This window comes from Paraburkholderia mimosarum LMG 23256 = NBRC 106338 (assembly GCF_000739815.1).
GTDB lineage: Bacteria > Pseudomonadota > Gammaproteobacteria > Burkholderiales > Burkholderiaceae > Paraburkholderia > Paraburkholderia mimosarum.
Map to the genome: position 1 here is coordinate 56,749 of NZ_BBJJ01000012.1, position 57,120 is coordinate 113,868.

The window sequence follows — 57,120 nt, forward strand, 5'->3', positions numbered from 1 at the left end:
CCATCTCTCCGGTTCGGGCGCGGTGCGTTCAAATGAGCGTCGCGCTACGATGTCTCTCGCGCCCTTGGCGCGTCGTTTTAAGCGTCCGGCTATTTTAGGCCCAGATTCGGGCTCGCGGACGCCCCTGCCGCGCCACTCGGCAGGAAACATTAAGGGTCTCGCGCAATTTCGCAATTGCCGCGCTTTGCTCGTCGCGGGCAGTATGGCATCACACAGAGGGTGCACGCTGCGCGCTGCGCTGCAACAACACTGGAGACATCATGTCGTATTTCGAACATATCCCCGCAATTCGATACGAAGGCCCGCAGTCGGACAACCCGCTTGCGTACCATCACTACGACCGTACGAGGAAGGTGCTCGGCAAGACGCTCGAGGAGCATCTTCGCATCGCCGTGTGCTACTGGCATTCGTTCGTCTGGCCCGGCAACGACATCTTCGGGCAGGGCGCGTTTCACCGGCCGTGGCAGCAGCCCGGCGACGCCATGGAGCGCGCGCGCCAGAAGGCCGATGCCGCGTTCGAATTCTTCTCGAAGCTCGGCACACCTTATTACACGTTTCACGACACCGATGTGGCTCCGGAAGGCAAGGACCTGAAGGACTACACGGAAAACTTCAAGCGCATGGTCGACTACCTCGGCGAGCGCCAGCAGGCGAGCGGCGTGAAACTGCTCTGGGGCACCGCCAACCTGTTTTCGAATCCGCGCTACGCGGGCGGTGCGGCCACGAGCCCCAACCCCGAAATCTTCGCCTATGCCGCCACGCAGGTTTGCCATGCGCTCGACGCGACGCGCACGCTCGGCGGCGAGAACTACGTGCTGTGGGGCGGCCGCGAGGGCTACGATACGCTGCTCAATACCGACCTCAAGCGCGAACGCGAGCAGTTTGCGCGCTTTCTCTCGATGGTGGTCGAGCACAAGCACCGCACCGGCTTCGCCGGCACGCTGCTGATCGAACCGAAGCCCCAGGAGCCGACCAAGCACCAGTACGACTACGACGTCGCCACGGTGCACGGCTTTCTCACGCAGTACGGCCTGCAGAGCGAGATTCGCGTGAACATCGAGGCAAATCACGCGACGCTCGCCGGCCACTCGTTCCATCACGAAATCGCAACGGCGTTCGCGCTGGGCGTGTTCGGCAGCGTGGACGCGAATCGCGGCGACCCGCAGAACGGCTGGGATACCGACCAGTTCCCCAATAGCGTCGAAGAACTCACGCTCGCGTTCTACGAGATCCTGCGCCACGGCGGTTTCACGACGGGCGGCATGAATTTCGACGCGAAGGTGCGGCGCCAGAGCATCGATCCCGAAGACATGTTCTATGGCCACGTGGGCGCCATCGACGTGCTCGCGCTCGCGCTGGAACGCGCGGCGGTGCTGGTGGAAAACGACCGCCTCGAGCAGTTCCGCACTCAGCGCTACGCGGGCTGGGACAGCGAGTTCGGCCGCAAGATTCTCGCGGGCGGCTATTCGCTCTCGTCGCTGGCTACCGACGCGCTCGCGCACGGCATGAATCCGCAGCACGCAAGCGGCCAGCAGGAGCGGCTCGAAAACGTCGTGAACCAGGCGATTTTTGGTCAGCGCTAGTCCTGTCGCGGCGCGCGAGGGAGGTCCGCGAAAAATCATCAAGGCGCGCCGTCAAATTCGCAATTGCGCCGGTTGGCGTTGAAGGCAAACTGGCGCAAAAAAGAAGGACGGAGACATGTTCATCGGTATCGACCTCGGCACGTCGGGCGTGAAGGCCGTGCTGCTCGATCGCGCGGGCGACGTGCTCGGCAGCGCGAGCGCGGCGCTCAGCGTGAGCCGGCCGCACCCTCGCTGGTCCGAGCAGGCGCCGCAGGACTGGTGGCTCGCCACGCAGAGCGCATTGCGCGCGCTCATCGAGGAAGCGCGCGGACGCGGCATCGACCCGGCTCGCATCGAAGCGCTTGGCCTGACCGGCCAGATGCACGGCGCGACGCTGCTCGATGCGCGAGGCGAGGTGCTGCGCCCAGCGATCCTGTGGAACGACGGTCGTTCGGACAACGAATGTATCGAGCTGGAGCGCGCCGTGCCGCAGCTGCACGCCATCGCGGGCAACCTCGCGATGCCGGGGTTCACGGCGCCGAAACTGCTATGGGTGCGCAAGCACGAGCCGGAAATTTTCTCCCGCATCTCACACGTCCTGCTGCCAAAGGATTATTTGCGCTGGCTGCTCACGGGCGTTTTCGCCACGGACGCCTCCGATGCGGCCGGCACCCTGTGGCTCGACATTGCAAAGCGCGACTATAGCGATACGCTGCTGGCGGCGTGCGGCCTCACGCGCGCGCAAATGCCCGAAGTATTCGAGGGCAACCAGGTGACCGGCACGCTGCGGCCAGAGCTTGCCCGGCAATTCGGCCTGCGCGAAATTCCCGTTGTGGCGGGCGGTGGCGACAACGCGGCTGGTGCCGTGGGCGTGGGCATCGTACGGCCCGGCGATGCGATGCTTTCGCTTGGCACCTCGGGGGTGTATTTCGCCGTCTCGGACGGCTTTCTCGCCAATCCAGATTCCGCGGTTCACAGCTTCTGCCATGCATTGCCGCAAACGTGGCATCTGATGTCCGTGATGCTCAACGCGGCCAGCTGCCTCGACTTCACGGCGCAGCTCACGGGCTACGAGAGCGTAGCGGCACTGCTCGCCGACGCCGAAGCGAACTCGAGCGCCGGGCGCGATGCGCGCCGGCCGTGGTTCCTGCCATACCTGAGCGGCGAGCGCACGCCGCACAACAACGTCAACGCGAAGGGCGTGTTTTACGGCATGACTCCGCAGACCTCGCGGGCCGATCTCGCGAACGCGACGCTCGAAGGTGTGGGCTTCGCCTTGCTCGACGGCGTTGACGCGCTACATGCGGCGGGCCTCATGCCCGACACGATCACGGTGATCGGGGGCGGCTCGCGCAGCGCCTGGTGGACCCAGATGCTCGCCGATATCAGTGGTCGCGCGCTCACGCTGCGCACGGGCGGCGAAGTCGGCCCGGCGCTGGGCGCCGCGCGCCTCGCGCATCTCGCGCTCGAACCTGGCGCGTCGCTCGACGAAGTCTGCCCGCAACCGCCCGTGCTCGCGGTGCGTGAACCCGATGCCGCGCGCCACGCATGGTATCGCGAAGCGCGGCGCCCGACCTTTGGTGCGCTGTATCGCGCACTCGAACCGGTTTTCGCAACCGGCGCCTGAAAGGAGGCGTCGGGGTGGAAAAGAACTGCACGCCCAGCGTAGCCGTGCAGTCGATTGGCAGTCCTACAGGTAGCCCGCACGCCAGGCCGTTTTTGTGTGTGTTGCGCCATTGAATCGGCATCTATCCGATAACCAGTCGCCGTGCCGGCGACGCGTACGCGCGTTGGCGTGCATTGGCATCAAGAGGAGTATGGAGACATGAATTTCGCCAAACGTCGTTCTGTTCTGAGTTCGCTCATCTGCGGCGCTGTGCTTGCGAGCCTGTCGCTCGCGGCACCGCTCGCGCATGCGAGCAAGGATCATCCCGAAATCGGCTTCTGCATCGACGACTTGCGCGTCGAGCGCTGGTCGCGCGATCGCGACTACTTCGTCGCCGCGGCCGAGAAGCTGGGCGCGAAAGTGTCGGTGCAATCGGCCGACGCGAGCGAAGCGCGCCAGATTTCGCAGATCGAAAACCTGATTTCGCGTGGCGTCGACGTCATCGTGATCGTGCCGTTCAATTCGAAGACGCTGGGCAATGTCGTGGCCGAGGCGAAGAAGGCGGGCATCAAGGTCGTCTCCTATGACCGGCTGATCCTCGACGCCGACATCGACGCCTATATCTCGTTCGACAACGAGAAGGTGGGCGAGCTCCAGGCGAAGGGTGTCTACGACGCGCAGCCCAAGGGCAATTACTTCCTGCTGGGCGGCGCGCCGACGGACAACAACGCGAAGATGCTGCGTGAAGGACAACTGAAGGTTCTCAAGCCCGCGATCGACCGCGGCGACATCAAGGTGGTCGGCCAGCAGTGGGTGCCGGAATGGAGCGCTTCGACTGCGCTGCGCATCACGGAAGACGCGCTCACCGCGAACAACAACAAGATCGACGCAATCGTCGCCTCGAACGACGGCACGGCGGGCGGCGCGATCCAGGCGCTCGCCGCGCAGCATCTCGCGGGCAAGGTGCCGGTGTCGGGCCAGGACGCGGACCTCGCGGCGGTCAAGCGCGTGGTGGCGGGCACGCAAACCATGACGGTCTACAAGCCGCTCAAGCTCATCGCGGGCGAGGCTGCGAAGCTCGCCGTCGATCTCGCGAAGGCTCAGAAGCCCGCGTACAACGCGCAGTATGACAACGGCAAGAAGAAGGTCGACACCGTGCTGCTGCAGCCCACGCTGCTGACGAAGAGCAACGTCGACGTCGTCGTGAAGGACGGCTTCTACACGCAGGCGCAACTGGCCAGCCAGTAACGCCGTGGGCCAGGCGGCCCGCGCACGCCACGGCGCGCGCGGGCCTTCGCAGCGAGTAACCAGCGTATGACCGAACCCTTGCTGACGATGCGCGGCATCGTCAAATCCTTTGCGGGTGTGAAAGCGCTCGACGGCATCGATCTCACGGTGCGGCCCGGCGAATGCGTGGGGCTGTGCGGCGAGAACGGCGCCGGCAAATCCACGCTCATGAAAGTGCTGTCGGGCGTGTACCCGCACGGCACCTGGAGCGGCGAGATCCAGTGGGAAGGCGCGCCGCTCGAAGCGCAGAGCGTGCGTGACACCGAGCGCGCCGGCATCGTCATCATCCATCAGGAACTGATGCTCGTGCCCGAGCTATCGGTTGCGGAGAACATTTTTCTCGGCAACGAGATCACGTTGCCGGGCGGCCGCATGAACTACGCGGCGATGTACCAGCGCGCCGACGAATTGCTGCGCGAGCTGAACATCGACGCGATCAACGTGGCGCAGCCGGTGATGAACTATGGCGGCGGCCACCAGCAGCTCATCGAGATCGCGAAAGCGCTCAACAAGCGCGCGAAGCTGCTGATTCTCGACGAGCCGTCGTCCTCGCTCACAGCGGCGGAAACGAAGATCCTGCTCGACATCGTGCGCGACCTCAAGCGGCGCGGCGTGGCGTGCGTCTACATCTCGCACAAGCTCGACGAAGTCGAAGCCGTGTGCGACACGGTCAGCGTGATTCGCGACGGACGCCACGTGGCCACCGAACCGATGGCGGCGCTCACGACCGACCGCATCATCGCGATGATGGTGGGGCGCGAGATCCGCAATCTCTTTCCGCGCGAGCCGCACGACATCGGCGAGGTCGTATTCGAGGCGCGCAACGTGACCTGCTACGACGTGACGAACCCGCGCCGCAAGCGCGTGGACGACGTCTCGTTCTCGCTGCGGCGTGGCGAGATCCTGGGCGTGGCCGGACTCGTGGGCGCGGGCCGGACCGAAACGATGCAGGCGATCTTCGGCGCCTATGCGGGGGTGTGCACGGCAACGGTGATGCTCGAAGGCAAGCCGCTGAAGATCCGTTCGCCGCTCGACGCCATCAACGCGGGCATCGCCATGGTGCCCGAGGACCGCAAGCGCCACGGCATCGTGCCGCAACTGGGCGTGGGGCACAACATCACGCTCTCGGTGCTGCAGCGTTTTTCGAAGCACGGACGCATCGATACCGCCGCGGAATTCGACACGATCCGCACGGAGATGCAGCGCCTTTCGGTGCGCGCGGCAAATCCCATGTTGTCGATCGCGAGCCTCTCGGGCGGCAATCAGCAGAAGGCGGTGCTCACCAAGATGCTGCTCACCGAGCCGAAAGTGCTGATTCTCGACGAGCCCACGCGAGGCGTGGACGTCGGCGCGAAGTACGAGATCTACAAGCTGATCTTCCAGCTGGCCAAACGCGGCGTGGCGATCGTGATGGTCTCGTCCGAGCTGCCCGAGGTGCTCGGCATCAGCGATCGCGTGCTGGTGATCGGCGAGGGCGAGTTGCGCGGCGACTTCGTCAACGAAGACCTCACGCAGGAAGACATTCTCGGCGCGGCGATCCAGAGCGTGCGCGCCCAACCCGATACAGCGAGTGCAGTATGACACCCGACGTCACGACCCAAGGCGCACGCCAAGGCCTGCCGCAAGCCAGCCAGGGCTATGCGCAGCGTTTCCAGCAACTCTTCTCACGCTACAAGATCCTCGCGCTGCTGCTCGCGGTGGCGGTGATCTGGCTGTTCTTTTCGCTGCTCACGCATGGCGCGTTCGTCACGCCACGCAACGTGTCGAACCTGCTGCGGCAGATGTCGATCACCGGCATGCTCGCGTGCGGGATGGTGTTCGTCATCATCGCGGGCGAGATCGATCTTTCGGTCGGCTCGCTGCTGGGCTTGCTCGGCGGCGTGGCTGCGATTCTCGACGTGAACCGCGGCTGGCCCATCGGCGTGACCGTGCCGGTGGTGCTCGCGCTCGGCGTGCTCGTGGGTCTCTTCAACGGCTGGTGGTCGACGTACCGGCGCGTGCCGTCGTTCATCGTGGGCCTCGGCGGCATGCTCGCGTTTCGCGGCGTGCTGCTCGGCATCACCGGCGGCTCGACCATCGCTCCGGTGTCCGATCACTTCGTGTTTCTCGGGCAGGGGTATTTGCCGCGTGTGGCCGGCGACGTGCTGGCGCTCGCGCTCTTCGTGCTGCTCGCGGTGCTCACGGTGCGCCAGCGCGCGAACCGCAGGCGCTATCAACTGAGCGTCGTGCCGCTCTGGCAGGACGCCGCGAAGATCGTCGGCGCGGGCGCGATCCTGCTTGCTTTCGTGCTGATGCTCGACAGCTATGGGGGCATTCCGGTGCCCGTGCTGCTGCTGCTTGCGCTGCTCGGCGTGTTCACATGGATCGCCACGCAAACCGTGTTCGGCCGGCGCATCTACGCGGTGGGCTCCAACCTCGAAGCCACGCGACTTTCGGGCGTCAACACGAACCGCGTGAAGCTTGCGATCTTCGCGCTCATGGGGCTCATGTGCGCGTTCGCGGGCATCGTCAATACGGCGCGTCTCGCGGCGGGTTCGCCCTCCGCGGGCACGATGGGCGAGCTCGACGCGATCGCGGCATGCTTTATCGGCGGCACCTCAATGCGCGGCGGCTCTGGCACCGTGTACGGCGCGCTGATCGGTGCGCTCGTGATGGCGAGCCTCGATAACGGCATGTCGATGCTCGACGTGGACGCATACTGGCAGATGATCGTGAAGGGCGGCATCCTGGTTCTCGCCGTGTGGATCGACGTGGTGTCGGGATCGAACCGCCGTTGAGTTGTATCTGGTTCGGAATGCAGATCAACTGACAGCGATACGCCACCACGCCGGGAGCAGCGCGCGCACGCCGGGTTGCGCGAAGCGGTCGTCGAGCAGATGCACGACGCCGCGATCCTGCTCGGTGCGGATCACGCGGCCGGCGGCCTGCACGACCTTGCGCAGGCCGGGAATCAGGTAGGTGTAGTCGAAGCCTTCGCCGTAGAGCGTGTCCATTCTCGCGCGCATCGCTTCGTTTACGGCGTTCACCTGGGGCATGCCGAGCGTGGCGATGAACGTGCCGATGAGGCGCGTGCCGGGCAGGTCGATGCCTTCGCCGAACGCGCCGCCCAGCACCGCGAAGCCAATGCCGCAGCCGCCTTCCACGAAGCGTGCGACGAAGGCCTGCTGGCTGGCTTCGTCCATCGTCCGCGACTGAAGCCATACGTCCACCTCGGGGTGGCGCGCGATGAACGAATCGGCGGCTCGCTGCAGATAGTCGTAGCTGCTGAAAAAACACAAATAGTTGCCCGGGCGCTCGGCATATTGTTCCGCCACGCGCGCGACGAGCGCTTCGAGCGAACGCTCGCGGTCCTTGTAGCGCGTCGAGATATGGCGGGCGATGCGCACGTCGAGCTGTTCAGCGCGGAACGGCGTGTCGATGTCGACGCTCACCGTGCTGGCGGGCAGTCCGAGCATGTCGGTGTAGTAGTGTGTGGGCGAGAGCGTCGCCGAAAACATCGTCGTGCTGTGCGCCGTGGCGATACGCGGGCGCAAGGCTTCCGCAGGCACGATGTTGCGGATCGCGAGCGTCGAGCGCGGGCGGCGCGCGCTCTGCTGCGGCAGCGGCGTTACGTCGAACAGCGAATGCTTGTCGAAGCGTTCCGCGATGCGCGTGAAATGCAGGACATCGAAATAGAAGCGCTCCAGCTCGGGGTCGCGCACTAGCGCCGGCTCGGCGAGCTGGTCGCCGATCGCACCGATCACGTCGCCAAGCGCGGCAACGAGGCCCTCGGGCAAGGTGTCGCTTGCACGCCAGGCACCCGGTTGCACGGTGTTCTGCGCGTTCCAGTGCTTCTGCAGGCGTGCGAGCGCACGCTTGAGCGGCGCGCTCGCGGCACGGCGCACGCCGTCGATACGCGTTTGCACGAGTTCCGCCGAATACATTGCGCGGGCGCGCTCGGGCAGGTTGTGCGCCTCGTCCACCAGCACACTCGCGCGCCACTGGTTGTGAACGGCGAGCATGAACAGCATGGCGCTCGTGTCGAACCAGTAGTTGTAGTCGCCGACGATCACATCGCTCCAGCGCGCGAGCTCCTGGCCGAGGTAATACGGGCATACGGCGTGCTCGCTCGCCACTTCGCGCAGCGCCGCGCGATCGAGCCGCACGCGATCGAGCGCCGCCGCTCGCGCGGCGGGCAAGCGGTCGTAGAAACCCCGCGCCAGCGGGCACGATTCGCCATGGCACGCCGCTTCGGGATGCTCGCACGCCTTCTCGCGCGCAACCAGTTCGAGTACGCGCAGCGGCAACCTTCTACCTGCTGCATCGGGGGACGGGGCGCAGTTAGCGCCGGCGAGCGTGGCTAGGGCGTCGAGCGCCAGTTGGCGTCCCGAGCTTTTCGCGCTCAGGAACACGACCTTGTCGATCGCGGCGCGTGGGCAGGCCTTCAACTGCGGAAACAGCGTGCCGATGGTCTTGCCGATGCCCGTCGGCGCCTGCGCGAGCAGGCAGCGCCCCTGGGTGGCCGCGCGCCAGACGGCCTCGGCGAGCTCGCGCTGGCCGTGTCGAAACGAAGGGTGCGGCAGGCACAGCGTGGCGAGTGCGGCGTCACGCTCAGCCCGATGGCCGCATTCCTGGTCGGCCCATGCAACGAAGCGGCGGCATTGCGTCTCGAACGCGGCGCGCAGCTCCGAAGCGCTGGCGTGTTCGACGAGCGCCGTCTCGCGGCCCGACCCGATGTCGTAGTAGACGAGCGCGAGTTCGAGCGCCTCGAGGCCGAGCTTTTCGCACAGGAGCGCCCCATAGACGCGCAACTGCGCCCAGTGCAGCGCCCGCTGGTTTTCGCGCATCGCTTCGAGATCGCCGCGATAGGTCTTGAACTCTTCGAGCCTGCGGCGCGCCGGGTCGTAGCCGTCGGCGCGGCCGCGCACCGTCAGCGTTTCGAATGTGCCCGAAAGCGCGACTTCGGTCTCGTAGCCCGGCGGGCGCCGTGCGGCGATGGCGGCGTGGCCGGCGCGGCCATCGCTCGCGTCGGGAGACGGCGTGAAGCGCAAGTCGAGGTCGCCGCGTTTGGCGGTGAACTCGCATAGCGTGCGCACGGCGACGGTGTAGCTCATGGCGCGCGCAACGCCTGCGAGGCGGCGGCTGTGCCGGTAGAGTCAGAGTCGGGCCAGCGCACCAGCAAGACCGAGACGGGCATGCCATGCTGCGCGCAATACGCAAGCCAGCGGCGCTGGTTGTCCTGCAGACGATCGCCGGGCCCTTTTACTTCGATGAGCTCGTAGCGCCCCTCGTGCGGCCAGAAGCGCACGAGGTCGGGCAGACCCGAACGGTTCGCAACCGGCTCGCGCAGCAGCCGCTCGAACCAGAGGCGCAGATGGGCGGCGGGGAAACAGTCGAGCGCGAGCGCAAGCAGCTCGCCGCTCAACGCGGGCCATGCGACGAAGGGCGACTGAATGCCGGCCTTGTCCGCATAGCGCCGCAGGATCGAATCGCGGTACGCGTGGGTATCGAGTTCGGCGAGACATGCTTCGAACTGCGAAGCACGCCTTGCGACGAAATCGGCTGCGTGCAGGTCGGCGGGGCCGCGCTGGAACGGATGGAAGAACGCGCCAGGCAGCGGCGCGAACAACGCGGGCCAGCAGAGCAGGCCGAAAAGGGCGTTGATCAGCGTGTTCTCGACGTAGAACACCGGCGCTTGCGCCGTGGTTAGCGAGAGCCGGGCGGCTTCTTCGACGCGCAGTCCCGCAGGCGCTGCAACCAGCGCCAGTTCGCGCTGCGCGAACCCCGGCTCCGCTGTCGCTTTCGACTTCGCGCGCGTGCGTGCGAGGCGTGAGCGCGTGCGCGCCGCGCGCTGGCCCTCTTCTTCGTTCAGGGGCGCTTCGGCGATCGCCGTTGCGAGCGCGAGCGCTTCGTCCCGGCGGTCCAACTGTTCGAGCACGCGCACGCGCCGGTAGCGCGATTCGGGATGCCCGCAGTCGAGGTACGCGCGCCACGCGAGTTCGGGGTCGCCCGCGCGCTCGGCGGCGAGTCCCGCGGCGTGACGCAGCTTGTCATGACGCGCGCGCAGCCACGCGTTGACCTGCGTGCGCGGGGCAAGCGCGTCGAGCGCGGCGAGCGTCGTCGCAATGGCGGCGTTGAGTGCGCAGGCGCCATTGGAGTCCGCGGCCTGTGCGGCACGGTCGAGTTCGTCGCGGCAATCGCGCAGCGCGAGATAGGTGTCGATATCCTCGCGGCGCTGGAACGCGCGCGACGCATCGTCGAGCGGCACGCTCTCGTAGCGATAGACGCCGAGATCGGCGAGCACGAACTCGGACCAGTCCTGATGCAGGTTGCCGAAGAACATGAGCCGCAGGCGCTCGCAGAGCGGCGCGGCGGTGAACAGCAACACGGTGTCGGGCGAAGCGGGGAACCAGGCGTCCCACGCACGAGGCTGGGGCGCGGCGGCATAGTGTGAGCCAAGCGCGGCGAGCATGGCCGCACGCGTGGCGCGGGGTTCGAGCGCGATGCCAAGGCGTGTGGCGAGCGCTTGCAATTCGGCCTTCATTACAAGCGGGGCGAGGGCAGCGAGGTCGAGCATGGGCGCGTCGTCGATCCAGCGCGCCGCGACGAGCGGTGCCGCCGCTGCGCGCGGGCAGCCGATCTCCTCGTATGCGAGGCGGCTTGCGCGGAAATGCGGCCCCTTGCGCATCAGCATGCGCACGAAGAGCGCGCGCGAGGCGCGCGGCAAGTGCGCGAAGCCGGCGGCAAAGCGGCGCTCGGGGTCGTCGAACAGGTCGGCGCAGCGCTCGTCGAGCCACGCCAGCGCGCGCTCGAAGTTCGCGAGGTAGTAGAACGGATCGGGAGAGTCGGGAAGCACGCGCGGTACTGTACGGATATACAGCGGCGATGATAGCAGGCTGCGCCGCTGTCCGGTTGTGCACGGGCGCGAGGGCGAACGGGGGGCTCGAGCGCCGTAAGGGATTCCCCTGACCTACGCTACAATTGCCGCAGCCTGAAAACGGAAGAGCGATGAACAAACGTAACGCATGCTTCGCCGGCCTCGTGGCCGCGATCACGCTGCTCGCGGGATGCGCGGCGCAGTACCGCAACACCAGCGCCTGCGAAGAGGAGATGCGCAACCGGCTCGCCGCTACGACCTTCGGCGGGCTGAAGGTCACGCATAGCGCGACGACCTGGCGCGGCGCGCGCGTCGTGGTCGAAGGGCAGCTCGATCATGGCGCCGCGTCCGACGCCGCGGTTTCGGCGCAAGCGTCATCGCCCACGGCGGCGAGTGCGCCGCACGCTACCACGGCCACCGCACCGGTCGCACAGGCCGCGGCGTTGCCCGGCACGATGTCCGTTCCGACGGCGCCCGGCGCAACGGCGGGCGCTGGCGTGGAGGACAAACCGACCACGCCGGTCGCGGCACTTGCCGCAAAACTCGGCATCAAGAAAGCCCCGGTCACGCCAACGGCTGCGGAGTGCACGTTCAACGAAACCGGCCTCGCGACGTTCCGCTGGCTCGCCCCCGCGCCGCTCGCGAAGACCACGCCGGACCCGAACGCCGAAAGCGACTGAGGCGAACCGCCGTGCCGTTACACCAAGGCCTCGCAAGAGGCCTTCGTCATTTCTGACTCGCCCGTGACTCGCGTGTCACGGCAATTTCGTCGCTGAGGCCGCGCTCAGAACGCGAAGTACGGCCCGTTGCCCGCAGGCGTGGCCTGCGCCTCGATCGCCGTGAACACACGCCGCCCGAAGAAGAATGGCAGTCCCCAGTCGAACGCATAGGCGTTGTAGCCCGCGAGATTGCTGAACGCCCAGTTGCCGGTGGCGAGAAGCGTTGCCGGACCCGTCACCGAGAGAGCCACGGAAGCACTCACGCCATCGAGTCCGGTGATCGTCGCGGCGAGGCTGACCGGCGAACTCGGGCAATACCAGATGCCACAGCGCGCCATGGTCGAGCTGTTGAAGTACAGCGCATTCGAGCCCGTGTCGAGATAGCTCTGCGAGTAGACGGTGCCATCCGACGTCGTCGTCTTCACATAGCCGGTGTTCGCGTTCGCGTGCAGCACGGTCGCGCTGCCGAGCGTGTTGTTCGCCTGCGTGCCGATGCCGAAGATCAGCGACCCGCTAACCGTAGACGACCCGTCGGCGGCCACGTCGGGCAGCGCGATGACCACGCCGTTGTTGTCGGCGGTAAAGCCCGCGACCGGGTTGCCGACCTGCTGCGCGAGTGGCTGCACGCTCGGCGTGCAGCCGCTCGCGGGACACGCGTAGTACCACGCGGATTGTGATGTGTTCACGCAGGAGACGCCGCAATCCTCGCTGAACGGTCCGATGCCGAGAATGCCGTTCGCGTGCAGCGTGGCGGCGCTATTCATCGCGAGGCCGAGCCCGGAGCAACCGGAGGGCACGGCGGGCACCGCCGGGTCCGCGATGAGCTGGATCGGCAGCGAGGCGGCGATTTCGCCCGCGAGCTTCACGTCGGCGCGCCGTACGGCGCCCCGTACGGCGCCCCACGTGTAGCCCGTGCCGAATACCGAACATTCGCCAGCGATGTCGGCACCCGCGCCAGCCGTCACTGCGGGCAGCGCGAAGCCCGCTGGCAGCGCCGAGGCGAGCAGGCGCAAGCCCTGCGATCCCGTGTCGACTTGCACGTTGTCGACGGTTGCGCAGGTCGCGGTGCCCGGCACGCAGACCGTGACGCTCGCCATCAGCATGTTGCGCGTCGAGGTGGGCGTGGGGCCGACCGTCACGGCAAGGACGTTCGGCGTGGCCGATTGCGGCACCGTGCCGCTCGGGTTGCCCGTGCTGGCGAGCGACGGCGTGCTCGCCTTGGGTGTCGCGCTCGCTGATGCCGTTGCATTGCCCGACGCAGTGCCGGAGCCGCCGCCGCCACAGGCGGCCAGCAGCGCGCAGAGCGCAAAGCCGGCGACCCCGGCGCCCAGCCGGGCGCGGGCGAGACAGGAAAGCCGCGGGTGGGGGAGGTCGCTCATTGCAGATCTCCCTCGCCGATGCCGACGGGCAGCGCGGCGGGCAGCCACGCGCGTCCTGCGTACGCGCGCATGTGGCCGCCCGTCTCGACTACGACCTGCGAGCCGTCGACACGCGCAGCGTGCAGGTCGTCGCCGCCGGCCGCGTGCAGCGCAGCGGCCGCGCTGCGCCAGTCGGGTGCATAGCGGCCGAGCAGTATTTCCAGGTTGGGCTGCGCGGGCCCTTGCCACGTGTACGCGAACACCGTCCCGGTGCCGCCGGCGACGTATTCGCTGACGCTCGTGCCGCTCGCGTCGACATAACTGACAACGCGAGCGGCGCCGCCCGAAACGGCGCGTGTGACGGCGCCGGCAGGCATTGCCGCGATGTCGCCGAGCGCGGCGTATGCGGTCGTGGCGGCGATGCCGAGGCTACCGAGCGCGCAGGAGAATGCCGCGGCGCGGACCGCCTGGACGAAGCTGTAAGTTTTCATGACGCTCTCCGGTCCTGCTTTGTGTGAACTTCTTTTTTGAGATTTCGAAGCGAAATTAGCACCGGGGTCGTTTTCGCAAGAGGTGCGCGCTGCCATGGCGGCCGAGCGCAACGTCGCGTTCAGTCGCGGTTCGCCGCTAGTTCATTGAAATAAAAGGGAAATGCAGGTGAGACAAGGGCGGGATTGCCTCGGCTCAAATGTGGAGAAATGTTACGGGTCGACAGTTCGGGCGATGCGGACGCCCACGAGGGAGGTCGTCACGCGAGGACATGAAGTCCCTCCGCAGTTTTTGCACAGCGGGCCGCCTGACCGGTAAAATGATTGGTTGATCCACGCAAACTGGCCGTGGCGTAGCCGAAGGGATTACCCGAACATGAGTGATTTTCATCAACGTCTTGCCGCACGCGCGCTGGCGCTTTTGATGGCGGGCGGGCTGGTCGCCGGCTGCAGCTCGCCGACGCCAGGCAAGATCGATTACCGTAGTGACGCCAAGGCGAAGCAGTCGTCGCTCGCCGTGCCGCCCAACATGCTCGACGAAGCGTCCGACCAGCGCTCGCTGGCGCCGCAAGGTGGCGAGACCTCGCTGTCCTCGCTCAAGCAGACCCAGGCCGCCGCGCCGCAGTCCGACCAGACCCAGGTGGTTCCGCAGGTGCCGGGCATGCACATCCAGCGCGACGGCACGGAAAGCTGGCTCGTCATCGACAGCCGCACGCCCGACCAGGTGTGGGCGCAGGTGCGCCGCTTCTGGCAGGAGCAAGGTTTCCTGCTCGTGGTCGACCAGCGCGACAAGGGCGTGATGGAAACGGACTGGAACGAAACCCATCCGAAGATCAGCGACGGTCTCATCCGCAACACGCTTTCGTGGGCCACGGGGAACTCGTACGTGACCGCTGAGCGCAACAAGTACCGCACGCGCCTCGAAACGTCGCCCAGTGGCGGCACGTATGTGTTCATCAGCCAGAAGGGGCTGAGCGAGCAGCTCTCGGGTACCAACAACGAGACGAGCAAGTGGGCGCCGAAGCCCAACGATCCCGCGCTCGAAGCGGAGTACCTCAAACGCCTCATGATGACGCTCGCGAACGCAAAGCCGGGCGTGCCCGACGCGCAGGTCGCAGCCGAAGCCGACGCCAAGGCGAACAGCAAAGGCACCGCCGCGAAGTCGAAGGGCGGGGACGCCGCCGCAGCAGCCGTCGCCGCGCAGAATGTCGCGGCCGTGGGCGGGCAGTCGGGCAGCGGTGCGTCAAAGGGTGATGCGCAGGGCACGTCCGGCCAGTACAGCTCAACCGAGCTCACGCTGGGCGAGCCGTACGATCGCGCGTGGGTGCGCGTGGGCATCGCGCTCGACCGCGCCAATTTCACCGTGGACGACCGCGACCGCACGAAGGGCATCTACTACGTGCGTTATGTCGACCCGAAGGACTTGAGTTCGGACGAGCAGGGCTTCTGGAACCAGGTCTTCCACGGTCGCAAGGAGAAGGTTGCCAAGCAGTACAAGCTCAACGTGCGCGCCGTGACCGACAACCAGACGCGCGTGGCAATCGTGGACGACAACGGGCAGATTGATTCCTCGCGCCCTGCGCAGGAAATCATGAGCCTCGTGGTCGACGAACTCCACTAAACCTCGCACAGGCCGGCGCCCGCTGGCTGACGAAAAAACCCGCCTGCGCCTGGCCGCGCAGGCGGTTTTTTTCATGCGTGCGCCGACGGTCGGCGGCTCAGTGCGGAATCATCCACGTCAGCACGTTTTGCTGCAGCCACACGAGGACGCCGAGCAGCACCGTCAACAGGATGGAGTGCTTGAAGGTCTTCGCGAATACGTGGCCTTCCTTGCCCTTGAGATCGGTGGTGGCAACGCCCGTTGCGATGTTCTGCGGCGAGATCATCTTGCCCATCACGCCGCCCGAGGAGTTGGTCGCCGCCATGAGAATGGGGTTGAGGTTGAGCTGCTTGGCGGCCACCACCTGCAGGTTGCCGAACAGCGCATTGCCCGAAGTGTCGCTACCCGAGAGGAACACCGCGACCCAGCCGAGGAAGGCTGAAACCAGCGGAAAGAACGCGCCGACCGAAGCGACGGCGAGGCCCAGCGTATAGGTGAGCCCCGAGTAGTTCATGAGGAACGCGAGCCCGACGATGGTCGCGACCGTCAGGATGGCGATGCGCGTCTGCACCCACGTATCGACGATTGCGCCGCCGAAGTCCGCGGGCTTCAGGCGCACGACGAACGCCGTGATGATCGCCGCGACGAGAATGGCCGTGCCGGTGGCGAGCGGCTGGAAGTCCCAGATCGCGCCGTACGGCGTGTTGTAGAGCGTGATGTAGACGGCCTTGTCGAGACCGGGCCACGGCACCTTCACCTCGCCGATCGTGAACACCTTCGCGACCGTCCAGATGATCACGACCGCCGCGACGATGATCCACGGATACCAGCCTTGCGCACCCGACACCGCGCCGCGCGCTTCGTTGGCGCGATCGACCTTGATGGCGAAGTGAGGATCCGTCACGGGTTTCCATACGCGCAGGAAAAGGATGGTGAGGATCAGCGAGACGAGCGACGAGAGCACGTCGGTGAGGCTGTAATTGATGAAGTTGGCCGTGATGAACTGCGTGATGGCGAAGCTGCCGCCCGACACCAGCAGCACGGGCCAGACGCGCAGCATGCCGCCCACGCCCGCGTAGATCCCAATCACATAAAACGGCAGCAGCAGCGCAAAGAACGGCAGCTGGCGGCCGACCATCTGGCCGAGCAGGTCGGAGGGCAGGTGCGTGACCGCGCCCAGCACGGTAATCGGCACGCCGAGCGCGCCGAACGCCACCGGCGCCGTATTGAAGATGAGCGTGAACGTGAGGGCTTCGAGTGCCGGGAAGCCAAGCATGATGAGCAGCGAACTCGTGATGGCGATCGGCGTGCCGAAGCCGGAAATGCCTTCGAACAGCGCGCCGAACGAAAAGCCGACCACGACCAGCACGATGCGCCGGTCGTTGGGCAGATTGTCGAGCAGCCACATGCGAAAGGCCGCGAAGCGGCCCGAGCGCAGCGCGATGTTGTAGAGCAGGATCGCCGTGACGACGATCCACATGACCGGCCAAAGCGCGAACACCACACCCGCGAGCACCGAACTGATCGCGAGGTTGATGGGGAACTGCCAGCCCGCGATCGCAACGATCAGACCGACCACGAGGCCCGCCAACGAGGCCTGCCATGCGGGCCGCCGCGCCCAGCCGAGCAGGGCGAGCACCGTGACGATAGGCAGCACGGCCACGAGGAATGAGAACAACAGCGAATTGCCGATAGGGGTCAACAGCTGATGGAACATCACGTCTCCTTGGTTGTGATTCGTTGTCGGCGCAGCAGGTGCGTGCGCCGGGGCGCGTCGTCGGCTGTGGAGTGCAATGGCTGATGGGACGGCTGAGTTAAGGCGATGCTTCAATCCCAGCGGGCATACTTGGAGGATAGGTAGCGAGTCACGGGCGTCAAGGAGGGAAAGTACGGTCTGGCACCGTTTTATGCTGGATCCCGCGTTGGAGCTGCGAGGATCGCTGGAGCCCGTCAGTGGTGCCCGTGCCTGCCGCCGCCGCCGCCGCTCCAGTAGCCGAAGCCGAACGAAACGGCCGGCACACCCCAGCCCCAGCCGTACGCCGGCCATGGGTAGTACGCCGGATACGCAGCGGGATACGCAGGGTACGGAGGATAAGCGGCGGGGTACGCGGGCCACGCAGGCACGGCCAACGCGACGGGCGGCGAAGAATAGAGTGGGCCCGGATACTGGGCGTCCGGCACGGCGGCCGGCGCCGGATTAGGCGCAGTTTGCGTGACCATGGCCTCCTGCTGGGCGCTCGCTATAGGCACGGTGCCGTAGTAGTAGGGTCCGTAGGCGTAGGGGGGATAGTAGTAGCAGCCGGAAAGCGCGAGGAGCGCTGCCGCAGCGGCGCCGAGCTTTGGCGCAGGGCGCAGCGTTCGCGCGGAGCGCTCATTGCGGACCGATGAGGGTGCGGCGGCAATCAGGAACACGGACGAGTGTTTCATGGCGAGCTCCGCAAGAGGGCGAACCGCAGCGCGGGTTATCGCCTTCTGGCCCGGGCCGTTCGACCGTTCGAGCTTACGCCGGGCGCGCGCGCCGTGTGTTACGGCGGGGCGGTGACCCGTTCACCGAATGTTTCAGGGCGTGCTGCGTCCCAACTTGCGAGGACCCAAAAGAAACGCGGTGCAGACCTCTGAGGGTCTGCACCGCGCGTCCTTCCCTGTTGCACGCCTTGAACGGCGTGCTGCCTGTCGCGTCGTTTCTGTTCTGTGCCGTCGCTTCGATCGTGCCGCTATTCAGGTAGCCGCATCGTCGACGCGTGACGGCACGTGCGTCCGCGAATTACTTGCCCACCTGATTCCCAATAATGCCGCCAACTGCCGCGCCGCCCACCGTGGAGAGCGCATTGCCGCCGATGGCCGCACCCGCGGCGCCGCCCACGCCCGCGCCGATCACGGTATCGCGGTCGCGTCTCGACATGTTGTCGCAAGCTCCCAGGCTGCCGAGCACGGCGACGAGGGTCGTCACCGTGACTAAACTGCGTGCACGCTTGAGCGTTTTCATTTTTCGACTCCCACGCAAAGCGATGTGGAATGCGCGGTGCGGCCCGGGCATCGCGCGCACGCCGCACCTCCGATACGTTCATCGTAGGCACGCGACCCGTATCCGGGTGTGTGCGCTTGTCAGCGAGTTGTGGGAGTCGTTAGAAAATGTTTCGGCGGACGGCGCGCGTCCGCCGGAACACCGTCCGCGCTTACTGGCGCTGATAGATCTCGGCGCCTTGCTTGATGAACTCGACGGCCTTCACTTCCATGCCTTTCTTCAGGGCCTCGTCGTCGCTCACACCTTGCTTTGCAGCGAAGTCGCGCACGTCCTGCGTGATCTTCATCGAGCAGAAGTGCGGGCCGCACATCGAGCAGAAGTGCGCGACCTTGGCCGAGTCCTTGGGCAGCGTTTCGTCGTGGAACTCGCGCGCCTTGTCCGGATCGAGGCCGAGGTTGAACTGGTCTTCCCAGCGGAACTCGAAGCGCGCCTTCGACAACGCGTTGTCGCGCACCTGTGCCCCCGGATGGCCTTTCGCCAGGTCGGCCGCGTGCGCCGCGAGCTTGTACGTGATGATGCCTTCCTTCACGTCGTCCTTGTTCGGCAGACCCAGATGTTCCTTCGGCGTCACATAGCAAAGCATGGCCGTGCCGAACCAGCCGATCATCGCCGCGCCAATGCCCGAGGTGATGTGGTCGTAGCCCGGCGCGATGTCCGTGGTGAGCGGCCCGAGCGTGTAGAAGGGTGCTTCGTCGCACCATTCCAGCTGCAGGTCCATGTTTTCCTTGATGAGTTGCATCGGCACGTGACCCGGGCCTTCGATCATCACCTGCACGTCGTGCTTCCACGCGATCTGCGTGAGCTCGCCCAGCGTCTTGAGCTCGCCGAGTTGCGCTTCGTCGTTGGCGTCGTAGATCGAGCCGGGACGCAGGCCGTCGCCGAGCGAGAAGCTCACGTCGTAGGCCTTCATGATTTCGCAGATCTCTTCGAAATGCTCGTAAATGAAGGATTCCTTATGATGGGCGAGGCACCACTTGGCCATGATCGACCCGCCGCGCGAGACGATGCCCGTCATGCGGTTCGCGGTCAGCGGCACGTACTGGAGGCGCACGCCCGCATGGATCGTGAAGTAGTCCACGCCTTGCTCGGCCTGTTCGATGAGCGTATCGCGGAACATCTCCCACGTGAGGTCTTCGGCCTTGCCGTTGACCTTTTCGAGCGCCTGATAGATCGGCACCGTGCCGATCGGCACCGGCGAGTTGCGGATGATCCACTCGCGCGTTTCGTGAATGTGCTTGCCGGTCGAGAGATCCATGACCGTGTCGCCGCCCCAGCGGATCGCCCACGTCATCTTGTCGACCTCTTCGCCGATCGACGACGTCACCGCCGAATTGCCGATGTTCGCGTTGATCTTCACGAGGAAGTTGCGGCCGATGATCATCGGCTCGCTTTCCGGGTGGTTGATGTTCGCGGGGATGATCGCGCGGCCGCGCGCGACTTCTTCGCGCACGAATTCGGGCGTGATTTCCTTGAGCGCGTTGGCGCCGAAGGCCGCGGCGCCGAACGCCTGGCCCCCATGCTGGCGGCCCATCATCGCCGCGAGCTTCGCGCCGTTCGGGCCGCTCGCCTTGAGGCTTTCCAGATACTCCGCGCGGCGCTGGTTTTCGCGAATCGCGATGTATTCCATCTCCGGCGTGATGATGCCCTGGCGCGCGTAGTGCATCTGCGTGACGTTCTTGCCGGCTTTCGCGCGGCGCGGCGTGCGGTGCAGGCCCGGAAAGCGCAGTTCCGCCGTCGCGGGGTCGGCGGCGCGCTCGCGGCCGTATTCGGAGGAGAGGCCCGGCAGCGCTTCGGTGTCGCCGCGCTTTTCGATCCAGTTCTGGCGCAGTGCCGGCAGTCCCGCGCGAATATCGATCTTCGCTTCGGGGTCGGTGTACGGACCCGAGGTGTCGTAGACGTAGATTGGCGGGTTCTTTTCACCGCCGAAACCCGTCGGGGTATCGGACTGGCTGATTTCGCGCATCGGTACGCGGATGTCGGGCTGCGAGCCCGTCACGTAGATCTTGCGGGAATTGGGCAGCGGCGCGATCGCGGCTTCGTCGACGTGCGCGTTGGCGGAAATGAACTTCGGATTCGCGTTCATGCGTCTCTCTCCAGGGAAAGCCAAGTGGGAACAACGGCTTAGCAGGAGTTGAGACGGAACGTGGACGGACTTCGCTGTGATGAGGTGAGGCGTTGAGCGATGCGAAGTCCGGACGCTTCCCTGCGCTGGCATTATCCAGATCAGGTTCAAAGGGTATTTCTCACCCGCGAAATACGCTGCACGACTTCCGTTCGATGCGGCGCATGACGCAGGACCCCCGCGTAAGCAAGGCCAAACGATACACCGCGCTGCGACGATCTGGCAAGTGCCTTCTCGCCCGAGTTGTGCCAGGCGAGGCGTGCCGCGCGCCGAACTTTACAGCGTGAAATCGTTCGAGGCCTCGGGTTGAAACAGGATGCGCTCGATCTTCAGCGTTTCCACGGCGCCGCCTGGCGTCGTGAAGTGAACGGTGTTGCCGCGCTTCGCGCCGAGCAGCGCAAGGCCTGCGGGCGAGAACACGTTGAGGCGGCCGGCGTCGACGTTGGCGTCATGCGGATAAACGACGGTGTAGGTGAGCGTTTCGCCGCTGCGCTCGTTCACGAGCGTCACCTGCGAATTCATCGTGACGACATTGGCGGCGACGTCGCGCGCTTCCACGATCACGGCGTGTTCGAGGACGTCGTCGAGCATGGTTTGGCGGGCAGTCGCGGCGCCGGGCTCGGCGGCGCATTTTTCGAGGCGCGCGACATCGAGTTCGGTCAGGTAGCGGATTTTCTTCGTCATGGATGTTCTCCTTGCGATTCAGAAAGCGTTGTCGGGTCGAGAGGGCTGGCGCTCGACACTGAGCAGTGGAGCGCACTGGGCACCTCCGTGGCACGGCCGGGGCACTGTGGGGCGCAACGGTTCGGCCCGGAGCCCGCCCGAACGGCTCCGGTGCGGCAAAGGAGGCAAGTTCAGTACAGGCGCCGGGCGGCGGTGAGCGGGGCGCGTGAAGGCGCGCGGGCGCGCAGAGGCAGGCAGACGGCAGCTTTCATGCGCGCCGCGCGGCCGTGCGCCGGCGCCATGCGCTGGGTGCGCGGCAGCGGGGCGAACAGGTAGCGCGAAACGGGCGGCCGCATGGTGAGCGATGACTTGCCAGATGGCTGAAAGTTAATCGAAAGATTTGAGCATCGTAGCACGATCTCGCTAACGTGACCCCGCAGGCGTTCGAATCCGAGGTCTCTGGGATGCGTCCCTTGTCTCGTGGCGCGGTCTGTCAACATCGGTGCGCATAAAGCGTACCGAAAGCATCCACGGCCCCAGACCTTGTTGCATAATGCGGGTCGCCCGTCTCGGGTGTCTTTCGTACTCCGTTTTTTTGCGTCCTTGCGCACCTGCCCCATGCCGTCGAGTTTCATCCGTCCCGCCGCTTTTATGCCGGGGCGCCCGCGGTCCTTTCCTTCACGCGCCGCGGCGATATGACGATGCCCCCGCGTGTGCCTTCGCGCATGTCTTTCCGTTCGTTCCTCGAAGCGGCTTCCCTTGCCGCGGCGGCGTCATGGCGTCTCGTGCGCCGTGTGCGGCTGCCACAATCGCGCGGCGGGCGCGTCGCGCTCTCGCTTGCCGTCGTCTACTTCGTCTGGGGCTCGACGTATCTCGGCGTGAAAGTCGCGCTCGATGCGTTCCCGCCGCTCCTGCTTTCCGGTCTGCGCAACCTGCTCGCCGGGGTGGGTCTCTTCGTCTTCGCGATGCGCCGACGACCCGTCATGCCGACGCTGATCGAAGTGCGCAACGCGGGCGTGGTGGGCACGCTGCTCGTAGGGCTGTCGAGCGGCATGCTCGCCTACGGCATGCGGACCGTGGGCACCGGCACGGCGGCCGTGATGGTCGCCACGGTTCCGCTCTTCGCGACAGTGATTTCGGCCGTCACCGGGCGGCGCGTTGCGAAGGCCGAGTGGGCGGCGGTCGCGCTCGGCCTCGTGGGCATCGCGATCCTGAGCCATGGCGGCGGCGCCTCGGGCTCGGCGGGCGGCAGTCTCGCCATTCTGTGCGGCGCCCTTTTCTGGGCGATCGGCGCCCATCTGGCGGGGCATCTCGCGTTGCCCTCCGATCTCTTTCTCGCCACGGCGCTGCAGATCGGACTGGGCGGCGCCATGTCGACGGCGGTCGCGTTGATCAGCGGCGAACGCATGGCGGAGCTTCATGTCCTGCCGCTCGTTGCGTTCCTCTATCTGCTCCTGATCGGCACGATGGCAGCGTATGTCGCCTACGGCTACCTGATCCGGCACACCAGCCCCCTCGTCGCGAGCAGCTGCATGTACGTGAATCCGGTCGTTGCCGTCGCCCTCGGCGCGCTGTTGCTCGGCGAGGCGGTCACGGGCGGCACCATCGTCGCGACCGTGCTGATTCTCGGCAGCGTGGGGTTGTCGTTCCTGTTCGACGACCGCCGCCGCACTTCCTGAGCGCTCACGCGCCACCCGTCACCGCGCGCCGCTATCGTCGCGCGCACCCGCAATCCGCTCACGCGACACGCGACGCACGCGGCATCGCGCCGTGCAATTTATGCAGGCGCGGCCGCGAACGCATCGCGTTGATCCGGCATGCACGCGGGCATCTGCGCACGCTCCGAAGACTCGTGGCACCCGCAATGGGTGGTCATGCCGGTGGCTTTACCGTTCACCGGTGACTATTTCGCCTTTTCCGCCGAGTTCGTGAGGGCGTGACCGCCTGCGGATACATCCTCGCCGGCGCCCGCCATCGTGTTGCAGGCCGCGAGCGCTGCCATCGAAGCGGTAATCAGAAAGAGGGCAATCATGCGTTTCATGAGGAAGTCCTCCACGGTGCCAAAGGAGACGACTGTCAAGCATCGCGCGTGCCCGGTCATGTGTGCGGCTTGCGCGCGCGGCCGGGTCCGGTGTTTGCTCAAGCGCAGGCGCACGCGCGACACAGCGCAGCATATCCGCCCGAGAGAATGACGACGGATGATCAAGGGATGAGGAGGACTACCCATGCTTCATTACGCCATCGTGTTTTTCATCATTGCGATCATCGCAGCCGTCTTCGGCTTCACGGGCATTGCAGCGGGCGCGGCTGAGATCGCCAGGATCCTGTTCTACATTTTCCTCGTGGTCTTCGTGGTCACGCTGCTGCTGGGCGTCATGCGTGGATAGCGCGCGTCCCATGTAAAACCCATTCATGCATGTCATCCAGCAAGGAGATTCAGATGTCGAAGACACAGGCTACGTTCGAGTTCGACCTCAAGCGCGTGCGTAACGAGGCGCGCAGCAATCTCGACCAGGGGCCGGTCACGCCGGACTACCCCGCGAACCGCGAGACCGTGCTCAAGCTGCTCAACGATGCGCTCGCGACGGAACTCGTGTGCGTGCTGCGCTACAAGCGGCACCATTTCATGGCGAAGGGTATCGAGTCCGAGTCGGTGGCTGCTGAGTTTCTCCAGCATGCGAACGAGGAGCAGCAGCACGCCGACATGCTTGCCGCGCGCATCGTGCAGCTAGGCGGCGAGCCCGACTTCTCGCCGGCGACGCTGCTCGGACGATCGCACTCGGAATACAAGGAAGGCACCGACCTCAGAGACATGATCCGCGAGAACCTCATCGCGGAGCGCATCGCGATAGAAAGCTATCGCGCGATCATCCACTATCTCGGCCATGACGACACCACGACGCGGCGCATCTTCGAGGAGATCCTCGCAACAGAGGAGGAGCACGCCGACGACATGACCGATTTGCTCTATGCACGCAAGTAGCGCTCACGACGAAGCCTGTGCGCCTTCGGCTGCGCGCGGGCGCGTTGCATAGTGAATCCAGCCCGCGAGCGCGGTGAATGCGAGACCGGCCCCGCACACGCCGATCCAGCCGAACGCGCGCCAGGCGCTCACGCCCACGGCGGCGCCCGTTGCGCCGCCGATGAAGTAGCACACCATGAAGACGGTGTTCACGCGGCTGCGCGCTTCGGGCCGCAACGCGTAGATGCGCGACTGGTTCGAGATCTGCGCGGCCTGCACGCCGACGTCGAGGACGATCACGCCGATCACGAGGCCGATCAGGCTCTTGCCCGAGAGCGCGAAGATGACGAACGCGACGGCCATCAGCGCGATCGACAGCGTGATGACCGCGCGCGGCCCGCGCTTGTCGGCGGAGCGGCCCGCGACCGGCGCGGCCAGCGCGCCCGCCGCGCCGACGATGCCGAACAGCCCCGCCGCCTGCGGCCCGAGATGGAACGGCTCGCCCGCGAGCAGCAGCGTGAGCACGGGCCAGAAGAGACTGAACGCGGCGAACAGGCATGCACCCGTTGCGGACGCTTCGCGCAAGCCCGGTAACTCGAGCACGAGATGCCACATCGAGCCGAGCAGCTTGCCGTAGCCGAGCGTCGAAGTCGGCTGGCTCTTCGGCAGTTTCTTCACGATCACGACCGCGAGCGCCAGCAGCGCGACGATCGACGCCCCGAACACCGCGCGCCAGCCGAAGTACTGACCGACAAAGCCCGCCGCGGTGCGCGCGAGCAGGATGCCGAGCAGGAGGCCGCTCATGACGGTGCCCACCGCGCGGCCACGCACTTCGGGCGGCGCGAGCTCCGCCGAGAACGGCACGGCCTGCTGCGCGATCGTGGCGAGTATGCCGATCGCGAGGCTTGCGCCGACCAGCACGGCGAGCGAGGGCGCGGTGGCGGCTACGAGCAGGGCGACGCACAAGCCGGCCGTCTGCAGGAGGATGATGCGTTTGCGGTCGAAGCGGTCGCCCAGCGGCGCGAGCAGCAGCATGCCGGCCGCGTAGCCGAGCTGGGTGCCCGCAGGCACGGCGCCGATCCATGCCGCGCCGGCCGGGAAGCTCTTGCGGAAATCGTCGAGCAGCGGCTGGTTGAAGTAGATGTTCGCCACCGTCACGCCCGCGATGATCGCGAGCAGGAGCAGCAGGCCGGACAGCGACCGGCTTTCGTCGGCGGCTGCGGATTCGGGTGTGGACATGTGCGCAATGCGGGCGGCGCCCGTCGATACGAAAGGCTGGCTTCGAGCGTGCCGATCATACCGGAGCGCGCGCAATCGCGCTGGCGCGCGGTGTGCGTGCCGGTGCGCCTGCGCGGGCGCATTCGCCGGCAGGCACATTCAGCCGCGCAGTCAGTCGCTTAGTCAGTCGATCAATTCGCCGGAAGGTTCGTAGAACGGGTACGGGCCGTCGAATGTATCGACATACCCGTGGTGCGTCACGATCCCGCGCTGCGGCTCGTAACGATGCAGTGCGAAGGCGGGTGGCTCGAGCGTGAAGGTCGAGGGCGCATCGGGCGCAAGGTCGAGCGTGACCTGATGCGCGGGCGCGGGCACGGCCGCGGCGATCGTGCCGCCGAAGCGCACGAACATGGGACGGTGCACGTGACCGCACAGCACGCGCTCGACGTTGGGATGCCGGGCGATGAGCGCTTCGAGCGCTCGCGCCGCGGTCGCATCGAGCCGCATCGCATCCATGTGGCCGATGCCGCAATCGAACGGCGGGTGGTGCAACGCGACGACCACGGGCTGGCCGCGCGCGGCGTCGAGTTGCTCGGCGAGCCACGCGAGCCGCGTTTCGCAGAGCGTGCCCGCGCTTTGCCCAGGCTGCATCGAGTCGAGCGCGATCACGCGCAGCGGGCCCACGTTCGCCGCGTACTGAACGAACTCGCCGCCTTGGCGCAGTTCCGGCCGCTCGGCAAACACTTCGCGCAGCGGCCCACGCGCATCATGGTTGCCGATCAGCAGCCAGTACGGAATCTCGAGCCTGTCGAGCAGCGTCTTGAGGTGCTGGTATTCCTCGACCGAGCCGCGATCGACCAGGTCGCCGGTCATGAGCACGGCGTCCGGGCGCGGCGTGAGCGCGTTCAGCCGCGCGATGGTGCGCGCGAGACTCGCCGCCGTATCGACGCGGCGATAGGCGAGCGCGCCAGGCGGCTTGATGTGCAGGTCGCTGATCTGGGCGAGCAGCATGGGAGTCCTCGACTTGAAAGTTTCAGGCGAGCGCAATCAGCGCTTCAGCGGCGATGGAGATGCCGACCGGCGTGCCGTGCGCGAGCTCGACGCGGCCCGGCACGTCGACGAGCAGCGCGTCGGGCGCGGCGCCGCCGATCGTGAGGCGCGTGCGCTCGCCGAGAAAGGTCGCCCGTTCGATCACACCGCGCAATTGCGCGGCGGCCGGGTCGACGAGCGTCGCGTCTTCGGGGCGGAAATAGAGTTCCGCGATGCCGGCGGTGTCGTCCGTCTTTTGGCGCGCGACGGCTCCCACCGCGCCGCCATTGGTGCGCAGCATGCCATCTTGCCATTGTCCTGCGATACGGTTGAGCGTGCCGATGAATTGCGCGACCGCGCGGCTCGCCGGCTGGTAGTAGATCTCGCGCGGGGTGCCGATCTGCTCGATGCGCCCCGCGCTCATCACCACGATACGGTCGCCCAGTTCCATTGCCTCGGCCTGGTCGTGCGTGACATAGACGGTCGTCACGCCCAATTCGCGCAGCAGCGCGTTCATCTCGCCGCGCAAGGTGTCGCGCAGGCGCGCATCGAGCGCCGTCAGCGGCTCGTCGAGCAGCAGCACGCGCGGGCGCGGCGCGAGCGCGCGTGCGAGCGCGACACGCTGGCGCTGGCCGCCCGAAAGTTGATGAATGGGCTTGGTCGCGTGCGCTTCGAGCCGCATCATCGCGAGCAGTTCGTCGACGCGAGCGCGTGCGTCGGCGGCGGGAACGCGCTGGATCTTCAGGCCGTAGCCGATGTTGCCGCGCACGTCGAGGTTGGGAAAGAGCGCGTAGTTCTGGAACACCATGCCGACTTTGCGCCGCTCGATGGGCTGCGCGGTCACGTCCTCTTCGCCGAAGGCGACGCGGCCGCCGGCATCGGGTGTTTCCAGTCCCGCGATCATGCGCAGCGTGGTGGTCTTGCCGCAGCCGGAAGGCCCGAGCAGCACGAGCGTTTCGCCCGCGCCGATCGTGAGATCGAGCGGTTCGAGCACACGCGTGCCGCGAAAGGTCTTTGCGCAGCGCGTGAGCGTAATCGGAATCGGTTCGAGTTTCATTCGGAGTCCTTGTTGTTCTTTTGCGTAGCCGCCACACGCCGCCTGGCGGATGGTTTTCCGGACGCACCGGGTACCTCCACGCCGAGCCATTGCATGGCCACGAGCAACGGCATGGTCATGAGGAAGAACAGAATCGTGTAGGCGCTGCCCACTTCGATGCGCAGCGACGCGTAGGTATCCGCGAGGCCGACGGGCAGTGTCCTGGTGTCGGGCGTATGCAGCATCCAGGTGAGATTGAATTCGCCGATCGAAAGCGTGAGCACGGCAAGGGCGCCCGCCACGATGCCGGGCCGCGCGTTGGGCAGGACGATTGTCGTGAAGCGCTGCCAGAAGGTCGCGCCGAGGCTCGCCGCGCCTTCTTCGAGCGTGCGCAGATCCGCCGATGCACACACGGCCGCTACGGGGCGCACCATGAACGGCAGCGTGAACACGACGTGACCGACGACGATGAACGCCGCGCTCATGCGAAACGCGCTGAAGCCGCCGTACACCACAAGCAGCGCGAGCGCCGAGGCGAGGCCTGGTAGCGCCACGGGCAGCACGAGCAGCTCTTCGATCACACGCGAGAGGCGCGTGCGGCTGCGCGCGAGCGCATAGCCCGCAGGCACGCCGGTGACGAGCGTCACGGCGAGCGTGGCAGCGGCGACTTCGAGCGAGAGGAACACGCTCGCGTGATACTGCGTCCAGACCTCATCGAGCCAGCGCAGCGTGAGTCCGCTCGCCACGCCGCGAAAGTAGTTGACCGTGAGACCCGCGACGATCGACATCACCACGGGCACGATGAGAAACGCGCAGGTGGCGAGCATCACGAGCCATTGCGCGCACGCGAGCCACGCACGCGCCGAGGGCAGGGCGAGCCGGCGCGGCGCGCCTGGCGGGCTATCCGGCGCGTCGTGTGCCTCCTGCGCAGTTTGCATGGCTCGAGTGCCGGGCGTGGCGGGTTTGGCGAGCGAATTCATTTGGGAGTCCTCGAAAACCGCGGTGCGCTCATGCCGTCGCTGCGACGGCCGCGCCTGTCACGTTGCGCGCCAGCGTGAGCACCGCCCACGTGACGAGGCCGAGCACGATGGAAAGGCCGGCGGCCGTCACCATGTTGGCGTTCAGGGTGAACTCGGTATAGATGGTCATCGGCAGGACGTCGATGTCGGTGGCGAGCGTGAAGGCCGTGCCGAACGCGCCCATCGCGGTTGCGAAACAGATTGCACCCGCGGCGACGAGGCCGGGCGCGAGCGCGGGCAGGATCACGTCGCAGAGCACGCGCCACGACGATGCACCCAGTGAACGCGCGGCCTCTTCGAGCGAGCCGTCGAGCTGGCTTGCGCAGGCCATGACCGTCACGATCACGCGCGGAATCGAGAAGTACAGGTAGCCCGCGAAGAGCCCGGCCATCGAGTAGGCGAAGACCCAGCGCTCGCCGGCGAGGCGCAGCGAAAGCGCGCCGATCAACCCCTGGCGCCCCGCGAGCATGATGACCATGAAGCCTACGACGACGCCAGGAAACGCCAGCGGAAAGGTGAGCAGCGCAACGAGCGCGCGGCGGCCCGCGAACGCGTGCCGCGCGAGCAGGAGGCCGCAGATCGTGGAAATCACTAGCGTTGCCGCGGTCACGGCGGCCGAGAGCGCAATCGTCGCGCCAAGGCTTTTCATATAGCGGCCGTTCGTTAGCAGTGCGCGGTAAGTCTCGATCAGATGCCCGTCGGCGCTCACCTGCACGAGCGCAACCATGGGCAGCAGCCAGAACGCGAGGAAGACCGCGAGCGCAGGCGCGACGAGCGCAATGCGCCAGCGCAGCGGGAAAGTGAGGTCATGCATGGTCGTGCGGGGCTCGGGTCTCAGTGCATGATCTGCAGGTAGCGCTCGCCGAAGGCTTGCTGCTGGGCCGCCATCCTGGCGAAATCCACGCTTTTCGCGCGTGCGTAGTCGGTCGCGGGCAAGAACTTCGAGGCCGCTTCGGGCGAGAGCGCGCTGGCACGCACCGGGCGCAGCCAGGCATTGGCCCAGAGCTTCTGGCCTTCGTCGGAGAGCACGAAGTCGAGCACCTTCTTGCCGTTGGCTTCGTGCGGCCCGTTCTTCACGAGACTCATGACGTAGGGCACGGAAATCGTGCCTTCCTTCGGGATCACGAATTCGACGTTCGCGTGATCCTTGTACTTCGCGCGGTAGGCGTCGAAGTCGTAGTCGAGCAGGATCGGGATCTCGCCCGAGAGGACGCGTGCGTAAGCCGTCTGCTTCGGCACGATTGGCTGATTGGCCTTGAGCTTGCTGAACCAGTCGAAGGCCGGCTGGAAGTTGTCGAGCGAGCCGCCCAGCGCGAGATTCACGGCTACGGCGCCCGCATAGCCCACGAATGCGCTGGACGGGTCGAGGTAACCGACCATGCCCTTGTACTCGGGCTTGAGGAGGTCGGCCCACGAGCGCGGCACCGGCTTGCCTTCCAGCGCGTCCTTGTTGACGAAGAAGCCCAGCGTGCCCGAATGGATCGCGAACCAGTAGCCTTGCGGGTCCTTCAGGTCGGCGGGAATGTCGTTCCAGTGCGCGGGCTTGTACGGTGCGATCACGCCCTTGTCCTTCGCCTGAAACGCCGACGAGACACCGAGGTAGACCACGTCGGCGACCGGGCTTTTTTGCTCAGCCATGAGTTGTGCGATGGACTGGCCGGAGTTCTTGTTGTCGAACGGCACGCGAATGCCAGTTTCTTTCTGGATGGCCTGGATCTGGCTCGCCCAGTCGGCCCACTCGGGCGGGCAGTTGTAGCAGATCGCAGTCTGTTCTGCCTGCGCGGCGAGCGGCGCACCGAGCGCGGCAAGACCGGCCACAAGCGCTGCAGTGCTTGCGGCGGCCCTTGCGGCGCTTTTCGCTGCAGAGGGCAGCGCGCAGGACAGGCGCCTCATGCGTTGCAAGGGCGCGGCGAGCGCGCGCAGGACGTCGCGCGCGGGCGAAGGCGAAAGCGGGCCGGTAGATGCGAATCGTCGGATCACGGCGGGTCTCCAGATCGGTCGGAAAACGTGCGGTTTGATGGAGGCCGCGTGCGCGCGCGGCCCGGATGGTCTTTTCTTCTGCGGCGCGTGCGCTTACGAAGGCGCGTCGCCGGGTTCGAGATCTCGGTTGGCCAGTCCGTTGGCGCGCGCGACATGCATCGCATGAGCAGCCCGTCCATGCGCAATCGCGGCGATGGTGCCGCCCATGCGCAGCGTATGCGGCAGCGTATGCGCGAGCGGACCCTCGTACTGGCCGCCGATGCGCGCCATCAGGCACTGCCATGCTTCGCGGCCGATCCCGCGGTTCGGCGTGCCGATGCTCGCGAGTGGTGGCGCGAGCAGTTCGCTCATCGCGAGGCCGTCGAAGCCGAGAATCGACATGTCCTGCGGCACGCGCAGGCGAGCGCGGCGCAGTCCGCGCATCACGACCATCGCGAGCAGGTCGTTGCTGCAGAAGAGGGCCGTGGGGCGTGCGGGCCCGCTCGTCAGATGCGCGAGCACCGAGGGCGCGAGTTCGTCCGCGTTGAAATCGATCTCCAGCGCCGGCGCGGGCGCAAGGCCTGCCTGTTGCATTGCGTGGGAATAGCCCGCATGGCGCTGACGTGCGCGGTCGGAGGCGGCCAGCGTGCCGGCCAGCATGAGGATGCGGCGATGGCCATGCGCGATCAGCGCGCGCACGCCGTCGCACGCCGCCTGGTGGTTGTCCACCGATACCGAAGGGCGACGCTTCGTGTCGTTATGCATCAGGACGTAGAGCGGGCCGTCTGCATCGAGCTCGTCGAGCAGCGCGTGGGTGTCTGCGTCCGCCACGGTCAGGATCAACCCTTCGACCCGTTGCGCGCGCAACGTTTCGATCGCGTGACGCTCGCGATCGGCGTCGTACTGCGTGGTCATCAGCATGAGGCGAAAACCCTGCGCCGCGGCGAGTTCGTCGATGCCCTGCAGGCACTCGGCGAACACGGGGTTGGCCAGCGTGGGCAGCACGACGCCGATCAGGCGGGTGCGCTCGCCGCGCAACTGGCGTCCGAGCGGATTGGGGCGGAACTTCAGCGCGTCGATCGCTTCGCGCACGCGCGCGAGCGTGACGGGGTTGACCGTGTGAGGCGCATTGATCGCGCGTGAGACAGTGGCAATCGAGAATCCCGCGTGGGCGGCGACATCCTTGATGGTTGGCGTCATGCGAGGGGCCCCGGCTCGTTGTAAACGTTTTCGATAGGGCCGATTATGAAAAAGGCGTATGACCTGCAGATGACGGACAGGCAGGCAAAGGACCGCCGGCGCGGATCGTCTGGCCCCGGGGAGCCCATTTGGGACGCGTGCCGGGCAATGGTAGAATCGCGTCCGCCCTGCCGGGGTGATGAAATTGGTAAACATAGCGGACTTAAATAACGATTGAGTGCCCGACCGGAAACGGCCGGTGCAGAACCCCTCAAATTCGGCGAAACCCCTGGGCCTCGAGGCGCATAACGCGCGAGGCGCCGAGGCAACGCCGAGCCAAGCCGGCCGCGGCGTAACACTGTGGGCCCGGAAGGTGTAGAGACTAGACGGGGGGCGCCTAAGGCGGCGCGCGGCGTGCAAACGCTGCACGTGGCGACGGCGAAGGCATAGTCCAGCGCACGAACGCTCGCCCATCATGGGTAGGGCGGCGTCGAAAGACGCAGTGTGACGAAAATCCGCCGCCTAACGGCTTGCCGGTTCAAGTCCGGTCCCCGGCACCAGATGTCCTTTCAGCGGATTCCGCTGGATTCAGAGAACCCGCGACGGCTCAACGCTTCGCGGGTTTTTCACTGGCGCGGCGCATCGAATGCGGACGCACGGCGGCGTGCCTGCGGCAAAGAAATAAGCGGAAGAAGACGGCGATGCCTGCCGGAAGAAAACCGGTCAGTTGCGGAGGCTTGCAGTGCGAAGCTCGGTCGAGCGCTGTGCCGAAAAGAGGCGCTTGCGCGCTCAACGATTACCGATTTTCCCGGTATGAGGATTGATCAGCCGTGCAAACCCGAATAACGCCGCGATACCGAATGGGCAGGCGATGAAAAATGCGGTCAACATGACGCGCCTCTAAGCGTAACAAAATGTATCGTCAGTCTAGCGCGCCCATGCGGATTGAGTATCAGGGTGAACGACAACAAACTATTGCGGTTTAGCAAAGAGGTGGGGCGACGAGGGCTGGCATGTTTGACAGGAAGGCCCGTCCGGCGGGGCTGGCGCCGAAAGCGTGAAGCGCCGCCTCAGATGCAGTCGAAGATTACCTCTACTGTCTGAGTTGTCACGCCATGCAGCCCTTCGCTGTGAATTTCCACGGTGTGCAACTGCTTTTTTTGCTTTTCGCAGTAGTCTTCTGCCTTGTGGAGTCCGGCCGTGCGCACGCGGTTCCAGGAAACGATATCCCAGCGTGCACGGCTCGTGACGGTGAGATGCCCGTCCTGTCTCGAATTAACGGCGGTCACCGATGTGCACGCCGAGAGGAAACTGACTCCAAACAACAGGACAAAACCTTTCATACATTCTCCGTGGTCCGCGAGCATTCTCGCCGCCAACCATCGGCATTGGCAACACAAAAGGAATTCGAGGCGAGAGCAACCGGATCGCTCCGCGTTTTTTGACGCTCGGGAATTTACGGGCAGGACACCCGGAAACAGGCAGGACTATTCGGTGCGGGGCATGGAATAGTGCCCCGCGGTGGAAGGCGATTAGCCCTGTGTGCCCGTGCGGTGCCCAAGGTTGACCTGACGGACCATGCGCGGCCGCGGCAGGTGCCGAAGCAACCATCGCGCGCGTGGCTTCGCGCGCCGCGCTGTCAGCCGGCACGTGCCGGGCTAACGTGCGCCTCCCGCAGCCCCTACCTCTTAGTCGTGGGCGATCAGGTCGCCGACCTGTCCTTGGCCCGACACGAGGCACGACGAGAGGAAGTTCTCGCTCTGGCTGCTTGCGCCGCGCTCGCCGAATCCTCGTACGAGCGCTTCCGCTTTGACGAGTGCGGAGCCCTGGGCGCAGGTGAGCGAGCCAGCCTCGTGAGCCTGCACACGTGTCATGGCACGGTTCGCGAGGAGGAGGGCGAGGATGATGACGATGCCAACATTGAATGCTTGTCTCATGATTTCGTCTCCTTGTGCATTGAGACTATCTCAGCCGTTCGGCGTCCGAATCCAGGAGTTTCCCGGCCATGCACCGCAGCACATGTGGCGCGCCGAAACGCGCTTTCATGCGATCTGCGTAATGCTTCGGCATCCTGCGCTTGACTCCCGCGCGTGGCTGCGCCTTGAGCGGCGCGGCATCCCGAAGCAGCGTTTGCGTGAGAGGCGGAGCGCTGCATTGCAGCAATGCCGCGACGCATCAGTCCGGACGTCAGGTAACGAATGTAGTCCCGTTGCGCGGAGAAGAGAGCGTGGCACATCGACACGGCGCGTTTTTGCACAACGAGCCGCGGGACGGCGTCATATGACACCGTTTGCTGGTGGTCCCAAAGCAGGGTGTCGAAAACGAAAACACTCGAGATGCCGCTTGAAATGGGGCGGCGCTTACTGCAAGATCGACGCCCCACCCCTTTTTCCAGGATGAGGTAAACCCCATGCAGTTGATCGGTATGATGGACTCCCCATATGTGCGTCGCGTCGCGATTTCGCTGCATGTCCTCGGGCTCGAGTTCGAGCACCACAGCATTTCGGTATTTCGCCAGTACGGCGAATTTGCCCGGATCAACCCGGTCGTGAAGGCGCCCACGTTCATCGACGACGATGGCACCCAGCTGATCGATTCGACGCTGATTCTCGACTATCTGGACCGCAAGGTGCCTGCCGCGCGGCGGCTCATGCCGGAGGAAACGCAAGAGCGCGCGTTCGCACTGCGCGTGAACGGTTTCGCGCTCGCGGCCATGGAAAAGACGGTGCAGCAGGTCTACGAGCGCGAACTGCGTCCCGCCGAGCGCCAGCACGAGCCGTGGTTCGAACGCGTGAACGCCCAGATGCACGCGGCGTGGGCGGTCCTCGAGCAACTCGTCGCGGGCCGCGGCGGCTGGCTGTGCGCGGGCCGCATCACGCAGGCCGATATCACGGCGGCCGTTGCATGGCGGTTCAATCAGCACATCTTGCCCGGTTCCGTGGATCCCGCACGGTACCCGGCGATCGCCGCGCTCTCCGCGCGCGCCGAGACGCTGCCGGAGTTCGTCGCCACGCCCCTCGTCTAGAGGCGGACGCGCGTTGGCGAGCCACATCGCGCAATGCGTCGCAAGGAGGCACTGCGGCCGGCCGGCGAAAGTGCCGCGCCGAGCCCGGTGCCGGCGCACCTGTTCCCATTGTTCGCGATTCTTGACAAGTGACTTCGCGGACGAGCCATTTATCAGCGCACGCTGCATTCATACAATCACAAACATCGAATGGCCTTACGTCACCAGGACGCGGGGCGTGCAGCGGGAGCGGGTCATGAAATCCTTTATCGAACGACAGTTGTATCAGCCTGCGCTGGTCCTGCCGATGGTGGACTTGATGCAGATGATGGTGTCGCTCGACTTCAACATGGGGCAAGTCGGGCTGATGATGGCTACGCGCGGTGCGCGCGCCGCATTTCAGCGCTCGCGCGAATTGTGGAGCGCAGACCGCGATGAAGTCGCGGCTGCGCATTGCGCGCATTGCTCGCATTGATCCGGCGCCCGGATCGCGCGGGCGAGCGACTGCACGCCGGTTTGCCCCACGGTAAGACCAAGCCCCAATAACGCATTCACCGAACGCCTGACGCAAGCGCGCAGTGCGTTCGACAGTCCCCCTGACGCGCAGCGGCTTCGCCCGTTTGCTGTTGTGACGTCACCCTGTGAGCCGCCTCGTCGTGCGAGGCGGCTCTTTTTTTTGCGCCTGCGTCATTCGCCTTCGCACTGCACGCGGAGGCACACCATCACGCTGCGCGCCGTTGCCATTCGGCGCGCGTAAGATGGCGCGAGCGGCCGCGTCTGGCGGATGTGCATTGCGGGGCGGCATCCCGGCTCAACGCGTGACAACGGCAAAGGAGAGCGGCATGGCACAACGATTCGATGCGATCGTGATCGGCACGGGGCAGAGCGGGCCGCCTCTCGCCGTGCGGCTCGGGCAGAGCGGCCGCAAGACGGCTGTGATCGAGCGCGCGGCGTTTGGCGGCACCTGTGTGAACGTGGGGTGCACGCCGACCAAGGCGTATGTCGCTTGCGCGCGTGCCGCCCACGTTGCGCGGCACGCGGCCGACTTCGGCGTGCGAATCGGCGGTGGCGAACTGGCGAGTGGCGTGCCCGCAGGCAATGTTCACGTCGACCTCGCGTTCGTGAAGGCGCGCAAGGAGCGCATCGTCGGGGCTTCGCGTGACGGGGTCGAGCGCTGGCTGCGCGAGGCGCCGAATGTCACCGTGTTCAAGGGTCATGCCCGCTTCTCAGGCGCGCATGCGGTGCGCGTGAGCACCCACGACGGCGCCCAGGCCGATCTCGAAGCACCCGAAATTTTCATCAACACGGGCACGCGCGCGCAGATCCCCGCCATTCCGGGCCTCGAAACAATTCGCTACGAAACCAACTCGACGCTGCTCGCGCTCGAGCAATTGCCCGAACATCTGGCGATCTGCGGCGCCAGCTACGTGGCGCTCGAATTCGCGCAGATGTTCCGCCGATTCGGCAGCCGCGTGACGGTGCTGGTGCGCGGGCAACGCATCCTCTCGCGCGAGGATGAAGACTTTTCGCACGCCGTGCAGGACCTTCTCGCGCGCGAAGGTGTGGCGTTTCGTTTCGGCGCGCAGCCGCGCAGCGTGGCGCCGCTCGAAGGCGACGCAGGCGTGCGCATCGCGCTCGACAGCGGTCCGCTCGATGCTTCGCACCTGCTGTTCGCGACGGGACGCGTGCCGAACACCGACGACCTGGGCCTCGACGCCGCGGGCATCGAGACCGACACGCACGGGCTCATTGCCGTGGATGGCCAGTTGCGCACGGCCGTGGAAGGCATCTGGGCGCTCGGCGACGTGAACGGCCGCGGTGCGTTCACGCACTCGTCATACGACGACTTCCAGATCGTCGCGGCGAATCTGCTCGACGGCAAGGCGCGCAGCGCCGACACCCGCATTCCCGCGTACGCGGTGTATGTCGATCCGCCGCTTGCCCGCGTGGGGTTGAGCGAGCGCGAAGTGCGCGAGCGCGGCAAGCCTGCGCTCATCGCCACGATGCCGATGTCACGCGTAGGCCGCGCGCGCGAGCGCGGCGAAACCGGCGGTTTCATGAAGGCGATGGTCGACCCGCAGACGCAACGCATCCTCGGCGCGGCGATATTCGGCATCGAAGGCGACGAGGCGATCCACACGTTCATCGACACGATGACGGCCGGCGCGCCCTACACGACGCTGCAATACGCGATGCACGTGCACCCCACCGTGAGCGAACTGGTGCCGACCTTGCTCGACGGCCTGAAACCCCTCGCTTGAAACCAACACGTGAGTGCTTCCGGATGAACGAACCGCTAACCGCCGCATTCGGCAATCTATTCGCAGGCATCGTCCACGACGCGGACAAGGAGCGTCTGGATACGCTCGTTTCGCGCGATGGGCTGTCGATCGAGCGCATCGTCTCGACGGGGCAGGCGAGCCCGCCGGGCTTCTGGTACGACGACGCGCGCGAGGAGTGGGTGGTGCTGCTCTCCGGCGCGGCGACGCTGGCGTTCGAGGATGCGGCCGTGCCGCCGCGGCGCCTGCTGCCTGGCGACTATGTGCACCTGCCGGCGCATTGCCGCCACCGCGTGTCCTGGACCGATCCAACCGCGCCGAGCGTGTGGCTGGCGGTGTATATCGGCGCGGGAGCGAATGAGAACGACGACGCAAAGGCGTGAGCGCGGCGATAATCGCTGTTCCATAGCCGAGCCGTTCCGCCATGTCCGCGAAACACCCGCTGCGTCCGCTGCACGTTGCGCTGGTTGCCGATACGCACAATCTGCTGCGCCCCGAGCTCCTTGCATTCGTCAAGGGCTCGGACGCGATCGTGCACGCTGGTGACATCTGCGACGCGGCTGTGCTCGACACGCTCGCGGCCATCGCGCCGCTTACCGCAGTGCGCGGCAACAACGATCGTGGCGCGTGGGCGGAGGCGCTGCCCCTGCAGACCACGGTGGAACTGGGCGGCGTGCGGCTCGCCGTGGTACACGAACTGGCCGATCTGCAAGGCAATCCCGCTGTTGAAGGCATTGCGCTCGTCGTGAGCGGGCATTCGCACAAGCCAGCGCTCGAAACGCGCGATGGCGTGCTGTTCGTGAATCCCGGCAGCGCGGGGCCGCGGCGCTTCAGGCTGCCCGTCTCGGCGGCGATGTTGACGATAGCAAGCGACGGCGCACTGCACGTCGAGCACGTCAACCTCGTCGAATAGCGCTATCGGGCGAGCAAGAAAAAAGGCCAGCACGAAGCTGGCCTTTCGATGCGGGCGGTTTAATCCCGTATCAGGCGCGCACGGCACGCACCGCGTCGGCGAGGGCGTATTCCTCGTCGAGTTCGCGCGCGAGACGCGCGCCGCGCAGCACCGCATGCGCTTCCGACTTGCTGCTGACGCTCGGCGCCGAACCCGGCAGCGGACGGCGCGCCGTTTCGGGCATTGCGAGCACCGAGACGATGCCGATCACCGCCGCGCCCATCAGGTAGTACGCGGGCATCATCAGATTCTGCGTGTGCTCGACGAGCCACGCCGCCACGAGCGGCGTCGTGCCGCCGAACAGCGACACCGACACGTTGAAGCCGATGGCGAGCGCGCTGTAGCGGATCGCGGTCGGGAACAGCGCCGGCAGCGCCGATGGCATCACGCCCGTGAAGCACGAGAGCAGCGCGCCGAGAATCAGGAGGCCGAAGAATACCGGCAAGAGCGTACCCGTCTGGATCAGCGTGAGTGCCGGGATCGAGAGCAGGATGAGCCCCACGCAGCCCCCGAGCATCACGGGCTTGCGGCCGACGGCATCGGACAGGCGCCCGAGCGCGAGCGTCATCGGCATCATGAGGACCATCACGATGAGCACGAGGAAGAGGCTATGCGTCTCGTTGAAGTGCAGCGTGGCCGAGAGGTAGCTCGGCAGGTACGAGAGCGCCATGTAGTCGGTCACGTTGAAGATCAGCACGAGGCCCACGCATAGCAGGAAGGGGCGCAGATGGCGGGTGAGCAGCGCGTGCAGCGTGAGCTTCGGGCGCGCGTGTTCCTCGGCTTCGCGCAGTTGCGCTTCGCGCTTGAACGCGGGCGTTTCTTCGAGCTTCGTGCGGATATAGAGACCGACGAGGCCGAGCGGGCCGGCGATCATGAACGGCACGCGCCAGCCCCAGTCGAGCAGCTGCTCGTGCGAGAGCATGGCCGTCAGCAGGGCAACGGTGCCCGCGCCCAGGACGTAGCCGATCAGCGTGCCGAACTCGAGGAAGCTGCCCAGGAAGCCGCGGCGCTTGTCGGTGGCGAACTCGGCGATGAAGGTCGCCGCGCCGCCATATTCGCCGCCTGTCGAGAAGCCCTGGACGAGACGCGCCACGAGCAGGAGCGCGGGCGCGGCAATGCCGATCGAGTGGTACGACGGGATCAGCCCGATCGCGAAGGTGCCGCAGGCCATCATGATCATCGTCATCGCGAGCACGCGCTGGCGGCCGATACGGTCGCCCAGCGGCCCGAACACGATGCCGCCGATCGGGCGCACGAGGAATGCGGCCGCGAACGTGCCGAACGTCGCAATGAGCTGTGCTGACGCGCTGCTCGAGGGGAAGAACACCTGGCCGAGCGTGACGGCGAGGTAGCTGTACACGCCGAAGTCGAACCATTCCATGGCGTTGCCGAGCGCCATGGCGCCGACGGCGCGTTTGAGAAGGCCCTGGTCGACGATCGTGATGTCGTCGACAGTGAGGTCGGCGTATGCCGCCGGTGTGGCGGAAGTGGAAGCGGTCAAGGTCTGCATCTCCAATGACTGCGACGAGCGTAAGACGAGGCTCGCCACGGTTGCCGGAGAGTACCGTTTCGGGTTAGCGACGACATTTCGCGCACCGCGCGTCGCCGGATGGCGGCCGCTGCTGTGCCGCGCCAGGCAAGAGGCGCACGAAAGCAATGCTGAAGCGCCGCGAAACGACACTCGGACGAGTTGTGTTTAAGCGTTGCGCCTGCGTGGCCGTGGAAGGGGGGCAGGGCACATGAGGACGCTGGACCGGCACGGGGGTGCCCGGTAAAGCGCCGTTGAAATCAAAAAGCAGCCCGCGTTACGGAGCGTGTCTTTCTGCGATGTGTGCACTCGGGGCGATGGCGTTCTGCCGCGATACGGGAAGTGTCGCCGCCGCAACACTGACGAATGCCGATTGATGGCTATTTGATGGAATAGCCTGTTGAACGAGGCCCAATGGTAGCATGATCGCCGAAGATCCTGCAAATCGCTTGCCAGGCGGGGTTCCTCGAAGCGGGCCAGATGCCCGTGTGGCGGGCGATTGCGCCGATTTCATGGAACCGTTTCCTGCGCCTGCAACGCGCATGAAGCACATAAAAAAACCGCGCCCGGGGCGCGGTTTTCGGTCGGCTGTGCTGCGCCACCGACTGGCGCAGAGCACTTCCTGAGAGAGTTCCAGCAGGCCTTAGCCTTCGGTCGGCGGCACATAGCCGGCGGCCTGGTCGGCGCCTTCGCCGAAAAAGTACTTTTCCGTTTGCTTCATCAGATACTGACGTGCGCGCGGATCGGCCATGTTCAGGCGGTTTTCGTTGATCAGCATGGTCTGCTGCTTGAGCCACTGCTGCCACGCCTCCTTCGAGACGTTTTCGTAGATGCGCTTGCCGAGTTCGCCGGGCAGCGGGGGAAAGTCGAGACCCTCGGCTTCCTTGCCGAGCTTCGCGCATTGAATCATACGGGCCATGCTGTGCTTCTCCTTGATCGTATGTGGGGGTGGCGTGAGCGGGCGCTCAGAGCTGTTTCATCAGCACGAGCGACTTGCGCTGCCAGTTGTAGAGCCGCCGGCGGTCTTCGGGCAGGTCGTCCACCGTTACCTTGACGAAGCCGCGCTTGAGGAACCAGTGTTCCGTGCGCGTGGTGAGCACGAAAATGCGGGTGAGGCCGCGTGCCCGCGCGCGCTGTTCGATGCGCCGCAAGAGCCGCTCCCCGTCGCCGGAGCCTTGCGCCTCGGGCGAGACCGTGAGACACGCCATTTCGCCGATGCGCTCCTGCGAGTACGCGTAGAGCGCCGCGCAGCCGAACAGCACGCCATCGTGCTCGATCACCGAGAAGTGGTCGATGTCGCGCTCGATCTGGTGGCGGCCGCGGCGCACGAGCGTGCCGTCGCTTTCGAGCGGCTCGATCAGCGTGAGAATGCCGCCGACGTCATCGGGTGTGGCCTCGCGCAGGCTTTCCAGGTTCTCGTACGAGATCATGGTGCCCACGCCGTCGTGCAGGAACAGTTCGAGCAGGACGCTGCCGTCGAGCGCATAAGGAATGATGTGCGCACGGCCCACGCCGCCGCGGCAGGCGCGAATCGAGTGCTTCAGATAGAAGCCCGCGTCGCCGAGCACGGTGCCGCTTTCCTGCAGCTTGTAGGCGTCGTCGAGCGACATTTCGCGGATCAGCTCGCCATCTTCGTCGATCAGGCCCGGCGTTTCGGTGAGGAAAATGATCTTGTCGGCGCGCAGCGCAATGCCCGCCGCCGAAGCGACATCTTCCATCGAGAGGTTGAACGCCTCGCCCGTGGGCGAGAAACCGAGCGGCGAGAGCAGCACGAGCTTGCGGCTCGCGAGCGAATGGCGGATCGAATCCGCGTCGATCTTGCGCACGACGCCCGTGTGCTGGAAGTCGACGCCGTCGAGAATGCCGACCGGTCGCGCCGTCACGAAATTGCCCGACACCACGCTGATGTGCGCGTGCGCCATCGGCGTATTCGGCAGACCCTGGCTGATCGCAGCCTCGATGTCGAGACGCACTTCGCCGGCCGCTTCCTTCGCGGACTCGAGCGCGCGGGCATTCGTGATGCGCATGCCGTGCGAGAACTCGGATTCGACGCCGTGCAGGCTCATCTGCTCTTCGGCCTGCGGGCGCGAGCCGTGCACGAGCACGATCTGGATGCCCATGGCCTGCAGCAGCGCGATGTCGGCGACGAGCGCGTTGAGCAGATTCTGGTGGACGACCTCGCCGCCGAACGCGACGACGAACGTCTTGCCCTGGAACCTGTGGATGTAGGGCGCGACCGATCGCATCCAGTCGACGAACTGCGCGTGCTGCGCGAGGATCTGCGAGTCGGGATCCGCAGCGGCGGCGGGCGCGCTGTCGGTGGCGGGGGCGAGGTCGGTTTGGGAATTCATGCCCGGGATTATAATGCGCCCCCATGTCGAATGTACCCAAAAGACCTGCCTCGGCGCAGGGCAGCAACACCCCGGCCGGGAAGGAATCGGCGCAGGACGGCGCGCAGCGGAAAAGCGCGTCGCAGAAGTACGGCGACGGGCAAAAGCTCGCGTCGGCGGACAAGCTTGCCGCGCTCATGGGCGGCGGCGTGCTGGGCGGCGCACGCGTGCAGGATAAGCGCGCAACGGAGCAGGCGCCGGCGCAGCCCGCGAGGGCGAAAGACGCGCCGGGCGCGCGTGCCGAAAGCGGCGTGAAACAGGGCGATGCCGCCGCCACGCACACGCAGGATGAGCGTGCGCGCCGTCGCGAGCCGGCGCGCGGCGAGGCGAGCCGCGCACCGCAAGGCGCGCAACGTGCGCAGCAGCGCGAAGCGCGCGCGCCGCGCGATGAGGCACGCAAGCCGGACTCGCCGCGCGAGACGTGCGCGCAAACACAAAAGCAGGCGGGGCACACGCCGTCCGATGAAGCCTCGCGCGAACACACGCAACGTAGGCAACGTGGGCAACATACGCGGCCCGATGCGCCCGGCGGCTCGGGACATGCGCAGCCTCGCGATCCGTCTCCGCAGCAAAAGCCGGCGCGACCGGCACAACCGCAACGCGCGCCGCGACCGCAAGCGGAGCGCGCCACACGCTCCCCCAATGAGCGCAGTGAACGCCCGCAGGGCAACGAAGCGAAGGAAGGCAACCCGGGCAAGCCGCGTGGCGAACGTGAGCCGCGTCGCGTGATCGAGCCGAACAAGGTGCCGCCCATCACGTTCCCCGAGGCGCTGCCGGTATCCGGCCGCCGCGAAGAAATTGCGCGCGCGCTAGAAGCGAATCAGGTCGTGATCGTGAGCGGCGAGACGGGCTCGGGCAAGACTACGCAGTTGCCGAAGATCGCGCTCGCGCTGGGTCGCGGCCTCGGCGCGGGCGGCACGGGTCTGATCGGCCATACGCAGCCGCGGCGGATCGCGGCGTCGGCGACCGCACGGCGTATCGCCGACGAACTGAACACGCCGTTCGGCGAAGTGGTCGGCTACAAGGTGCGCTTCACCGACAATCTCTCGCCGGGCGCCTCGGTCAAGCTCATGACCGACGGCATCCTGCTCGCCGAGACGCAAACCGATCCGCTGCTCAAGGCCTACGACACGATCATCATCGACGAGGCGCACGAGCGCAGCCTGAACATCGACTTTTTGCTCGGCTATCTGAAGGAGATCCTGCCGCGCCGGCCCGACCTCAAGCTGATCGTGACCTCCGCGACCATCGACGCGGACCGGTTCGCGCGCCACTTCGGCAGCGACGAAAAGCCGGCACCCGTGATCGAGGTGAGCGGGCGCTTATATCCCGTCGAGGTGCGCTATCGGCCGGTGCAGGAAGACAGCCCGGCGGTGAAGAACGCACAGGGCACGGCGGGGCGCGAAAAGAGCGGCAAGTCGCAGCGCGACACCGACCGCGACCTGATGGAAGCGATCGTCGACGCCGTCGACGAACTCTGCCGCGAAGGCTCGGGCGACGTGCTGGTGTTCCTGCCCGGCGAGCGCGAGATTCGCGATGCCGCCGAGGCGTTGCGCAAGCACCATCCGCCGCACACCGAAATCCTGCCACTTTTCGCGCGCCTCTCGGCGCAGGAGCAGGAGCGCGTGTTCAAGCCGTCGAACGCGCGCCGCATCGTGCTCGCGACCAACGTCGCGGAAACCTCGCTGACGGTGCCGGGCATCCGCTACGTGGTCGACACGGGGCTCGCTCGCGTGAAGCGCTACTCGTACCGCAACAAGGTCGAGCAGTTGCAGATCGAGTCGATCTCGCAGGCCGCCGCTAACCAGCGCGCGGGCCGCTGCGGGCGCGTCGCGGACGGCATCTGCATCCGGCTCTATGAAGAGTCGGATTTCGTCGCGCGCCCGCGCTTTTCCGATCCGGAAATCCTGCGCTCGTCGCTCGCCGCCGTAATCCTGCGGATGAAGTCGCTGCATCTCACGGCGATCGAGACGTTCCCGTTCATCGAGCCGCCGCCGGGGCGCGCGATCGCCGACGGCTACCAGCTGCTCAACGAGCTCGGCGCCGTGGACGACGACAACGCGCTCACGCCGCTCGGCCGCGAACTCGCGCGCCTGCCGCTCGATCCGCGCGTGGGCCGCATGATTCTCGGCGCGCGCGACGAGCAGTCGCTGCGCGAAGTGCTCGTCATTGCGAGCGCGCTCTCGGTCCAGGACCCGCGCGACCGGCCTATCGAGGCGCAGGAGCAGGCGGACCAGGCCCATCGCCGTTTCGCCGACGAGCGCTCCGAGTTTCTGCAATGGCTCAAGATCTGGGCCTGGTTCGAGGATGCAGTCGCGCACAAGAAGTCCAACCGCCAACTGCTCGATGCGTGCCGCGCGAACTTCCTCTCGCATCTGCGCTTGCGCGAATGGCGCGACGTCCACTCGCAACTGCTGACGGTGGTGCGCGAGCACGGCTGGCGCATCAACGAAGCCGACGCGACCTATGAGCAGATCCATCACGCGCTGCTCACGGGCCTGCTCGGCAACATCGGCCTGAAGGCCGACGACGAACCGCATTACCTCGGCGCGCGCGGCATCAAGTTCCACTTGTGGCCGGGCTCGGCGCTCGTGAAGAAGGCGGGGCGCTGGGTCGTCGCCGCCGAACTCGTCGAAACGAGCCGGCTCTACGCGCGCTGTATCGCCAAGATCGAGCCCGAATGGCTGGAGAAGGTGGGCGCGCACTTGCTGAAGAAGTCGCTCTCCGAGCCGCATTGGGAAAAACGGGCCGCACAGGTCAGCGCGTTCGAGCGCGGCGTGCTTTATGGCCTGCCGGTGTATCAGCGCCGCAGGGTGGCGTTCGGCAGGCAGGATCCGGCGCGCGCGCGCGAACTCTTCATTCGCGGCGCGCTCGTGGAAGGCGAGTTCGACACGAAGCTCGCATTTTTCGCGCACAACCGCAAGCTGCTCGCCGACATCGAGCAGCTCGAACACAAGTCGCGCCGCCAGGACGTGCTCGTCGACGACGAGTTGATCTACGGCTTCTACGATCAGGCGATTCCCGAGGGCATCTATTCGGGCGCGTCGTTCGAGCGCTGGTATCGCGACGAGGTGAAGAAGAGCGGCCAGCCCGAGGACAAGCTGCGTCTCTTGTTCCTCTCGCGCGACGACCTGATGCGCCACGAAGCGGCGGGCGTGACGACCGACCTGTTCCCGAAGCGCATGACGATGTCGGGCGTGGCGATGGCGCTCACGTATCACTTCGAGCCGGGCTCGCCGCGCGACGGCGTGACCCTCGCGGTGCCGCTCTACGCGCTCAACCAGGTCGACGCGCGCCGCTGTGAATGGCTCGTGCCGGGCATGCTCAAGGAGAAGGCGCAACTGCTCCTGAAGTCGCTGCCGCAAAAGCTGCGCCGTCATTGCGTGCCACTGCCCGAGTACGCGGCTGGCTTCGCCGGGCGCGCGGGCGGCGAACGCTTCGGCGCAGGTGGCCTGCTGGAGGCGTTGATTGCCGACGTGCGCGAGCAGAAGCAGATCGCGTTGAAGTCGGCCGACTTCAAGCTCGAAACGCTTCCCGCGCACCTCTTCATGAACTTCAAGGTGATCGACGAGCACGGCCGGCAGCTCGCCATGGGCCGCAATCTCGCGCAACTGCGCGCCGAACTCGGCGCCCAGGCTCAGCAGCAGTTTCAGAAGCTCGCGAGCGCGACGGCGCTCGCCGCGCTGGAAACGCATGCGCAGGGTGGCGTCGCTGCCGAAACGGCGCAGCAAGCGGCAGCCGGCAAAGCACCGCAGAGGAGCCTCGCGCCGCACACGCCCGCAGCAGGCGAAGCGACGCCCGGCGAAGCGACGCCCGCCACCGCCCTCTACGAAAACCTCACGACGTGGAATTTCGGCAAGTTGCCCGAGCTGCTGGAAATCCGGCGCGGCGGACAGACGCTGTTCGGCTATCCGGCGCTGGTCGATCGCGGCACGCATTGCGACGTGGAAGTATTCGATTCGCCGGAGGAGGCGGCGCGTATTCATCGCGCTGGCCTGCGGCGGTTGTTCGCGCTCCAGCTGCGCGAGCCCATTCGCTATCTGGAGAAGAATCTGCCGGGCCTGCGCGAAATGGCGATGCAGTTCATGACGCGTGCGACGCAGGAGGAATTGCGCGACCAGCTGATCGAACTCGCGCTCGACCGCGCCTGCCTGCAAGAACCGCTGCCCGACGACGACGCGAGCTTTCACGCGCGCAAGGACGAAGGCCGCGGACGTCTCTCGCTGCTCGCCCAGGAAATCGCGCGGCTGGTGGGGCAGATCCTCGCGGAATACGCGGCGCTCGCGAAGAAGCTCGTGCAGGCCAAGGCCTTTGGTGCGCCCGCGACCGACATGCAGGCGCAGGTCGATGCGCTCATCAGCAAACGCTTCATTCTGGAAACGCCGTATGCGCAGCTCGTGCATTTTCCGCGCTACCTGAAGGGCGTCGCGCTGCGCATCGACAAGCTGCGCGCCGATCCCGCGCGCGACGCGCGCCAGGCCGCCGAATTTCAGCCGCTCGCGCAGCAATACCAGCGCGCGCTCTCGCAGCGCGGCGGCGTGTTCGATCCTCGTCTCTCGGAATTCCGCTGGCTGCTCGAAGAACTGCGCATTTCGCTCTTCGCGCAGGAGTTGCGCACGCCGATGCCGGTTTCGGTGAAGCGCCTGCACAAGGTCTGGGAGTCGATGCAGCGCTGAACGGCACTGCGGCCGCGCATTACGGGCCATAACACTGGTCCGAAAACGGCCGCATATCTGCGTTCTTTGCATTTTTCAAGGGCCCTACGTCAACCTTGCAGGCAAACAGACGTTCTACAATCACGCACGCATCTGCCCGGGAACGATACTTCAATGCCGAACAACGCAACTCTCAGCCGCATCGCCAGCAAGGCCGTCGGCGTCGCGCTCGCTTTCGCTGCGCTCGCTTCAACGTCCGCGCATGCGGACAACATCATCGTCCTCAATTCGGGCGAAGCCACGCTGAGCCTCATCGACGACAAGACACACGAAGTCGTCGGTACCGTGCCCACGGGCAAGGAGCCACATCACCTTTTCCCCACGCCGGACAACAGTGCGCTGATCGTCGCGAACTCGGTGTCGAACAACCTGCTGTTCGTCGACCCCAAAACCGGCAAGGTGCAGCACTGGGTCGAGAACATCGAAGACCCGTACCAGCTCGGCTTCTCGCCTGACCGCAAGTGGTTCGTCACGACGGGCCTGCGCCTCGACCGCCTCGATATCTACAACTACGCGGGCGGCAGCAATATCACGCTCGCGAAGCGCCTGCCGCTCTCGGCCATGCCGAGCCACCTGGCGTTCACCAACGACAGCCGTACCGTGTTCGTTTCGCTCCAGGTGTCGGGCGAAATCGCGGCGGTCGATCTGCCCACGCAGAAGGTGCTCTGGAAGATGAAGGTCGGCCCCGCACCGGCCGGCCTGTGGCTCACGCCCGGCGACAAGTACCTGCTCGTCGGCATGACCGGCGCCGATTACGTTGCCGTGGTCGACTGGCGCAACCAGAAGATCGTCAAGACGATCCAGGTGGGCAAGGCCGCCCACAACTTCCGCTCGCTCGTCGATGGCCGTCACGTGTTGGTGTCGAGCCGGGTGTCGAACGTCATCAGCATCATCGACGAGGAAACGCTCGAAAAGACCGGCGAGATCAGCGGCCTGATGCCCGGGCCCGACGACATGGAACTCACCGCCGACAAGCGCTACCTGTGGGTGACGTTCCGCTTCGCGAAGCACATCGGCCTGATCGACATGCAGACGAAGAAGCTCATCAAGACGATCGCCGTGGGCCGCTCGCCGCACGGCATCTACTTCTACGATCGCGCGCCCGTCACGGCGCCGAACGGGGCATAAAGAGGAAGAGGGGCGCGTGGAGATGGCGGCGGCTGTGCTGGCATTCGTTGCCGAGGCGGGGCACGCGGTCGGCGCGGGCGCCGGTGATCTCGTCTCGTGGCTCCAGTCGCTTCTCTTCGTCAATGTCGTCCAGCCGATGCTGTTTCACATCGGCATGATGGACGTGGAAGACGACACCTACGACGCGCTCTACTGGGTGATCGTCGGCGTGCTCGAAGTGGGTCTCATGTATGCGCTGCTGCGCCCGCTCGAAGCGCTCGCGCCGGTGGAGAAGTGGCGCGACCGCAAGGGCGTTGGGATCGATGCGCTCTACACGTGGATCACGCGGCTCGGCGTTCTGAACCTGCTGTTCTTCTTCACGATGCAGCCGTTCTTCGACCGCGCGCAAAGCGCGCTGCGGCTGATGGGCGTGAAGAGCGTGGACCTCGACAATCTCTGGCCGGGTGTGACCACGCAGCCGCTCGTGGCGTTCGCGATCTACCTCGTGGTGCTCGACTTCTGCGGTTACTGGTACCACCGGCTGTCGCATCGCTACGGCATCTGGTGGGAACTGCACGCCGTGCACCACAGCCAGCGCAAGATGTCGCTCTGGTGCGATAACCGCAACCATTTGCTCGACGTGCTCGGGCAATCCTGCATGTTTGCCGCGGTGGCGCTCGTGATCGGCGTGCCGCCGGCCCAGTTCGTGGTGCTCGTCGCGTTGACGAACTTCGTGCAGAACGTGCAGCACGCCAACATCCGCCTGCACTTCGGCTGGCTCGGCGAGCGCCTCGTCGTGAGCCCGCGTTTTCACCGCCGCCATCACGCCATCGGCTATGGCCATGAGGGCACCACGTATGGCTGCAATTTCGGCGTGCTGTTCCCGTGGTGGGACATGATGTTCGGCAGCGCGTCGTTCAATCGCGAGATCGAGCCCACCGGCATACGCGACCAGCTCGAAGGCGTGTGCTATGGCGAGGGTTTCTGGGCGCAACAGGGTTATGCGTTCGCCCGCATCGCGCGGCGCCTGCGCACGCTCGCTCGCGCCGGGGCGGCTGCACAGGCTGCACAGACCACCGAGGCCGCGGCGCGCGACGACGCCACCGTCTCCTGAGCGCACCGGACGCTTGCCTTCGCCGCCGGCCGCCCGCGCTTTGCCCGCCGTGCGCCCCGGTGGTTTATCCTGTCGGCCAGGTTCCCCGATTTTGCCGACACCGTGTTCTCCACCCGTCCTTTTCGCCGTATTCCGCTCGCATGAATGACCTGTTGCGTTCGTTCGGACGCGCGCTCTCGAGCGTGTTCCATCCAGCCATGCTGGTTCTCACGTTCGTGCCGTTTCTGGTGGCCGCGCTGGCGTGGGGGGCCGTGCTCTATCTGTTCTGGCAGCCGCTGCTCGACCTCATGCGGGGGGCGCTGGCGAACTGGACGTCGATGAACTACGTCTATCATCTGTTCGACGTGCTCGGGTTCGGCGGGCTGCGCGCAACGATCGCGCCATTTCTCGTCATCGTCCTGACGATTCCGCTCATCGTCATCACGGTTCTGCTGCTGATCGTCGCGATTTCGATGCCGCGCGTGATCCGTCATCTTTCGAAGCGCCAGTACGCGATGCTCGAATTGCGGCGCGGCGGCAGCTGGTACGCCAGCCTGTTCCATTCGCTCGTCACCACCTTCGTTTGCCTGATCGTGATGGTCGTGACGCTGCCGCTCTGGCTCATTCCCCCGTTCTTCGCGCTGATCCCGCCGCTGCTCTGGGGCTGGCTCACGTATCGTGTGATGACCTACGACGCGCTGGCGCTGCACGCGAGCGTCGAGGAGCGGCGCGCGCTGGTGCGCAGCCACCGGCTGCCGCTGCTCGTGATCGGCGTGGTGAGCGGGCTGCTCGGCTCCCTGCCCACGGCGATCTGGGCCGTATCCGCGTGGCTGCTCCTGTTCTTCCCGGTGCTGGCGGCAGTGACCATCTGGATCTATGCGTTCATTCTGGTTTTCACTGCGCTCTGGTTCGGGCACTACTGCTTGCGCGCGCTCCAGCGCATGCGCGCGCACGACGCGCAGCCGGCGTCCGGCGACGTGACGGTCGTGCGCTGACGCTCCCTCATCAAGATAATCAGCAGGACACATTCAGCGAGGCGACACATGGCATTTGGCGTCATCATCATCGGCGACGAGATTCTCTCGGGGCGCCGCTCCGACAAGCATCTGCCGAAGGTCATCGAACTGCTCGGCGCGCGCGGACTTGCGCTCGAGTGGGCCCAGTACGTGGGCGACGATCCCGCGCGCATCACGGAAACGCTGCGGCGCTCGTTCGCTTCGGGCGACATCGTGTTCTCGACGGGCGGCATCGGCGCGACGCCGGACGACCACACGCGCCAGTGCGCGGCGGCGGCGCTGGGCGTGCCGCTCGTGCTGCATCCCGACGCAAGGGCGGCCATCAGCGAGCGCATTCGCGACATGCATACGGGCCCCGAACCGGTGAACTACCAGTCGCCCGAGAATCAGCACCGTTTCCAGATGGGCACGTTCCCGCAGGGCTGCGAGATCATCCCGAACGGCTACAACAAGATCCCGGGCTTCTCGATTCGCGATCATCACTTCATGCCGGGCTTCCCCGTGATGGCCTGGCCGATGATCGAGTGGGTGCTCGACACGAAGTACGCGCATCTGCATCATCAGACGCCGCATGCCGAGAAGTCGCTGCTCGTGTTCGAGTTGCCGGAGTCGACGCTCACGCCGCTCATGGAGCGCATCGAGCGCGATTTTCCCGGTGTGCGCGTGTTCAGTCTGCCGAGCGTGGGCGACACGGAGCGGGGCGGCATTTACGCGCGCCGGCACATCGATCTTGGCGTGAAGGGCGAGCCCGAGGCGGTGGCGGCCGCCTTCGTGAAGCTGCGCGAAGGCGTGCATGAACTGGGCGGCGATGTGGTCGAGCCGGCCGCGCCGGGCTAGGCATCTGCCGATGGCGAGCGCCGCAGCGGGCCGCGCGCCGGGTAGCGAGGAGTGCGCCGGCTGCCGCAGCGTGTCAGACGGCGCGGCGGCGCATCATCGGCGTGTCACACGCGGCGCCCAGAGTGGCCCGCTGTGCTGGGCTGGGCGCGGGGCAGCGCCGCCGTGGCGAGGCTTATGCCCCGATCCACGGCAGGCCACGGAAGCACCAGCCGCTAACGGTTTTTCTGTGCCCCTGGCTGTCCTTATCACCCTCGAAGCCTTCGAGCAGGTCGTAGGCTTTCGTGAAGCCGGCCTTGGCGGCTTCGATGGCGGCGAGCTTGGAGCGCGCGGCGCTGCGGCACAGGAACAGGACGGGCGCGTCGCCCTCGACGGCGCTCCTGAGCTGGGCGAGGAACTCGGCGTTGGGCACCCCGCCCGGGTAGCGGGTCCATTCGACATGGGCGTACTGGCCGTCGCCGACCACGGGGCGGCCGACCCAGTCGAGCTCCGCGCGCGTGCGCACGTCGACGAGGCGTGCTCGCGGGTCGAGTTGCAGAAGCTCGAATGCCTCTGCAGGCGAAACCGCACCCGCGTAAGGCAACTGGTTCTCGACGCGGCGCTTTTCGGCCTGGGCGTACAACTGTTCGAGCGTACTCATGACAACGGATCTCCTGTTTCGCGTTGGACCAAAAAATCATTCTAGCGCGTGGCGCTGGGCGCGAAGCGCGATCCGCGTACCGGAGAGCGCATCATGCAGACGCCACGCGCGTGCGGGCGCGTGGAGATCAAGAAGGAGGGATGCATTGAGTTGGTGCATCTCGGCGCTTTTGCACCATAATGAAGAGAGATTCGCGCGCCAAATTCGGGATTGCACGGGTTTGGTGCCGATAGGCCGCCGCACCGGCGGCACCACCAAGGCGCCGCGCACGTTTTTTCACTCCAAGTGCGCGTCGCGAAAGGGATTTGCGCCAGCTTGGCGCATGCATGGCATGGAAGCTGCTTTATACGTCGCGATCGATTCGTAGCCGGCCAACCGGGTCAGCGGGACAGACCTGGGAAGGAGGCGGCCGGCGAGGATCAACAAGATTGGGACGGCGGCAGCGTTCGCCGAAATCGTTAATCAGGAGAAAAGGTTATGAGTAAATCCGTGGCCGACGTCATGCAGCTCGTCAAGGACGAAGACGTCAAGTTTGTCGACTTCCGCTTCACCGACACGCGCGGCAAGGAGCAGCACGTTTCGGTTCCGCTGTCGGCATTCGACGAAGACAAGTTCGAGTCGGGCCATGCGTTTGACGGTTCCTCGATCGCCGGCTGGAAGGGCATCGAAGCCTCGGACATGCTGCTCGTGCCGGACCCCAACACGGCGTACATCGACCCGTTCTACGAGGAATCGACGCTCGTGCTGACCTGCGACGTGGTCGAGCCGGCCGACGGCAAGGGCTACGAGCGCGACCCGCGTTCGCTCGCCAAGCGCGCCGAAGCGTACCTGAAGAGCACGGGCCTCGGCGACACTGCCTTCTTCGGTCCGGAGCCGGAATTCTTCATTTTCGACTCGGTCCAGTGGAACACGGACCAGTCGGGCTGCTTCGTGAAGATCGGTTCGGATGAAGCGCCCTGGTCGTCGGGCCGCGAAATCGAAGGCGGCAACACGGGTCACCGTCCGGGCACGAAGGGCGGCTACTTCCCGGTCGCACCGGTCGACACGTTCCAGGACATCCGCTCGGAAATGTGTCTGCTGCTCGAGCAGATCGGCATTCCGGTCGAAGTCCACCACCACGAAGTCGCGGGCCAGGGCCAGAACGAAATCGGTACGAAGTTCTCGACGCTGGTTCAGCGCGCGGACTGGACGCAGCAACTGAAGTACATCGTCCACAACGTGGCGCACACGTACGGCAAGACGGCGACGTTCATGCCGAAGCCGGTCGTCGGCGACAACGGTTCGGGCATGCACGTTCACCAGTCGATCTGGAAGGACGGCCAGAACCTGTTCGCGGGTAACGGCTACGCAGGCCTCTCGGAATTCGCGCTGTTCTACATCGGCGGCATCATCAAGCACGCTCGCGCGCTGAACGCCATCACGAACCCGGGCACGAACTCGTACAAGCGTCTCGTTCCGCACTTCGAAGCACCGGTCAAGCTCGCTTACTCGGCACGCAACCGTTCGGCATCGATCCGTATTCCGCACGTCTCGAATCCGAAGGGCCGCCGTATCGAAACGCGCTTCCCGGATCCGCTGGCCAACCCGTACCTGTGCTTCTCGGCGCTGATGATGGCAGGTCTGGACGGCGTGCAGAACAAGATCCACCCGGGCGAAGCCGCCGACAAGAACCTGTACGACCTGCCGCCGGAAGAGGATGCAAAGATCCCGACCGTTTGCGCCGGCCTCGACCAGGCGCTGGAAGCGCTCGACAAGGATCGCGAGTTCCTGACGCGCGGTGGTGTGTTCACCGACGGCATGATCGACGCTTACCTCGCGCTGAAGGAAGGCGAACTGCAACGCGTGCGCATGACCACGCACCCGGTCGAGTTCGAACTGTACTACTCGCTGTAATGGCGATGGCGCTTCGCTGGATCCGGTTCAGCGAAGCGCCGGTTCAGTTCGTCCGACTCGCAGCAATCGCGTTGCGAAATGGTCTCGAAGGGACGGCGGTGCCGTCCCTTTTTCGTTGGGCCGCATGATTGGCACGAAGTTGTGCCCCGTTCTTCACGACCTGGACCGTTGCCGGCGTGCCGCAAGGTGGCTGGCCTGAAACATGGTGCTCAAGAATCTGATCAAGGCTAGAAAAGGCCACGCGGATCCGCTTTCCGACGACGGGCAACTCGTCGAGTCGGGCCTGCTGCCCGGCTTCGAGGCGCTGCCCACAGTCGTGCTCGTGCTCGACAAGCGCACGCTGCGCGTCGCCTTCGCGAATCCTTCGGCCGAGGCGATGCTCGATCTCTCGCGCCGTCAGCTCGCGCAGATGGCGTGGTCCGATCTCTTCTCGAACGCGGACGAACTGCTCACGACGATCGCATCGATTGCCGCGCATCGCTTTCACGCGACGCGTCTCGACGCTTCGCTGGAGCGCCCCGGCCGCGAGCCGCTGAACGTGCATGTGGTCGTGGGCTTTCTCGAGAGCGCCCCCGATTACGTGCTGCTAGAGCTCTTCGAGAACGAGCGGCACCTGCGCAGCGATCGCGAAGAGCGCATCCACGACCTCACGGCCGTGAACAAGCATCTCATCCGCAATCTCGCGCACGAGATCAAGAACCCGCTGGGCGGCATTCGCGGCGCGGCGCAACTGCTCGAATTCGAACTCGGCGCGCTGGAGCGCGACGAATTGCGCGAGTACACGCAGGTGATCATCAAGGAGTCGGACCGCCTGCAGACGCTCGTCGACCGGCTGCTGGAGCCGCACCGGCATCCGCACATCGTCGGCGACGTGAACATCCACGAGGTATGCGAGCGCGTGCGCGCCGTGATCCTCGCGGAATTCCCGCGCGGCCTCACGATCGAGCGCGACTACGACGTGAGCGTGCCCGACCTGCGCGGCGACAAGGAGCAGCTGATCCAGGCACTGCTGAACATCGTGCGCAACGCGGCGCAGGCGCTGCGCGAACGCATTTCGCAGGGCGATGCGCGCATCGAGTTGCGCACGCGCGTCGCGCGCAAGGTCACGATATCCAAACGCTTGTGCAAGCTGGCACTGGACTTGCATATCACGGACAACGGGCCCGGCATTCCCGAGGAAATCCGCGATCGCATCTTCTATCCGCTCGTCTCCGGACGCGAGGATGGCAGCGGTCTCGGCCTCACGCTCGCGCAGACGTTCGTCCAGCAGCACGACGGACTCATCGAAGTCGATAGCCGGCCCGGACACACCGAGTTTCAGATTCTGTTGCCGCTCGATAGCTGAACGGATCATCGAGCCGATAACCGAAGCTGATTTCAGATTTACCGATACCGCACGCCACCAGGACTTCTGACCGATCTTATGAAGCCGATCTGGATAGTAGACGACGATCAATCGATACGCTGGGTGCTCGAAAAGGCACTCGCCCGCGAGAACTTCGCCACCCGCAGCTTCTCGAACGTGCGCGAAGCCGCGAGCGCGCTCGATCACGACAGCCCGCAGGTGCTCGTCTCCGACATCCGCATGCCCGGCGGCTCCGGCCTCGAATTGCTGCAGACCGTGCGCGAGCGCCTGCCGGGCTTGCCCGTCATCATCATGACGGCGTTCTCGGACCTCGATAGCGCGGTTGCCGCATTTCAGGGCGGCGCGTTCGAGTATCTCGCCAAGCCCTTCGACGTCGACAAGGCCGTCGAGCTGATTCGCCGCGCCGTGGACGAAAGCATGCGCGGCGAGCAGCAATGGGACGAGCGTCCCGCCGAAGCGCCCGAGATGCTCGGCCAGGCGCCGGCCATGCAGGACATGTTCCGCGCCATCGGGCGGCTTTCGCATTCGGCGGCCACGGTGCTCATCACGGGCGAGTCTGGCACCGGAAAGGAGCTTGTCGCGCGCGCTTTGCACCGACATAGCCCACGCGCGAACGGTCCGTTCATTGCGCTCAATACTGCCGCCATTCCAAAGGATCTTCTGGAATCCGAATTGTTCGGCCACGAGCGCGGCGCGTTCACTGGCGCCCAGGCCATGCGTCAGGGCCGCTTCGAGCAGGCCGAGAACGGCACGCTGTTCCTCGACGAAATCGGCGACATGCCGTTCGATCTCCAAACGCGCCTCTTGCGCGTGCTCTCGGACGGGCAGTTCTACCGCGTGGGCGGACACAACCCGCTGCGTGCGAACGTGCGCGTGATCGCCGCGACGCATCAGAACCTGGAGACGCGCGTGCGCCAGGGGTTGTTTCGCGAGGACTTGTATCACCGCCTCAACGTGATTCGCTTGCGTCTGCCCGCGCTGCGCGAGCGCAGCGAGGATATTCCGCTGCTCACGCGCCACTTCCTGCAGAAGAGCGCGCGCGAACTGGGCGTGGAGCCCAAGCGCGTGTCGGACGAGGCGCTTGCCTGGATGTCCGCGCTGCCGTTCCCCGGCAACGTTCGCCAACTGGAGAACCTCGCGAACTGGCTCACGGTGATGGCGCCTGCGCAGACCATCGAGATCAAGGATCTTCCGCCTGACCTCATGCCCGCGCACGCTGCGCCCGGTGCTGCATCGCCCCTCGGTGAAGCCGCGGGCGCTGCCGATGCCTCGTCGGCTGCGGTCTCGGCTCTGGCGACGAACGGCGCGAACCATGCGTCGCACGTGGCGGCTGCGGGGATGCCTGGCGCTATCGGCGGCGTGGCGGGTGGCGTGGTGTTCGGCACGCCCGCGTTCGGCGCGTCCAACGGCACGGCCGTCTCGCCGCTCAGCGTGTGGGAGAGTGGTCTGCGCACGGAAGTCGCGCGTCTCTTGCGCGAGAACAGCGCGGACGTCATGGACGAACTCTCGCGCCGCTTCGAGGCCGCCGTGATCCGCGAGGCGCTCGACTTCACGCGCGGGCGCAAGGTCGAGGCGGCCGAGCGCCTGGGCATCGGCCGCAACACGATCACGCGCAAGATCCAGGAGCTCAATCTCGAGTGATCTTTCGCATCGGGTCGGCCTCGTGCAACGCAAGGCAGCCCGATGCGCAGTGCGCCGGCGCGCGCACAGGGCATAATCGTCGCTGTTTTCCTGTCGACGACCGATCATGCCCGTGACTTCCCCGTGGCCCGCCGAGGCCGATCCGTTCCTTTCTCTCGAATCGCTCGACGATCCTGCCGTCATGGCCTGGGTCGAAGAGCAGAACGCGCGCACGCGTGCCGCGTGGCAGGGCGGCGCGCGTTTCGATGCGCTGGAGAAGCGCCTCGCGCAGGCCTACCTGCCGCGCGAGCGGCCGGTGATCCCGAGCCGCTGGCAGGAGTGGGCCTACGACCTCTGGGAGGACGAGGACAATCCCAAGGGCCTGTGGCGCCGTGCGCTGTGGGCCGATTGGCGCGCGCACGAGCCGCAGTGGCAGACGCTCATCGACTTCGACGCCCTCGGTGCAAAAGAGGGCATGCCGTGGGTTTGCGCGGGCATCGACATCCTCTACCCGGACGGCGACCGCGCGCTGATCCAGCTTTCCGATGGCGGCTCCGACGCGGTCGTGGTGCGCGAGTTCGATATCGTGCGCCGTGAGTTCATGGAAGACGGTTTTGCCATCGCGAAGGAGGGCAAGCACACGATCTCCTGGATCGACCGCGATACGGTGTACGTCGGCTGGGACGCGGGCGGCAGGAACGGGAACAAGATGCTCACGCGTTCGGGCTATCCGCGCGAGGTGCGCCGCTGGACGCGCGGTACGGCGCTCGCCGACGCGCCCGTGGTGTTCCGCGGCGAGTTCGACGACATCAGCGTGGAGGGCGACTACGATCCGGTCGAGAAGCGTCACGACGTCGTGCGCAGCGTGGACTTCTTCGATTCGTACACCTATCGTCTCGATGAGCGGGGCAACTGGCAGATGTACGACGTGCCCACGCATGTGGCAGTCGGGGCGTGGCACGGCTGGCTGCTGCTGGAGCCCCGGCTCGACTGGG

47 protein-coding genes and 1 riboswitch (1 of these 48 only partly in view) are annotated in these 57,120 nt (G+C 66.0%); of the genes, 24 read left to right on the forward strand and 23 right to left on the reverse strand.

Going from position 1 to position 57,120, the window contains the following annotated elements:
• Window positions 1–260: 260 nt before the first annotated feature.
• The 5 genes from xylA to BMI01S_RS11990 all read left to right on the forward strand — a co-directional run bounded on the left by xylA (window position 261) and on the right by BMI01S_RS11990 (window position 7,232).
• On the forward strand, window positions 261–1,583 hold the full coding sequence (gene xylA, locus BMI01S_RS11970; RefSeq protein ID WP_028210134.1) for a xylose isomerase: 1,323 nt from the start codon (window positions 261–263) through the stop codon (window positions 1,581–1,583).
• Between the two features lie 115 nt (window positions 1,584–1,698).
• On the forward strand, window positions 1,699–3,189 hold the full coding sequence (gene xylB, locus BMI01S_RS11975) for a xylulokinase (RefSeq protein ID WP_028210133.1): 1,491 nt from the start codon (window positions 1,699–1,701) through the stop codon (window positions 3,187–3,189).
• Window positions 3,190–3,387: 198 nt separating this feature from the next.
• Complete coding sequence (xylF, locus tag BMI01S_RS11980) at window positions 3,388–4,416, forward strand: D-xylose ABC transporter substrate-binding protein (protein WP_028210132.1); 1,029 nt, start codon at window positions 3,388–3,390, stop codon at window positions 4,414–4,416.
• 66 nt (window positions 4,417–4,482) lie between these two features.
• On the forward strand, window positions 4,483–6,036 hold the full coding sequence (xylG, locus tag BMI01S_RS11985; protein WP_028210131.1) for a D-xylose ABC transporter ATP-binding protein: 1,554 nt from the start codon (window positions 4,483–4,485) through the stop codon (window positions 6,034–6,036).
• Window positions 6,033–7,232 carry a sugar ABC transporter permease gene (locus BMI01S_RS11990; RefSeq protein ID WP_028210130.1) on the forward strand — a complete coding sequence of 400 codons (1,200 nt, stop codon included), beginning with the start codon at window positions 6,033–6,035 and terminating at the stop codon, window positions 7,230–7,232. The genes xylG and BMI01S_RS11990 overlap by 4 nt, the downstream gene beginning before the upstream one ends.
• Window positions 7,233–7,256: 24 nt before the next feature.
• On the opposite strand, the gene BMI01S_RS11995 is transcribed toward BMI01S_RS11990, so the two are convergent.
• A complete protein-coding gene (locus BMI01S_RS11995; RefSeq protein ID WP_028210129.1) occupies window positions 7,257–9,548 on the reverse strand; it encodes an ATP-dependent DNA helicase in 2,292 nt (763 codons plus the stop codon).
• Entirely contained in the window at window positions 9,545–11,290 is a 1,746-nt protein-coding gene (locus BMI01S_RS12000; protein WP_028210128.1) for a VRR-NUC domain-containing protein, read from the reverse strand. Before BMI01S_RS12000 ends, BMI01S_RS11995 begins: the two co-directional genes overlap by 4 nt.
• Window positions 11,291–11,442: 152 nt before the next feature.
• Here BMI01S_RS12000 and BMI01S_RS12005 point away from each other — a divergent pair, with 152 nt between their 5' ends.
• The gene (locus BMI01S_RS12005) at window positions 11,443–11,991 is read left to right on the forward strand and encodes a hypothetical protein (RefSeq protein ID WP_036017887.1); all 549 of its coding nucleotides are present in this window, start codon (window positions 11,443–11,445) and stop codon (window positions 11,989–11,991) included.
• Window positions 11,992–12,095: 104 nt separating this feature from the next.
• Here BMI01S_RS12005 and BMI01S_RS12010 read toward each other — a convergent pair whose 3' ends face one another.
• Together BMI01S_RS12010 and BMI01S_RS12015 are read right to left on the reverse strand one after the other, a co-directional pair.
• On the reverse strand, window positions 12,096–13,409 hold the full coding sequence (locus tag BMI01S_RS12010; RefSeq protein ID WP_081723348.1) for a DUF3443 domain-containing protein: 1,314 nt from the start codon (window positions 13,407–13,409) through the stop codon (window positions 12,096–12,098).
• Window positions 13,406–13,879, reverse strand: a complete 474-nt coding sequence (locus BMI01S_RS12015) for a DUF2844 domain-containing protein (protein ID WP_028210125.1) — start codon at window positions 13,877–13,879, stop codon at window positions 13,406–13,408. Before BMI01S_RS12015 ends, BMI01S_RS12010 begins: the two co-directional genes overlap by 4 nt.
• 373 nt (window positions 13,880–14,252) lie before the next feature.
• On the opposite strand from BMI01S_RS12015, the gene bamC reads away from it, so the two are divergent.
• Window positions 14,253–15,497: an outer membrane protein assembly factor BamC gene (bamC, locus tag BMI01S_RS12020; protein WP_028210124.1), complete on the forward strand. Its 1,245-nt coding sequence runs from the start codon at window positions 14,253–14,255 to the stop codon at window positions 15,495–15,497.
• 97 nt (window positions 15,498–15,594) lie between these two features.
• Here bamC and BMI01S_RS12025 read toward each other — a convergent pair whose 3' ends face one another.
• The 5 genes from BMI01S_RS12025 to BMI01S_RS12045 form a co-directional block, all read right to left on the reverse strand.
• Complete coding sequence (locus BMI01S_RS12025; protein ID WP_028210123.1) at window positions 15,595–17,193, reverse strand: L-lactate permease; 1,599 nt, start codon at window positions 17,191–17,193, stop codon at window positions 15,595–15,597.
• A gap of 233 nt (window positions 17,194–17,426) precedes the next feature.
• Window positions 17,427–17,903, reverse strand: a complete 477-nt coding sequence (locus BMI01S_RS12030) for a hypothetical protein (RefSeq protein WP_051381355.1) — start codon at window positions 17,901–17,903, stop codon at window positions 17,427–17,429.
• A 337-nt stretch (window positions 17,904–18,240) separates the two neighbouring features.
• On the reverse strand, window positions 18,241–18,462 hold the full coding sequence (locus BMI01S_RS12035; protein ID WP_036017885.1) for a glycine zipper 2TM domain-containing protein: 222 nt from the start codon (window positions 18,460–18,462) through the stop codon (window positions 18,241–18,243).
• A gap of 190 nt (window positions 18,463–18,652) precedes the next feature.
• The gene (gene thiC / locus BMI01S_RS12040; RefSeq protein WP_028210120.1) at window positions 18,653–20,584 is read right to left on the reverse strand and encodes a phosphomethylpyrimidine synthase ThiC; all 1,932 of its coding nucleotides are present in this window, start codon (window positions 20,582–20,584) and stop codon (window positions 18,653–18,655) included.
• 99 nt (window positions 20,585–20,683) lie between these two features.
• A riboswitch (TPP riboswitch) is annotated at window positions 20,684–20,813 on the reverse strand.
• 86 nt (window positions 20,814–20,899) lie between these two features.
• The gene (locus BMI01S_RS12045) at window positions 20,900–21,307 is read right to left on the reverse strand and encodes a GreA/GreB family elongation factor (RefSeq protein ID WP_028210119.1); all 408 of its coding nucleotides are present in this window, start codon (window positions 21,305–21,307) and stop codon (window positions 20,900–20,902) included.
• 704 nt (window positions 21,308–22,011) lie between these two features.
• Here BMI01S_RS12045 and BMI01S_RS12050 point away from each other — a divergent pair.
• Window positions 22,012–22,965, forward strand: coding sequence for an EamA family transporter (locus BMI01S_RS12050; protein WP_081715837.1), 954 nt, complete (start codon window positions 22,012–22,014; stop codon window positions 22,963–22,965).
• 224 nt (window positions 22,966–23,189) lie between these two features.
• Here the strand turns inward: BMI01S_RS12050 and BMI01S_RS12055 are convergent, their stop codons facing one another.
• Entirely contained in the window at window positions 23,190–23,327 is a 138-nt protein-coding gene (locus tag BMI01S_RS12055) for an entericidin A/B family lipoprotein (protein WP_028210117.1), read from the reverse strand.
• Window positions 23,328–23,511: 184 nt separating this feature from the next.
• On the opposite strand from BMI01S_RS12055, the gene BMI01S_RS38675 reads away from it, so the two are divergent.
• A complete protein-coding gene (locus BMI01S_RS38675) occupies window positions 23,512–23,673 on the forward strand; it encodes a DUF1328 family protein (RefSeq protein ID WP_028210116.1) in 162 nt (53 codons plus the stop codon).
• 53 nt (window positions 23,674–23,726) lie between these two features.
• The gene (locus tag BMI01S_RS12065) at window positions 23,727–24,269 is read left to right on the forward strand and encodes a ferritin-like domain-containing protein (protein ID WP_407668956.1); all 543 of its coding nucleotides are present in this window, start codon (window positions 23,727–23,729) and stop codon (window positions 24,267–24,269) included.
• A gap of 3 nt (window positions 24,270–24,272) precedes the next feature.
• On the opposite strand, the gene BMI01S_RS12070 is transcribed toward BMI01S_RS12065, so the two are convergent.
• The 9 genes from BMI01S_RS12070 to BMI01S_RS12110 all read right to left on the reverse strand — a co-directional run bounded on the left by BMI01S_RS12070 (window position 24,273) and on the right by BMI01S_RS12110 (window position 33,625).
• A complete protein-coding gene (locus tag BMI01S_RS12070) occupies window positions 24,273–25,487 on the reverse strand; it encodes an MFS transporter (RefSeq protein ID WP_028210114.1) in 1,215 nt (404 codons plus the stop codon).
• A 162-nt stretch (window positions 25,488–25,649) separates the two neighbouring features.
• The gene (locus tag BMI01S_RS12075) at window positions 25,650–26,477 is read right to left on the reverse strand and encodes a phosphodiesterase (RefSeq protein ID WP_028210113.1); all 828 of its coding nucleotides are present in this window, start codon (window positions 26,475–26,477) and stop codon (window positions 25,650–25,652) included.
• A gap of 22 nt (window positions 26,478–26,499) precedes the next feature.
• Entirely contained in the window at window positions 26,500–27,552 is a 1,053-nt protein-coding gene (locus BMI01S_RS12080) for an ABC transporter ATP-binding protein (RefSeq protein ID WP_028230468.1), read from the reverse strand.
• A complete protein-coding gene (locus BMI01S_RS12085) occupies window positions 27,549–28,511 on the reverse strand; it encodes an ABC transporter permease (RefSeq protein ID WP_081715829.1) in 963 nt (320 codons plus the stop codon). Before BMI01S_RS12085 ends, BMI01S_RS12080 begins: the two co-directional genes overlap by 4 nt.
• Before the next feature lie 28 nt (window positions 28,512–28,539).
• Entirely contained in the window at window positions 28,540–29,364 is an 825-nt protein-coding gene (locus BMI01S_RS12090) for an ABC transporter permease (protein WP_028210111.1), read from the reverse strand.
• 20 nt (window positions 29,365–29,384) lie between these two features.
• Complete coding sequence (locus tag BMI01S_RS12095) at window positions 29,385–30,443, reverse strand: ABC transporter substrate-binding protein (protein ID WP_028210110.1); 1,059 nt, start codon at window positions 30,441–30,443, stop codon at window positions 29,385–29,387.
• A gap of 180 nt (window positions 30,444–30,623) precedes the next feature.
• Window positions 30,624–31,709, reverse strand: coding sequence for a LacI family DNA-binding transcriptional regulator (locus BMI01S_RS12100; protein ID WP_042289299.1), 1,086 nt, complete (start codon window positions 31,707–31,709; stop codon window positions 30,624–30,626).
• Window positions 31,710–32,758: 1,049 nt separating this feature from the next.
• A complete protein-coding gene (locus tag BMI01S_RS12105; protein ID WP_028210109.1) occupies window positions 32,759–33,031 on the reverse strand; it encodes a hypothetical protein in 273 nt (90 codons plus the stop codon).
• Between the two features lie 345 nt (window positions 33,032–33,376).
• On the reverse strand, window positions 33,377–33,625 hold the full coding sequence (locus BMI01S_RS12110) for a hypothetical protein (protein ID WP_028210108.1): 249 nt from the start codon (window positions 33,623–33,625) through the stop codon (window positions 33,377–33,379).
• 473 nt (window positions 33,626–34,098) lie between these two features.
• Between BMI01S_RS12110 and BMI01S_RS12120 the strand changes: the two genes are divergently transcribed.
• From BMI01S_RS12120 to BMI01S_RS12140, 5 genes are all read left to right on the forward strand, one after another.
• Complete coding sequence (locus BMI01S_RS12120; protein ID WP_028210106.1) at window positions 34,099–34,713, forward strand: glutathione S-transferase family protein; 615 nt, start codon at window positions 34,099–34,101, stop codon at window positions 34,711–34,713.
• A 235-nt stretch (window positions 34,714–34,948) separates the two neighbouring features.
• On the forward strand, window positions 34,949–35,167 hold the full coding sequence (locus tag BMI01S_RS12125) for a hypothetical protein (RefSeq protein WP_028210105.1): 219 nt from the start codon (window positions 34,949–34,951) through the stop codon (window positions 35,165–35,167).
• Window positions 35,168–35,534: 367 nt separating this feature from the next.
• Window positions 35,535–36,953, forward strand: coding sequence for an FAD-containing oxidoreductase (locus BMI01S_RS12130; RefSeq protein WP_028210104.1), 1,419 nt, complete (start codon window positions 35,535–35,537; stop codon window positions 36,951–36,953).
• 23 nt (window positions 36,954–36,976) lie between these two features.
• Entirely contained in the window at window positions 36,977–37,354 is a 378-nt protein-coding gene (locus tag BMI01S_RS12135; RefSeq protein ID WP_028210103.1) for a cupin domain-containing protein, read from the forward strand.
• Between the two features lie 41 nt (window positions 37,355–37,395).
• The gene (locus tag BMI01S_RS12140) at window positions 37,396–37,884 is read left to right on the forward strand and encodes a metallophosphoesterase family protein (protein WP_028210102.1); all 489 of its coding nucleotides are present in this window, start codon (window positions 37,396–37,398) and stop codon (window positions 37,882–37,884) included.
• Between the two features lie 70 nt (window positions 37,885–37,954).
• Here the strand turns inward: BMI01S_RS12140 and proP are convergent, their stop codons facing one another.
• From proP to argA, 3 genes are all read right to left on the reverse strand, one after another.
• Entirely contained in the window at window positions 37,955–39,433 is a 1,479-nt protein-coding gene (proP, locus tag BMI01S_RS12145; RefSeq protein WP_154671172.1) for a glycine betaine/L-proline transporter ProP, read from the reverse strand.
• A gap of 661 nt (window positions 39,434–40,094) precedes the next feature.
• Window positions 40,095–40,370: an oxidative damage protection protein gene (locus BMI01S_RS12150; protein WP_028210100.1), complete on the reverse strand. Its 276-nt coding sequence runs from the start codon at window positions 40,368–40,370 to the stop codon at window positions 40,095–40,097.
• A gap of 46 nt (window positions 40,371–40,416) precedes the next feature.
• Window positions 40,417–41,802, reverse strand: coding sequence for an amino-acid N-acetyltransferase (argA, locus tag BMI01S_RS12155; RefSeq protein WP_028210099.1), 1,386 nt, complete (start codon window positions 41,800–41,802; stop codon window positions 40,417–40,419).
• Between the two features lie 23 nt (window positions 41,803–41,825).
• Here argA and hrpA point away from each other — a divergent pair, with 23 nt between their 5' ends.
• The 5 genes from hrpA (at window position 41,826) to BMI01S_RS12180 (ending at window position 50,609) form a co-directional block, all read left to right on the forward strand.
• A complete protein-coding gene (gene hrpA, locus BMI01S_RS12160) occupies window positions 41,826–46,517 on the forward strand; it encodes an ATP-dependent RNA helicase HrpA (protein ID WP_028210098.1) in 4,692 nt (1,563 codons plus the stop codon).
• 153 nt (window positions 46,518–46,670) lie between these two features.
• Window positions 46,671–47,684, forward strand: a complete 1,014-nt coding sequence (locus BMI01S_RS12165) for a YVTN family beta-propeller repeat protein (RefSeq protein ID WP_036017881.1) — start codon at window positions 46,671–46,673, stop codon at window positions 47,682–47,684.
• A 22-nt stretch (window positions 47,685–47,706) separates the two neighbouring features.
• Window positions 47,707–48,777 (forward strand): sterol desaturase family protein, encoded by a 1,071-nt coding sequence (locus tag BMI01S_RS12170; RefSeq protein WP_081715828.1) that lies wholly within the window; start codon window positions 47,707–47,709, stop codon window positions 48,775–48,777.
• Between the two features lie 140 nt (window positions 48,778–48,917).
• Window positions 48,918–49,751 carry an EI24 domain-containing protein gene (locus BMI01S_RS12175; protein ID WP_028210096.1) on the forward strand — a complete coding sequence of 278 codons (834 nt, stop codon included), beginning with the start codon at window positions 48,918–48,920 and terminating at the stop codon, window positions 49,749–49,751.
• A 48-nt stretch (window positions 49,752–49,799) separates the two neighbouring features.
• Entirely contained in the window at window positions 49,800–50,609 is an 810-nt protein-coding gene (locus BMI01S_RS12180; RefSeq protein WP_028210095.1) for a competence/damage-inducible protein A, read from the forward strand.
• Window positions 50,610–50,781: 172 nt separating this feature from the next.
• Here the strand turns inward: BMI01S_RS12180 and BMI01S_RS12185 are convergent, their stop codons facing one another.
• Window positions 50,782–51,246: a rhodanese-like domain-containing protein gene (locus BMI01S_RS12185; protein WP_028210094.1), complete on the reverse strand. Its 465-nt coding sequence runs from the start codon at window positions 51,244–51,246 to the stop codon at window positions 50,782–50,784.
• Window positions 51,247–51,723: 477 nt separating this feature from the next.
• On the opposite strand from BMI01S_RS12185, the gene glnA reads away from it, so the two are divergent.
• The 4 genes from glnA to BMI01S_RS12205 form a co-directional block, all read left to right on the forward strand.
• The gene (gene glnA / locus BMI01S_RS12190) at window positions 51,724–53,139 is read left to right on the forward strand and encodes a type I glutamate--ammonia ligase (RefSeq protein ID WP_028210093.1); all 1,416 of its coding nucleotides are present in this window, start codon (window positions 51,724–51,726) and stop codon (window positions 53,137–53,139) included.
• Between the two features lie 202 nt (window positions 53,140–53,341).
• Window positions 53,342–54,484, forward strand: coding sequence for a nitrogen regulation protein NR(II) (glnL, locus tag BMI01S_RS12195; RefSeq protein ID WP_028210092.1), 1,143 nt, complete (start codon window positions 53,342–53,344; stop codon window positions 54,482–54,484).
• A gap of 78 nt (window positions 54,485–54,562) precedes the next feature.
• Window positions 54,563–56,146: a nitrogen regulation protein NR(I) gene (ntrC, locus tag BMI01S_RS12200; protein ID WP_028210091.1), complete on the forward strand. Its 1,584-nt coding sequence runs from the start codon at window positions 54,563–54,565 to the stop codon at window positions 56,144–56,146.
• A gap of 106 nt (window positions 56,147–56,252) precedes the next feature.
• Window positions 56,253–57,120, forward strand: partial view of a prolyl oligopeptidase family serine peptidase gene (locus BMI01S_RS12205; protein WP_028230467.1) — the beginning only. Its footprint extends 1,226 nt past the window's final position; 868 of the gene's 2,094 nt are visible here — the first part of the coding sequence; its start codon is at window positions 56,253–56,255; its stop codon lies beyond the right edge, outside the window.

What these genes read in the sequence shown, in the direction of transcription:
- BMI01S_RS12135 (WP_028210103.1), top strand. Translation starts at nt 36,977, where the DNA reads ATGAACGAACCGCTAACCGCCGCATTCGGCAATCTATTCGCAGGCATC.
- BMI01S_RS12100 (WP_042289299.1), bottom strand. Translation starts at nt 31,709, where the DNA reads ATGACGCCAACCATCAAGGATGTCGCCGCCCACGCGGGATTCTCGATT.
- xylA (WP_028210134.1), top strand. Translation starts at nt 261, where the DNA reads ATGTCGTATTTCGAACATATCCCCGCAATTCGATACGAAGGCCCGCAG.
- ntrC (WP_028210091.1), top strand. Translation starts at nt 54,563, where the DNA reads ATGAAGCCGATCTGGATAGTAGACGACGATCAATCGATACGCTGGGTG.
- BMI01S_RS12010 (WP_081723348.1), bottom strand. Translation starts at nt 13,409, where the DNA reads ATGAGCGACCTCCCCCACCCGCGGCTTTCCTGTCTCGCCCGCGCCCGG.
- BMI01S_RS12180 (WP_028210095.1), top strand. Translation starts at nt 49,800, where the DNA reads ATGGCATTTGGCGTCATCATCATCGGCGACGAGATTCTCTCGGGGCGC.
- BMI01S_RS11990 (WP_028210130.1), top strand. Translation starts at nt 6,033, where the DNA reads ATGACACCCGACGTCACGACCCAAGGCGCACGCCAAGGCCTGCCGCAA.
- BMI01S_RS12070 (WP_028210114.1), bottom strand. Translation starts at nt 25,487, where the DNA reads ATGTCCACACCCGAATCCGCAGCCGCCGACGAAAGCCGGTCGCTGTCC.
- BMI01S_RS12120 (WP_028210106.1), top strand. Translation starts at nt 34,099, where the DNA reads ATGCAGTTGATCGGTATGATGGACTCCCCATATGTGCGTCGCGTCGCG.
- BMI01S_RS12175 (WP_028210096.1), top strand. Translation starts at nt 48,918, where the DNA reads ATGAATGACCTGTTGCGTTCGTTCGGACGCGCGCTCTCGAGCGTGTTC.
- BMI01S_RS12165 (WP_036017881.1), top strand. Translation starts at nt 46,671, where the DNA reads ATGCCGAACAACGCAACTCTCAGCCGCATCGCCAGCAAGGCCGTCGGC.
- BMI01S_RS12015 (WP_028210125.1), bottom strand. Translation starts at nt 13,879, where the DNA reads ATGAAAACTTACAGCTTCGTCCAGGCGGTCCGCGCCGCGGCATTCTCC.
- BMI01S_RS12055 (WP_028210117.1), bottom strand. Translation starts at nt 23,327, where the DNA reads ATGAAACGCATGATTGCCCTCTTTCTGATTACCGCTTCGATGGCAGCG.
- BMI01S_RS12045 (WP_028210119.1), bottom strand. Translation starts at nt 21,307, where the DNA reads ATGACGAAGAAAATCCGCTACCTGACCGAACTCGATGTCGCGCGCCTC.
- glnA (WP_028210093.1), top strand. Translation starts at nt 51,724, where the DNA reads ATGAGTAAATCCGTGGCCGACGTCATGCAGCTCGTCAAGGACGAAGAC.
- BMI01S_RS12140 (WP_028210102.1), top strand. Translation starts at nt 37,396, where the DNA reads ATGTCCGCGAAACACCCGCTGCGTCCGCTGCACGTTGCGCTGGTTGCC.
- BMI01S_RS12150 (WP_028210100.1), bottom strand. Translation starts at nt 40,370, where the DNA reads ATGGCCCGTATGATTCAATGCGCGAAGCTCGGCAAGGAAGCCGAGGGT.
- BMI01S_RS12050 (WP_081715837.1), top strand. Translation starts at nt 22,012, where the DNA reads ATGTCTTTCCGTTCGTTCCTCGAAGCGGCTTCCCTTGCCGCGGCGGCG.
- BMI01S_RS12075 (WP_028210113.1), bottom strand. Translation starts at nt 26,477, where the DNA reads ATGCTGCTCGCCCAGATCAGCGACCTGCACATCAAGCCGCCTGGCGCG.
- BMI01S_RS12110 (WP_028210108.1), bottom strand. Translation starts at nt 33,625, where the DNA reads ATGAGACAAGCATTCAATGTTGGCATCGTCATCATCCTCGCCCTCCTC.
- BMI01S_RS12090 (WP_028210111.1), bottom strand. Translation starts at nt 29,364, where the DNA reads ATGCATGACCTCACTTTCCCGCTGCGCTGGCGCATTGCGCTCGTCGCG.
- xylB (WP_028210133.1), top strand. Translation starts at nt 1,699, where the DNA reads ATGTTCATCGGTATCGACCTCGGCACGTCGGGCGTGAAGGCCGTGCTG.
- BMI01S_RS12030 (WP_051381355.1), bottom strand. Translation starts at nt 17,903, where the DNA reads ATGAAACACTCGTCCGTGTTCCTGATTGCCGCCGCACCCTCATCGGTC.
- BMI01S_RS11995 (WP_028210129.1), bottom strand. Translation starts at nt 9,548, where the DNA reads ATGAGCTACACCGTCGCCGTGCGCACGCTATGCGAGTTCACCGCCAAA.
- BMI01S_RS12095 (WP_028210110.1), bottom strand. Translation starts at nt 30,443, where the DNA reads ATGAGGCGCCTGTCCTGCGCGCTGCCCTCTGCAGCGAAAAGCGCCGCA.
- BMI01S_RS12025 (WP_028210123.1), bottom strand. Translation starts at nt 17,193, where the DNA reads ATGTTCCATCAGCTGTTGACCCCTATCGGCAATTCGCTGTTGTTCTCA.
- BMI01S_RS12185 (WP_028210094.1), bottom strand. Translation starts at nt 51,246, where the DNA reads ATGAGTACGCTCGAACAGTTGTACGCCCAGGCCGAAAAGCGCCGCGTC.
- xylG (WP_028210131.1), top strand. Translation starts at nt 4,483, where the DNA reads ATGACCGAACCCTTGCTGACGATGCGCGGCATCGTCAAATCCTTTGCG.
- BMI01S_RS12080 (WP_028230468.1), bottom strand. Translation starts at nt 27,552, where the DNA reads ATGAAACTCGAACCGATTCCGATTACGCTCACGCGCTGCGCAAAGACC.
- glnL (WP_028210092.1), top strand. Translation starts at nt 53,342, where the DNA reads ATGGTGCTCAAGAATCTGATCAAGGCTAGAAAAGGCCACGCGGATCCG.
- BMI01S_RS12125 (WP_028210105.1), top strand. Translation starts at nt 34,949, where the DNA reads ATGAAATCCTTTATCGAACGACAGTTGTATCAGCCTGCGCTGGTCCTG.
- BMI01S_RS12005 (WP_036017887.1), top strand. Translation starts at nt 11,443, where the DNA reads ATGAACAAACGTAACGCATGCTTCGCCGGCCTCGTGGCCGCGATCACG.
- bamC (WP_028210124.1), top strand. Translation starts at nt 14,253, where the DNA reads ATGAGTGATTTTCATCAACGTCTTGCCGCACGCGCGCTGGCGCTTTTG.
- BMI01S_RS12035 (WP_036017885.1), bottom strand. Translation starts at nt 18,462, where the DNA reads ATGAAAACGCTCAAGCGTGCACGCAGTTTAGTCACGGTGACGACCCTC.
- BMI01S_RS12130 (WP_028210104.1), top strand. Translation starts at nt 35,535, where the DNA reads ATGGCACAACGATTCGATGCGATCGTGATCGGCACGGGGCAGAGCGGG.
- BMI01S_RS38675 (WP_028210116.1), top strand. Translation starts at nt 23,512, where the DNA reads ATGCTTCATTACGCCATCGTGTTTTTCATCATTGCGATCATCGCAGCC.
- BMI01S_RS12085 (WP_081715829.1), bottom strand. Translation starts at nt 28,511, where the DNA reads ATGAATTCGCTCGCCAAACCCGCCACGCCCGGCACTCGAGCCATGCAA.
- argA (WP_028210099.1), bottom strand. Translation starts at nt 41,802, where the DNA reads ATGAATTCCCAAACCGACCTCGCCCCCGCCACCGACAGCGCGCCCGCC.
- proP (WP_154671172.1), bottom strand. Translation starts at nt 39,433, where the DNA reads ATGCAGACCTTGACCGCTTCCACTTCCGCCACACCGGCGGCATACGCC.
- xylF (WP_028210132.1), top strand. Translation starts at nt 3,388, where the DNA reads ATGAATTTCGCCAAACGTCGTTCTGTTCTGAGTTCGCTCATCTGCGGC.
- BMI01S_RS12065 (WP_407668956.1), top strand. Translation starts at nt 23,727, where the DNA reads ATGTCGAAGACACAGGCTACGTTCGAGTTCGACCTCAAGCGCGTGCGT.
- BMI01S_RS12170 (WP_081715828.1), top strand. Translation starts at nt 47,707, where the DNA reads ATGGCGGCGGCTGTGCTGGCATTCGTTGCCGAGGCGGGGCACGCGGTC.
- hrpA (WP_028210098.1), top strand. Translation starts at nt 41,826, where the DNA reads ATGTCGAATGTACCCAAAAGACCTGCCTCGGCGCAGGGCAGCAACACC.
- thiC (WP_028210120.1), bottom strand. Translation starts at nt 20,584, where the DNA reads ATGAACGCGAATCCGAAGTTCATTTCCGCCAACGCGCACGTCGACGAA.
- BMI01S_RS12105 (WP_028210109.1), bottom strand. Translation starts at nt 33,031, where the DNA reads ATGAAAGGTTTTGTCCTGTTGTTTGGAGTCAGTTTCCTCTCGGCGTGC.